The sequence below is a fragment of the Rufibacter sp. JT20002 genome (genome assembly GCF_056491185.1).
The window spans coordinates 1-57,671 of the sequence record NZ_JBSZJY010000004.1 but is presented as its reverse complement, the minus strand read 5'-3'; the positions used below and the strand labels follow the sequence as shown (position 1 = coordinate 57,671).

The following is a 57,671-nucleotide window of genomic DNA, read 5'->3' as shown; positions in this document are numbered from 1 at the left end:
GCCCGTCCGGAAGTCGCTCCTACGTGTACATTTTCTCCGTGGTGGCGGTGTTCATCCTGCTCATTGCCTGCATTAACTACATGAACCTAGCTACGGCCCGCTCGGCCAAACGCGCCCGGGAAGTTGGCCTACGCAAGGTAGTGGGCGCGCACCGCAGCCAGATCATGGGGCAATTTCTGGGCGAGTCGGTTTTGATTACGCTTTTGGCTTTGATTCTGGCACTGGCCATGGTAGAGCTGTCTCTGCCCCTCTTCAACCAACTCACCGGAAAGGAATTTGCCCTCTCCTCTTTCCTAACCCCCAACTTCACCTTGCTGGTGCTAGTGATTCTGCTTTTTGTGGGAGTAGTGGCCGGCAGCTACCCCGCTTTTTTTCTGTCTGGCTTTAAACCGGTGGAGGTCCTGAAATCTGACAAGAACCCCAAGAGCAGCAATGCCTGGCTTAGGCGTTCTTTGGTAGTGGTGCAGTTCACGATTTCTCTGGTGTTGATCATCGGCACCGCCGTTGTGTATAGCCAGTTACAGTTCCTGAAAAACAAGAACCTGGGGTTCAACAAAGAGCAGGTGGTGGCCATTGATCTGCCCAAGGCAGATTCTACCCTTCTAAGCCGGCTACCCGTGGTGATGCAGGAGTTGAAGCAGCACCCCAGCTTTCTGGAAGTGGCCACCTCTTACAACCTACCGGGCGAAAAGCTGTCAAGGCTGCTACATCTGGTGGAAGAAGAAAACGGGACAGAAAAAGACCAGACCCTGAATGTCATGTTTGTGAGCTACAACTTTATAGAACTCATGGGGATTGACTTATTGGAAGGCCGCACCTTTCAGAAAAGCATTCCCACAGATGTGAAGGGAGCCGTCATGGTGAACGAAGCAGGTGCTAAATGGCTGGGCTGGCAAAACCCGTTGGGCAAACGCGTTCAGGTGATGGACTATGATGCCAAGGTGATTGGGGTAGTTAAAAACTTCAACTACACGTCGTTGCACAACCCCATTGAGCCGCTCATGATTGTGCCGGTGCCGGAGAACGCGGGATATCTTCTGGCCAAAGTGCGCCCTGAGAACTTGGAACAAACCCTGGCCTTTCTGGAGCAAAAGTGGAAAGCCTTTGCCCCCAGGCACCCCATGCATCATTTTTTCCTGGAAGATCACTTTAACAAGCAGTACCAGGCCGAGGAAAAGATGCTGACCATTTTTGGGTACTTCGCGGCGCTCACTATTCTCATTGCCTGCTTGGGTTTGTTTGGCCTAGCCTCGTTCACCGCTGAGCAACGCACCAAAGAAATCGGGATCAGGAAGGTGCTGGGTTCTACGGTGGTGGAGATTGTGCTGCTGCTGTCCAAAGACTTTGCCTTGCTAGTATTGCTGGCCATTCTCATTGCCTCGCCGGTGGCGTGGTACGGCATGAAAAATTGGCTCCAGGATTTTGCCTACCAGGTGAATTTAAGCCCTTGGCTGTTCCTGTTGGCAGGCTTCGCGTCTTTAGCCATTGCCGTAGTCACTGTCAGCCTTCAAGCAGCCAAAGCGGCTTTACTGGACCCGGTAAAATCACTGCGCAGCGAATAGTCCGTTTCAAACCTCCTTTTACAAATACAGCCCTGAAACATCCGCTGCACGGCAGGATGGCTTTTTTAAATCTGCAACCATACACATACACCAGATAAAATAACTCAAACAAAGCGGCACACTCCTGCGTAATTTACACCATTAATTCATTTTTATTGAAAATTTTAATTGCTTTATCAAATATTCTTACAATATTTGATAATCATCATCCATTTAAATTCAAGTATTGTGTGTGGAATTGTTTGTGCTTTCGATTTAAAAGAGTCATCTGAGGCGTTACGTCCTCAATTATTGGAAATGGCGAAATGCATCCGGCACCGTGGTCCGGATTGGAGTGGGGTATTCAGCAATGAGAAAGCCATTTTAGCGCATGAGCGCCTGGCGATTGTAGACCCAACCTCGGGCAAGCAGCCTTTGTTTAGCGAAGACGGCCAGTTGGTGCTAGCTGCCAACGGCGAGATTTACAACCACTTAGAACTGCGTAATCAGCTTACCATTGACTATAATTTCCAGACCAAATCTGACTGCGAGGTCATTTTGGCCCTTTATAAAGAAAAAGGCACCAAATTCCTAGACGACCTGAACGGCATCTTCGGGTTTGCGATCTATGACGTAGAGAACGACGCGTATTTGATTGCCCGCGACCACATGGGTATTATTCCGCTGTACATTGGCTGGGACCAGAACGGCACCTTCTACGTGGCCTCTGAGTTGAAAGCCTTGGAAGGCAAGTGCTCTAAAATACAGCTTTTCCCGCCGGGACATTACCTCTCCAGCCAAGAAGACGGTTTCCAGAAATGGTATGACCGTGATTGGATGGAATACAAAAGCGTAGCCGAAAACCAGACCAGCATCCAGGAACTGAGAGAAGCCCTGGAAGCCGCAGTGCACCGCCAACTCATGAGCGATGTGCCTTACGGCGTGTTGCTTTCCGGCGGATTGGACTCTTCCATCACCTCGGCGGTAGCTAAGAAATACGCCGAGAGACGCATTGAAACCAATGACAAGGAAGCTGCCTGGTGGCCACAACTGCACTCCTTTGCCATCGGGTTGGAAGGCTCCCCAGATCTGGCTGCCGCCCAGAAAGTAGCCGACCACTTGGGCACAGTGCACCACGAAATCAAATTCACCATTCAGGAAGGCATAGACGCCATCAAAGACGTGATTTATCACTTGGAAACATATGACGTGACCACCGTGCGCGCCTCTACGCCTATGTATTTGATGGCTCGGGCTATCAAGTCCATGGGTATTAAGATGGTGCTTTCCGGCGAGGGTGCGGATGAAATCTTCGGCGGGTACCTGTACTTCCACAAAGCGCCTAACGCCAAAGAGTTTCATGAGGAAAACGTGCGCAAACTAGACAAGCTGCATATGTACGACTGTCTGCGCGCAAACAAATCATTGGCGGCCTGGGGCATTGAAGGACGCGTGCCGTTCCTGGACAAGGAGTTCATGGATGTGGCCATGCGCATCAACCCGCAGGACAAGATGATCAACGGTGAGCGCATGGAAAAATGGGTGCTGCGCAAGGCCTTTGAAGATTACCTGCCGGCGAGCGTGGCCTGGCGTCAGAAAGAGCAGTTTTCAGACGGCGTAGGTTACAACTGGATTGACACCTTGAAGGAAATGGTAGCCAAGAAAGTGAGCGACGAGCTACTAGCCAACGCCAGCGAGTACTTTCCTATTCAGCCACCGTCCAGCAAAGAGGAGTTCTATTATCGCTCCATCTTCGCAAAGCACTTCCCGAGTGACGCGGCGGCGCTGTCGGTACCATCGGTTCCTTCCGTGGCCTGTAGTTCACCGGTGGCGTTGGCTTGGGATGAGTCTTTCCGCAACCTGAACGATCCATCGGGCAGAGCGGTGGCTAATGTGCACGCCGATGCTTATCAAAAAGAGGAAAAGGCAGAGGTAGCGTTATAGCCCTCATCTAAAGTAAATAAAAGGGAACCCCCAAGTGCTTGAGTGCACTTGGGGGTTCCCTTTTGTACACCACCTGTTTTTGTAAGTTTTTCCTTGAAACCCCGACTAAACAGTAAGAGGAAACAAGCTGTTTTCAGGAAGCGAACGCAGGAATATTCAAGCGAAAGCACCTAAACCCGATAACTTTCGTTTTCTTAGCAATTTCAGTTATTAAAGATACATATGTTCAAAAAATCACTGGCGGCCCTGGCGTTTGCCGCCCTCCTGCACTCCCCTTTGCTGGCGCAAAATAACGCCACCCCCACCTACCGTTTCTCCGTGGACCTGGCCCAAGTGAAAGACGATAAATTGCAGGTAACCCTGATCACCCCTGAATTCAAAGAAGACGAAGTCCTGTACCACATGCCTAAAATGGTGCCGGGCACCTATGCCGTCTATGATTTCGGGAAGTTTGTTTCTGATTTCAATGCGTTTGACAAAAAAGGCAAGAAACTGAGCGTGGAACGCCTTGACCAGAACACCTGGAAAATAAAAAAAGCCAAGAAGCTGGCCCGCTTAACCTACCTGGTAGACGATACCTGGGATACGCCCAAGAAAGAGGACATTGTATTTGAGCCCGCCGCTACTGATATCGAAGAAGGCAAGGTGTTCCTGATCAACACGCACGGTTTCTTCGGGTACTTCGCCAATATGACGAAGGCGCCTTACCAGATCACGGTGAACAAACCGCAGGACTTCTACGGTGCCACGCCATTGCGCGCCACCAGCTCTACCCCCACCTCAGATACGTATCTGCTCCAGAACTACAATGACCTGGTAGATGCGCCTATGCTGTACAGCCGCCCAGACACGGCCATGCTGAAAGTTGGCAACGCCGATGTGCTGATTTCTACCTATGCCGCCGGTGGCGGAGCCCGTTCCAAGGACCTGGCCGAGCACATCAAACCCATTCTGGAAGCACAGAGAACGTATTTGGGCGGCACCTTGCCCGTAGACAAATATGCTTTCCTGATCTACATTGACAACAAACCCAACCGCACCGGAGCGTACGGCGCGTTGGAGCACTCGTACTCCTCGGTGTATTACTTCCCGGAAATGCCGCCGGCCATGCTGGCCGAACAGGTACAAAACATCTCGGCCCACGAGTTCTTCCACATCGTGACGCCGCTTAACATCCACTCAGAAGAAATCGGGAACTTTGATTTCAGCAACCCGAAGATGTCGAAGCACCTTTGGATGTACGAAGGAGTGACTGAATACTTCGCGCACCACGTGCAGGTAAACCAAAAGCTAACGGAGCTGCCTGATTTCCTGTCGGAGATGCGGAACAAGATCATTGCCTCGCAGCAGGAATACAATGATGCCCTGGCCTTCACCGAACTCAGCTTAGGCGCGCTGGACAAGCATGAGAAAGAATACGGCAACGTGTACCAGAAAGGGGCTCTTATTGGCATGGCGTTGGACATCAAGCTACGCGAGCTTTCCGGCGGCAAATACGGCATCCGGAACATGATGAAAGACCTGAGCCAGACCTACGGCAAAGACAAATCTTTCAAAGACGAAGAGTTATTTGACAAGATCACCGCACTCACGTTCCCGGAAGTGCGGGATTTCTTCCGCCGTCACGTAGAGGGCAATGAACCGCTTCCGTATTCTGAAATATTCAGAAAAGTAGGCATCACGTACCAGCCTTCCGGTACCATGAAGCGCATTTCCCTGGGCCGACCAACCATCGGGTATGACCAGGCATCCGGTCACCTCATGGTAGCCAGCATTGAGAACCTGAACGCCTTCGGGAAACAATTAGGGTACCAGGCCGGTGACCAGATCTGGCAAATCAACGGCGAAGACCTGAACCTGCGCAACGCCACAGACCTCATCAACAAGCACGTGATGAACGGCAAGGAAGGCAGTCCGTTGACGGTAACCGTTGGACGGAAAGATGCGAACGGAACGGTAAAACCGGTGGTGCTGAAAGCCAACTTAGTAGCCGCTGAGGAAACTGTTTCTCACCTGCTTACCCCAGACCCCAATGCTACCCCGGCGCAATTAGCCTTGAGACAAGCCTGGTTGTACTCTAACTTGTAAGGATGAACCAACCTGCAATGCCCGTTTTGGAGTTGTTTTAAGAGAAACTTCCTCAAAACGGGCATTACTATGTTTATCTGACTCCTTAAAGAAGAAAGCTTCAGAACTCAAGGCACTTACGTCAAGCAGCTCTGTTGATTTTTATGTAGTATCTTTAAGGAAGCGTAGCCACAAACCTTTGAAAACATATCAGGGGTTTGGGCGTTATGTTTTAAATCTGACCACATTCAGCGTGCATCACCTCTACAGACATATTCCTTTTCAGGGTCCTGAAATCAAACGGTTCCTTTTCCTCTTTTCGCTTCTGCTTTTCCTGCCTTTGTGGTTCATACAGGCGCAGGACCGGGTAACCTTGGGGGGTACCCTTCGGTCGGCTGCTTCCGGTGAAGTCCTGATCGGGGCAACTGTGGCGGTGGCGGGTACTACCAATGGGGTGGAAACCAATACCAATGGAGTGTACACCTTACGGTTGGCTCCCGGCACCTACCAGATTCAGTTCACTTACATTGGGTTTCAGACGGTTACCAGGGAAGTAACCCTGAGCAGAAACACCCGCCTGGACGTAGAACTGCAGGAGAACTCAAACGAACTGGGCGAAGTGGTGGTAGAATCTGAACGCAATACCTTCCAGGAGCGCCTGACCTCACCCCAAATGAGCATGGAAACGCTCTCGTCCCGTGAGGCGAAGCTACTGCCGGCCCTTTTTGGCGAGGTAGACATTATCAAAACCCTGCAGTTGAAACCCGGTATCCAGAGCGGCGGCGAGGGTAGCAGCGGGTTGTTTGTGCGAGGCGGTAGCAATGACCAGAACCTGGTGCTGCTGGATGATGCCCTGGTATACAACCCCAGCCACTTGTTTGGCTTTTTCAGTGTGTTCAACCCAGATGCCGTTCGGGGTGTGGAACTGTACAAAGGAGGGTTCCCGGCGCAGTTTGGCGGAAGGCTTTCCAGCGTGCTGGATGTGAAATTGAGGGAAGGTAACCGCAAAGAAAACGACGTTTCCGGAGGGATTGGCCTGATTGCCTCCCGTCTAACTGTGGAAGGCCCAATCCAGAAAGACAAATCCTCTTTCCTGATCTCGGGGCGGCGCACCTACGTGGACGTGTTCACCCGCATGATCAACAAAACCCAGGAAAACGACCCAGACTGGAGCCCCATCCCCGATTATTACTTCTATGATTTCAACGCGAAAGCCAGCTTTGAACTAGGGCCCAACGACCGCCTTTTCATCAGTGGGTACTACGGCCGCGATTTCTTCAAATTCAACGACGAGGATTTCAACTTCAATTTCAATTGGGGCAACCGGGTGGCTTCGGCCAGATGGGTGCACCAGTACTCCCCGCGCTTTTTCGTGAACACCACGTTTTCGGCATCTAATTACGAATACGAGATCAAAAACCAGCTGGACATTTACTCCTTCAGCCTGACCTCCAACATCACCGACCTCACCCTGAAGTCAGACTTTGAGTACATCTCTTCAGAAAAGCACCACCTCCGTTTTGGCGGATCGGTGACGAACCACCGCTTTGTGGTAGGCCGCCTGGAGGCGAACAGCCAGGACGGATCAGTGAACGTGGGGGCCGGCAACCTGTACCGAGGGCAGGAATACGGAATTTACGCCTCTGACGACTGGACCTTTAGCCCGACGTTTACGGTTAGTTACGGACTTCGCCTATCGGGTTTCCTGAACAACGGCAAGAACTTTTTGGGCCTGGAACCTAGGGCGGCAGCCAGCTATCGCTTCTCGGAGACGCTCACCTTAAAGGCCAACTACACCCGCATGTTCCAGTACGTGCACCTGATCTCCAACTCGGGTGCCTCCCTCCCCACCGACATCTGGTATCCGTCAACCCCAGGGGTGCGTCCTCAGCGCTCTGACCAGTACACCATTGGCTTGACTAAACTGCACAAAGGCAAATACCTGTTCAGCACTGAGGCTTATTACAAGAAAATGGCTCGGCAGCTGGACCTGCGCGACGGCGCGGAGATCTTCGCGAACACCGAGCTGGAGCAGGAGTTTGTCTTTGGTACCGGCGAAAGCTACGGCCAGGAGTTCTACGTGGAGAAAAAAGAAGGCAAGACCACCGGCTGGATTGGCTACACCCTATCCTGGACTAACCGTACCTTCCCTGATATCAACAACGGCAAGACCTTTCCTACCCGCTTTGACCGTCGTCATGATCTGTCAATAGTGGGCATTCAGGAGGTGAGCAAACGTATCAGTGCCACGGCCACGTTTGTGTACGGCACCGGTAATGCCTACTCTTTACCGGTACAACGGTTTATTTTCCAGGATGTGCCCGGCGAAGACTATACCGTGATCCCGGTGTACCCAGAGCGCAACTCGTTTAGGTTAGCGGCCTACCATCGCTTGGACTTGGGATTGGTCTACAAACTACGCCCTAAACGCGGCTCCTCAGATCTCACCTTCAGTGTGTACAACGCCTACAACCGGCGCAACCCGTACTTTGTCTATTTTGAAACCATTAAAGACGAAGAGAATAATCAAATCACAGGCTTTGTCGCCAAACAGGTCTCTCTGTTCCCAGTTATTCCTTCGGTCACCTATAACTTTAAATTCTAATGGGTACTCCCGCTTTCATACGATCTGTTTTGTTCCTGTGCCTACTGGCAGGCCTAGTGACCTCTTGTGACATGGAGCAGGAAATTGAGGTAAAATTACCAGATATTCCGCCCCAAATGGTCGTGGAGTGCTACCTGGAGGATGGGCAACCCATGCGCCTGGCTTTGTCAGAATCATCCAGCTATTTTGCCGGTCCTGAAGCGCTTTTGGTGGAAGGCGCTACCGTCACCATCACCAAGAACAACGGGGAGCCCATAGTCCTGAAAGACACTCTCATTGTGGATGAGGCTATGGAAAAAGTGTACACGCACTTCAACCCTACCCTAGTTACCAGTGTGCCCGGCGATGTCTTCAACTTAGTGGTTACTGACCCTAAGGGACGCAGGGTGACCGGCACTACCACCGTTCTGGCGAGCGTTCCTATTGACAGTGCCGGCTACAAATTCAACAGCAAACCCGAGGAAAGCCAGGAAGCCTACCTAATGGTGCGCTGGCAAGACGATGCCGCCATAAAGAACTTTTACCGGCTTCTGGCTCATAAGAAAGATAGTGTAGGCACTGGTCTGGACAGCCAGTTAGATGCCGAGGTCAATGACCGTTTGCGCAACGGCGAGAAGATCACCTACACCACCACTTACCGCTTTGACCGCGGCGATACTCTTACCCTTAAGCTATTCCACTTAGATGAAACGTACTACAATTTTGTAAGCAGCGTGGAAGATGCCCGAAGGGCTAACGGAAACCCATTTGCCCAGCCGGTGAGTATCAAATCTACCGTGGCCGGTGGCTTTGGCGTATTCACCCATTTGAATTACCAAACCAAGGAACTGATCATCAAGTAAAGGCGATTTGGCTGCAAAGGGTAGGCATAACTTTAAAGGTGTTTTGAAGAAATCAGCCCTAAATCAGGAATCTTAGAAACAGATCTAATTTGGTATAAAAGAGAAGCGGCTCTGGAATGTATCCAGAGCCGCTTCTCTTTTAATCTAGGTTATAATGAAGCCTTACACCTCTGCTTAATCCTGGCGTTTGATCAACTCTTTGATAAGCAAAGTCATGTTGGGTTCGGCTTTGGCAGCGGCTTCCAAAATATCCTGGAGTACTACCTTCTTGATTTTACCAGGCACGCAGAGGTCTGTGATCACGGACACGGCAAACACCGGCATGCCCATGTGTACGGCGGCAATGACCTCGGGTACGGTGCTCATGCCCACGGCATCGGCGCCTACGGTTCTGATGTAGTGGTATTCGGCTTTGGTTTCCAGCATGGGGCCCGGCACACTCGCATACACCCCGGTACGCACGTTCAGGTTATGAGTCTTTGAAATCTCCAGGGCCTGTTGCACCATGTGTTCACTGTAGGGCTCGCTCATGTCTGGGAAGCGCGGCCCCAACTCGTCCATGTTTTCCCCGATAAGCGGATTAGTAGGCAAAAGGCTGATATGGTCGGTAATCACCATCAGGTCTGAGGTGTTGAACTCGGGATCAAGCCCCCCGGCGGCATTACTGACAAACAGTTTCTTTACGCCGAGCAACTTCATCACCCTGATAGGGAACACCACCTGCTCCATGCTGTACCCCTCGTAGTAATGGAACCGACCTTGCATCACCATTACGTTTCGGCCACCTAATTCCCCAAAGATCAGTTTACCAGAGTGGCTCTCTACCGTTGAAACAGGAAAATGCGGAATGTCGGAATAGTCCAGGCTGAAGGCAATCTGAATGTCTTGCACCAGAGCACCTAATCCGGTACCCAATACAATCCCGAAATCAGGCTGGAATTGATTTGTCTTCTGACGAATAAAGTGGGAGGCTTCTTGCAGGGTTGTGATCATAGTTCTTTAAGTAAATGGTTTAAGGCCTGTTTCAAGCGAAACAGCCCCTAAACGGGTTCATGTAGGGAGCGGCAAGGTCGTAAAAAATCGCTAAAACAGATCGCCAAAACAGCCTCAAAAACAAAAAAGGCTGCCCTGAGGCAGCCTTTTAGGAGGAGCAGTAGTTTCCTTCTGCTTAGTTTATGTCTATCTCGTAGGGCAGACGGGCCTGGATGCCCTGCATCTGCATCACACGTTTGTACTGCTGGTAGTAAGGCAGCATATCGCCCAGTTCTTTTTGCAGGGAGTAGGTTCTCATCTGAGATTCGGTGTCAGACATGAGGTTGTCCATGAAGGATTTCTGGGCCGGCAAAGAACGCAACCTGTAATCGCCTTCCTTCAGTTTGGCTTTCTTGGCGGCAATAGCCACGGCTTGCTCCAAGCCACCCAGCACATCTACCAGACCGCGTTGCTTGGCTTCAATGCCAGACCATACCCGGCCGGAGGCTACTTTCCGGAGATCGGCTACCGGCATGTTCCGTGATTTAGCAGCTTTGGTGGTGAAGTCGTCGTAGATACGCTCCACCTCACGCTGAATGTGCATTTTCTCGTACGGCGTCATGGCTCTGGTCACCGAAGGCACGTCAGAGAACTTACCGGTTTTCACGCGATCGGTGGTAATGCCAAGTTTGTTTTTCAGGAAGTTCTCTGAGTTGACCATCATGCCAAACACGCCAATGCTACCCGTGATGGTGGTAGGGTGCGCCACAATGGTATCGCAGGCCATGGCAATGTAATACCCACCCGAGGCCGCCACATCAGACATGGAGGCAATAATAGGCTTCACTTTCTTGGTGAGCATCACCTCGCGCCAGATCACATCTGAAGCCAGTGAGCTTCCGCCCGGCGAGTTGATACGCAATACCACGGCTTTCACATTTTTGTCCAACCGCGCCTTGCGGATGGCTTCAGACATGCCTTGTCCGCCAATGGTTTCGTCATCGCCTTTGCCGCCCACAATATCGCCGGAGGCGTAGATCACGGCAATTTTGTTTGACGAGGAACCCGACTTCTTCTCGGGGTCAGCTACCTTTTTGTAGGTTCCAAGGTTCACCAGTTTCAACTCTTTGTCTTTCTTGGTGCCGGTTTTGCTTTTCATGAAGTCGGTGGCCTCATCATAGTACCCCAGGTGCGTCACTAAACCCAGGCGGTAGGCATCTTGAGCGTTGTGCACCAGCATGGAGTCTGACACGTTCTTAAGGTAGGCAAAGTCTTTTTTGCGGGCCACAGCAATGTTCCGCAGCATGAAATCATTCAAAGAGTTCAGGAAAGAAGCGGTCTGCTCACGGCTAGGCTCGCTCATCTTGTCCAGAATGAACGGCTCCACAGCGCTCTTGTACTCCCCTACTTTGAAGATGTACGGCTGCAGGTCCAGTTTCTCTAGGGTGCCCTTGAAGAACATCACCTCTGAACTTAACCCGTTCAACTCCATGGTACCTTGCGGGTTCAGGTAAAATCTATCTGCTACTGAGGCCAGGTAATAGGCTTTCTCGGTGGAGAACTCGCTATAGGCTACCACAAACTTCTTCGATTTCTTGAAGTCCAGAAGCGAATTACGGATCTCTTCTACCGAGGCCATGCCGGCCTGCAGCAGATCCAGGTTCAGGAAAATGCCTTTGATGTTGTTATCGGTTTTGGCCTTCTTAATGGAAGCTTTGATTTCGTCCAGGCCAATTCCCTCCTGCCCAAACACTTCCTCCAAACCTAGCTCAGCGAAAGGACTACGAGGTGCCCTCTCCACAACGGGCTGGCCTAACTTGAGCTCCAGCACAGATCCTTCGGCAATGCTTACTTCGTCACCAGATGATGCCGCGGCCGCAATGCCCAGCAGGATGAGGAAGCTCACTACCATGAATAAAAGTAAGCCAACAAACGTGGCCAGTACAAACTTGAGAAATTGTCGCATAAATAAGTAAACCTCTAAGACAGCCACAGGCAAGCGCCTATGATGTTGCTACATTTGTCGTAAAATAGGCAGAAAACTTACAAGATCAGCACCTTTTATCGTCATTTAGGCACCTTTTGCGCCGGGCCTGACAGGAAACGCCAACATGTTAGATAAAGCAGAAGCCTAATGCCTTTACAGCCAGTTGGTTTCTAAACGGACCTATATCCCTTTCAGTAGAAGGAGGCGTGTAAAAAGTGGCTTGGGTTAAAACTTAGGGAAAGTCTTCCTCCATAAACAGTAGTTCTACCCATGATCAGTACTGTCTCTTTGTAAACCCCAAGGTATTCTTTGGGGGTACCTTTTACCCGTTTTACGCGTAAGTTTAGCTAAAACCTACATCTGCCGTATATTTGGATTACATGACTAGATGGATAGTTCTTGCATTCCTCCTGTTGGGGTCCTTTGCGGGGCAGGCGCAGTACAAGCGAAACCTTAACTTCAAGTACTTTGGCATTACCCTGCACCCTAAAGGGGATGACAACGCCGAGCTGATGCCCCTGAACCCCGACGGAAAAGGGTACCTGGTGTTTAACATTGGGGCCAGTGTTGCCTATGAGCAATACTTTGTGCAAGACAAATTCTCGGTGAAAGCCATCCAAGCCTTCTACGCCGATTGTGCCATGCGTTTTGCCGGTTTCACCCACCTGGGGGTGAGAGCAGTGGTTTTTCAGGTTGGCCGGCACTCTTTAAATGGAGGCATCGGCCCCACGCTGGTGTACCGCCGCAATTGGTCTGAGTTGGAGGGCTACAACGTGTCTACTTCTTTTTTCGGGGGTGACCCCGATGATAAATGGCAGTACAAAATGGTTTGGTACGCCGGCGAGTTTGAATACAACTACCGCATCTCAGACCGGGCCGATTTCTCCACTTCTTTTGTACCCGGCTACCCCGATATCATGAGCCTTTCTTTTGGCATCAGGTATTGGCTAAAGGAAAAAGAAAAAGAATAATCTGGCCTTAGGCGTTTCAGACCTGTTTTCATAAAATCCTGTTTTAAACCGTTACAACTGTGCCTGCAGCAGTAAGTATTCGGTAAAAAAAGGAACACCCCTCCTGCTACAGAAGAGGTGTTCCTAAACCAACACATCAACAATCAAAAAACAACGAGAAAACAAATCTATTGCGTAGCCTGGCTTGGCGCCTAAGCGTTAACGGCAATTCTGTTGGCCCACTTCATCCGGTTGGCGTAGCGGTTCAGGGCATCGTCCAGGGCCGGTAGTATCTGGCCGCGTTCACTGCTTAAAGCACTGTACCTTGGCCGTGGAGCCTGTTGGCCTTGCAATTCATTGGCAGAGAACCCCTGGATTAACCCGGGGTCCAGACCGGCAATCTCGGCGGCTTTGCGGGCCAGGTCTGCCCAGGACAACTCGCCTTCATTGGTGAGGTGCCAGATGCCTGCTTCTTCGTCTACCAACAAGTCAAGACAGGCATTTACCAGATCGGGCACGTAGGTAGGCGAGATAATGATGTCTTCCGGGGCGAGGAACGTATTTCCTTTGGCCAGTTGGTTGATCATGAGAGTCAGAAAATTGGATTCATCCCAAGGCCCGAAAAACGAACTGGTGCGCACGATTAACGCTTCGGGGTTCATATCCAAGACGTATTTCTCGGCTTGCGCTTTGCTTTTGCCATACACGTTCAAGGGGTTCATGGCATCGCTCTCTACGTATGGTTGTTGCTTTAAGCCGTCAAACACCAGATCGGACGAGAAGGTCAGGTACTGGATTTCACGTTTCTGGCACGTAGCAGCCAGCAGCATGGCGCCGTGCGAGTTCACCAGATGACAGGCTTCGGCGTCTTCTTCGGCTTCATCAATTTTCACGTACCCGGCCGCGTTAATCACCGCCCAAGGGTTGTAGTAGTTCATGGCCCGCTCAATGGAAAACGGATCAGCGATGTTCAGTTGCTTGCGACCCACCAACCGGTACGGAATGTGGCGGTCTTCGCAGAGGCGGGCAAAGGCGCTGCCCAGCGTACCGGTGGCACCCGTGATGAGGATGGGCCGGGTGGTGTCTTCCAAGTGGCGCACCTCTTTTTCCGTGAGGCCATCACCGTCCGGAATGGTTTCGGTTTCATAGATGGGGTTCCAGTTGTTGCGCCACACTGACTTAGTGCCCCGACCAAAACGGTTTTCTTCGCGGTTGAGGAACAACTCGGCGTGTTTCGCTTCTTCCGTGAAGGGGTAGAAATAACGGTCCGGTCGTTGCCACCAGCCGGGCAGATGGAACAAGGGGTGCTCGTAGTCTTCTCCTTTGGCCAGTTTGGTCAACATTTTGGCCAGGGCGGTAGGTCTTGGAACTGGTCCGCGTACGTCAAACACACCGGGTTCATAGAAGCCATCGGCGCGGGTCACCAGGTTCACCCAGTCAAAGGTGCCCAGCAAAGACCAGGCGGCCACGCCCACCACGTTTACGCCGTCTTTTTTCAAATTGGTGCAGGAATCCCAGACGTGCTTAAACCACTGCACCTGCTCCTCGCGGGCGCCGCAGATGTGCACTTCGGTCACTGAGATGGGCAAGCCGTAACGTTCCCAAGCTTCGCGCAGTAAGACCTTGTGGCCCGAATAGAACCCGGCCGGATCTTCAGTCTTCACCCGCAAAGCTTCTACATCGGCGTATTCATGGATACCGTTTCCGCCGTGCGTCCACTCCGGGAAACCAGCCAGGTTCTCATCTAAGTACCGTTCGCTGGTAGGATAATGGTTGATACCGATGATATCTGGCGGGCACGGGTTGTCTCTGAACCACTGCAGGTCTTCCTCTGGAATGCCGTTGTTCACGAAGTACTGCCACATGGAGTGCTCTTGGGTAAGGGTACCGGTAAGTAGGTCCAGGCTGGTCCAGCGACGGTCATTGTCTAGTTTGGCCTGGTAGGCCAGCAGCGGGGTGCTGTAGGTTTTGCCCAAGTCCTCGGTTTGCACCAGCTTGGCGTTGGGGTTTACTTCCCTGATGGCGCGCATGGCCAGCACCGTGGCTTTGCATTGGTGCAGCAAGGTTAACCCGAAGGTCTTGCCGTCTCTGCCGTGCGGGTACCAGTGGCCGTACAGTCCGCTGAAGCGGGCCGTGGTGAGCGGTTCATTCACGGGGGTGAAGTACTCCACCCATGGGTAGCGTTCTGCCACAGCGCGGGCGTATTCGGCTACTCCCTCGGGGAAGGACGGATCTGCCAGGTTGGTGTGAATGGGGCCACTGCCGTGGTGCACAAGTCCAAGAATAGGCGTAATGTTATGTTCCTGCAGCAACTGCATGCGGCGGTCGCCCCAGGTCCAGTCAGCGGTGGCGGGTCCGTTAGGGGCGGTTAATTCCCACAGCAGCGGATAGCGCATCTTTTTCACCCCGATGGAGCCAAACAAAGCAATGTCTTCTTCGCGCAAGGCATGGCCGTTCAATTGCATCTGGTCCAGGTATTCATCTCCTACCCGGTTTACGGTACACTCTAAACCAGCCCAAACTTCTGGGAAACAAGGGTTCAGATTTTCGCTTTTCTCCATTAGTATTAACTTTTGAACCAGAGCAAAGCAATGCCTTATCTATCATGCAATTAGACACATTCATGATAGCAAAACAGGTAATCTAATCTTAAGTAGAGTACTAAAGATTAAGTGCCAATGCTCAAAAAGCTCAGTGATGTTTAAGAAAACTGTTCTGGTAATTGTTATAAATAATTTACCAGTTTTGGAAAAATACGCGAGCCTGAAAGGGAGAGTTGAAGAACAGGTGAAATATAGGGGTATGCACTTAAAAAACCGTATTTACTGCAAATTAGCTTCGTAATTACGCTATATACAAGGTGTTTTTCGCCTGGTCTCGGATAAACATCTTAAAAACCAACTGCTTAGCAGCAGAAACAACCTATTGAAATAGTTAAAAATAGAAAGCTTTATAAATAAGCTATAATAGCTTTCACTGTAGGCATTTAACTGAAACTAGAGGATAATTGCAGAATGTTTTTTAGTGTCTCTGCTGTGTACATTTGAAGCAATTGGAATGGTTAATAACAGGTAAAATCCCTGATAAAGAGGTAAATCTTCTAGATGCTTTTAGAACTATTAGCTAATGCATGAAAACTGGGTTTAAGCAGTCAACCTCGAAATAGTATTAGCCAACAACGAGGCGAGTCAGGCTTTAAGCTTACTTTTCAGAAAGTACCTTGAAAGCAGGAATCAGGATTTTGGAAGGGAGATGTAGAAGGTGGTGCCTTTGCCTTCTGAGCTCTCAAATGAGATTTGTCCTCGGTGCCATTCTACAATGGTTTTGATAATGGACATGCCCAGCCCTACAGAAGGCTCCCCTTTAAGGCCCGGACGGCGGGCGTTGGTAAACTCCTCAAACAGATTGGCGTGGTACTGCTCGGGAATTCCCACTCCGGAATCAGCTACTGTTACCGAAATATGGTCTTCTTTCTCCTCCAAGCCAACGGTAATCCGCCCCCCGTCTGGCGTGAACTTGATAGCGTTGGAGATAAGATTATTGATGGCTTGCATAAATTTATTGTCATCTACCTGGGCGTAGATTTCGTCTTGGGCAGGTATAAATTCAAACTGCACAGGCAACACTTTTCCTTCAACTCGCTGGTACTCCACCAACGTTTCCCTGAACTTCTCTACCAGGTTCACCCGCCGGGTGATGACCTCTGTATTGGTTGATTCCAGAAACTCCTTTTTGATAAACTCCTGAATCAGGCGGGTGCCGTTCTGACTGCTCTTGTCAATCAGATGAATGATCTCCAAGGCTTCTTCATCTACTTTATCTCCCAATTGCTCTATCAGTATTTCAGAAAGGCTATGAATCATGCCCATGGGCCCGGCCAGGTCATGGGAAAGAATGTTAAGGACGGAGTTCTTCTTATTAGAATACTTCTTGAGGTAGTCGTTGTACTGGCGTTGGATAGAGGTATCTTCTGCGTGCCCAATAATGAGGCGCTCACCGGTGCTTTGCTCCAGTACGGTAGGCCGAAGGCATACCCACTGCTCTTCCTGCCCTGTTAATTGAATGCGGAACTCAATTTCGGGGCAAATGCCTGGATCGCGGGCTTCGGTTAGCTTTTCCAGGACGTGCTTTTGGTCATCTGAGTGCACCTGCTGCAAAAGAGCAGTAATGTCTGACTGGCCTTCTTGTAATTTGAATATATCTCTGAAGGTGGGGCTTAGGTATACGAAATGGTTGGAGCCAGTGTCATAGGCAAACAAACTCAATCCGGTTTGCTCTAGCAATGCTTTGCAAAATTCGTGGGAGTTAATCATAACAACGTTATTGAAACGCTGTTATCCTAAATGGCCGTCTCGATTACTTAAAGATACAATAAAAGAGCAGCAATAGTTTGATAGCCGGCATTTATTATAAAAATCCTGCTGTTTCTACTGATACACAAAGGCACTCAAACCTTTGATTCTTCTTTTAGTAAAAGAATTAATACTGTGTTTTTACTTGTGTATAAAACCTATGGCCCCTATCTATTCCGCAGACAGCATTAACTCCTTTTTTGTAAACCAGATAAAGAACTATGCCATCTTCGCCACCGATACCAACGGGATTATCACGACCTGGAACAAGGGTGCGGAGCGCCTGAAAGGCTACACCGAAGAAGAGATAGTAGGCCAGTTTTACGGAATTCTGCACCCAGATGAGTATCAGCAGGCCGGTTACCCAGAAAAAGAATTGCGCAAGGCCCTGGAAAACGGCTCCTTTGAAAACGAAGACTGGCGCAAAAAGAAGGATGGGTCCCTATTCTGGGCCTCCGTCACCCTTACGCCTATTTATGATGAAGCCGGCCAGCACATTGGTTTTACCAAAATCACGGGAGACCTTACCAAACAGAAAGAACTGCAAGACAAACTAGCCGGGCGGCAGCAAGATGCCCTGGAGCGAAAAAACAATGAACTCCAGAGAACGAACAATGACCTGGACAACTTCATCTACACGGCCTCGCATGACCTAAAGTCCCCTATCACCAACATAGAGGCGTTGGCGCAGTATCTGGAAGAAAAGCTACAGGAGTCAAACTCCCTCACTGAAGAAACGCAGGAGATCCTGGATAGGATTGTAGAATCTATCCATCGGTTTAAGCAAACCATTGAAGACCTGTCAGAGATCAGCAAACTCCAGAAAACCTCGGCCGAGGAGGAAATAGACGGCGTGGTCACTAACATCAAAGAGGTGTATGAAGACATCATGGCAGACCTGGAGTACCCCTCCAAACAGAAAACCTGCTTTATCCATACCGATTTTGAGGTGTCGCAACTCAACTTCTCCAAGAAGAACTTCAGAAGCATCTTGTATAACCTCCTGAGCAACGCCATTAAATATCAGGCCCCAAACCGGGATTGTATCATCCGGGTAACTACCCGTTTAGAAGAACCTTATGTGGTATTACGGGTAAAAGATAATGGCTTGGGGATAAACGCCAAACAACAGGAGCAGTTGTACGGCATGTTCCGGCGCTTTCATGACCACGTAGAGGGCACTGGCATTGGCCTTTTCATGGTGAAACGAATAGTAGACAATGCAGACGGCAAGATTGAGGTAGAAAGCAAAGAAGGGGAAGGCACCGAGTTCAAGGTGTACCTTCAGGCAGCCATGTAGTTTCTCCTATTTAACAGATTCACTTTATTCAATACCCAACAGCAATGCAGGTGCAGCACGCAACAGACGCAAACCCAGAAAATGGACAGAAGGTACCTTCTGTGATGATAGTAGACGATGATGAAAACTGGATTTTCGTGACAAAACTTCTCCTGAAAAGAATGGGAATAGTAAACGGCATTCTTACCGCCAAAAACGGGCTGGAGGCCATTACTAAGCTTCGGGAATCAAGTGCCACCGGAGATAATAAAGTACCGGACCTGATCTTGCTGGACATCCGCATGCCCGTGATGGATGGCTTTGAGTTTCTGGAAAAGGCCACCAAAACAGATCCAATTGACCTGAGCCAGACCAAGGTGTATATCTGCAGCAGTTCCCTTAGTTCAAGAGACAAGGAGAGAGCCACCCTTTACCCCATTGCTGGTTTCCTTACCAAACCCCTTACCAAAGAGGTCTTACAAGAGATTCTGGGCTAAGCCCAAAAATCAGCGTTTTGAACTTGCGGCATCGTTGCTATTGAATTGTTCGTACCCTTCTTCTGGAAAGAGTAGGCGCTTAACCGCTTCATTCTCCCAGAAGAATAGGAAAGCAAACTAAATAGCTCGTCATTACTGCAGTATATGCCCCACCAAGATTCAAATCCCCAGCAAGAAAACGCAATAGACTTTAAGGCGACTTTTGAGGCTCTTCCGGGTAGCTTCCTGGTGGCACAACCTAATCCTCCCCATTTCACCATTCTGGAGGTGAGTGATGAATTTCTCCAAACCGCGGGCAAAGAAAGACACCAAGTAGTAGGCAGAAGCATTTTTGAGGCATTTCCTGAAAACCCCCAGGCTGAGACCGCCAAAGGACCTTTGGCGCTGAAAGAATCCCTCCACAAAGCCCTTTCCTTAAAGAAGCCAGACTATATGCCCATTGTACGCTATGACCTACCCCTCATAGACGGCCAATTTGAAGAGCGGTACTGGTCTGCCTGCAACAAGCCGGTTCTAAACAAAGAAGGAGAAGTACGTTACCTGATTCACTCCACCTCTGACGTCACCGAACAGGTCCTTACCAGTCATAAAATAGCGGAAAGTGAATCAAGGTTCCGGCACATGGTAGAACAGGCCCCGGTGGCCTTTACGTTAACCCGGGGCTCAGATGTGATCATTGAAAGTATCAATGCCCCCATGTTGCTTCTTATGGGCAAAGAGAAAACAGGAGAGGTGCTTGGCAAGAAAATGATAGAAGTCTTGCCCGAGGTGGAAGACCAACCTATTTTAGCCATTGCTAAACGCGTGGTTGAGACTGGTGAATCTTTCAAAGGCAATGAAGTGCCAATCAATCTCCTGGATGGGGGTAAACTGAACAAGCATTACATAAATGTCTCTTACACTCCCCTCATTGAAGGCGGGAAAGTAACCGGGGTAATCCATGTGGCGCAGGACGTAACGGAGCAGGTATTGGCCCGCCAGAAAGTAGAAGCCAGCCAGGAGGAGTTAAGGCGGTTCAAGTTCATCGTAGACCAGGCCCAGGATTCTTTTGCGTTGATGCGCGAAGACGGCTCATTTGCCTACCTGAACAAAAAAGCACTGGAAACCTGGGGCTACTCAGAAGAAGAAGTTCTCGGCTTACGGGTGGCAGAGGTAGAACCTATGTACCAGGAGGAAACGTTCAAGCAGCTTTTTGCCAAAGCACAGCAAGAAACCATTCCGCAGTTTGAAACCCTGCACAAAAGAAAAGATGGCCACATTTTTCCGGTAGAGACAAGGGTAGTGGGTTTACTGCTGAACGATGAACCCCATCTGTTGGCCATCACCAGAGACATCACGGCCCGCAAAGAAATGGAAGCGGCGGTAAAGGAAAGCGAAGAACGGTTCCGGATTATGGCAGACGCCGCCCCCAACATGGTGTGGGCCATTAGTCCAGAGGCCGAACTCACGTATGTTAATACCTACTACCTTTCTTTCTTAGGTATTGGCTATGAGACCGCTCTCCGGGACAACTGGATTCCCTACGTGCACCCAGATGACGTAGACCTGGCCATCCAAAACTTGGGTGGGGCTATCCAGAACCAAGGCATTTTCACCATAGAACACCGCATGCGGCGGCATGACGGCGTGTACCGGTGGCTGCTTTCGCAGGGTGCGCCCAGTTATCTGCCTAATGGTGACCTATACAGCTACATTGGCTCTTCCATTGACATCACTGACCTGAAACAGGCCGAAGAAGCCCTGGCCCAGAAGAATGCCCAGCTGGTCAGGACCAACACCGACCTGGATAACTTTGTTTATACCGCTTCGCATGACCTGCGTTCCCCCATCACCACCATTGAAGCCCTGATAGGCTTCCTGAAAGAAGAACTAACGGAGACTGATTGCTTTGATGCCGACACAGAAGACATTTTGAACCGGATCATCACCTCGGTGAGCCGCCTGCAACGCACCATCCAGGACCTCACCAACATCAGCAAACTACAGAACACCAATCCAGAGAACCTGCTGGAAGAATCCATAGAAGTGCAGGAAGTGTACGAAGACATCAAGGCAGACCTGGTTTCTTCGTATCACATCCAGACGTGCCACATCCACACTGATTTTGAGGTGCCGCAGCTCCGATTTTCTAAAAAGTACTTTAGAAGTATCTTGTACAACCTGCTCAGCAATGCTCTTAAATATCAGTCCCCGAACCGGGAATGCAGCATCCAGATCCAGACGAGGTTAGAAGATCAGCATGTTGTTCTACGAGTGAAAGACAACGGCCTGGGCTTGAGCACGGACCAGCAGGACCAGTTGTTCACTATGTTCCGGCGTTTCCATGACCACGTAGAGGGCACCGGCGTAGGGCTGTTCATGGTGAAACGAATAGTTGAAAACAATAATGGCAGGATTGAGGTTGATAGCAAAGAAGGACAAGGCACCGAGTTCAGGGTGTACCTGCAGGTGGCTGACTAAAAACCTGTTAACTTTGTTGAACAAGTAGTCTATCATTATCCCCTAAAAGATGGAGGAACAGAAAGCACCGGACGCAACCCCGGAAAAATTACAACAAATTGAAAGCGTCATGGTGGTGGATGACGACGACAACTGGATCTTTATCTCCAAGATAAACCTGAAGAAAGCCGGCATAGGAAAAGAGATCATCACCGCCCGCAACGGCCGCGAAGCCATAGACAAACTAGAGGAACTCGCTGCCAGCGGCGAGAAGAAGCTACCCGCCTTGATCTTTGTGGACATTAGAATGCCTGTGATGAACGGTTTTGAGTTTCTGGAGCAAATTACCCAAGAAAACAAAATTGATTTGGGCCAAAGCAAGGTGTACATGTGCAGCAGCTCGCTTAACCCCGCCGACAAAGAGCGGTCAGCCCAGTATCCTATAGCGGGTTTCCTGACAAAACCGGTCACCAAAGAAGTTCTACTCAATCTTTTGGCTTAGTTTTTCAGAAACAGCTCTAAAACAAAAGCGGGCAATCCTTAGGGTTTCCCGCTTCTGTTTTAAAAGGGATTGCCCCTACTAATATCTATACCACTCACCCCACTGGTTGCGCAGGTTTTTGCGCATCTCGTTCTCGCGGGCGTTGTTGCCGGGGTTGAAGAAAATGGTGCCTTTGAGTTCATCCGGCAGGAAATCTTGCGGCACAAAGTTGCCTTCGTAATCGTGGGCGTACTTGTATTCGTTTCCGTAGCCAATTTCCTTCATAAGCTTGGTAGGCGCATTGCGCAGATGCAAGGGCACCGGCGGACTTCCCTGCTCCCGCACCATGGCCCGGGCGCTTCTGATGGCCTTGTACGCCGCATTGCTCTTGGGCGAGGTAGCCAGGTAAATGGCGCACTGCGACAGGATAATGTCACACTCGGGGTACCCGATCACGTTCACCGCCTGGAAACACTCGTTGGCCATGATCATAGCCGTAGGGTTGGCGTTGCCTATGTCCTCCGAGGCCATGATCAACATCCGTCTCGCGATAAACTTGGGGTCCTCACCCCCTTCAATCATGCGCGCGAGCCAGTAAATGGTGGCATTGGGATCTGAACCGCGCATGGATTTGATAAACGCCGAGATGATGTCATAGTGCGCCTCACCGCCTTTGTCATACAAGGCCAGGTTCTGCTGGGCAATCTGCTTCACCATGTCATTGGTGATGACAAGTTTTTCCTGCACCCCACTGCCGTCAATCACAATCTCCAGCAGGTTGAGCAACTTGCGGGCATCGCCGCCCGAAATGGTGAGCAGCGCCTCGTATTCCTGCACCTCAATGTTTTGCTTCTTCAGAATCTCGTCCTCGGTCAAGGCTTTCTGCACCAGCTCCACCAGCTCCTCTTTCTCTAGTGATTTCAGAATGTACACCTGGCACCGGGAAAGCAAGGCGGGAATTACCTCAAACGAAGGGTTCTCGGTGGTAGCGCCAATCAAGGTTACGGTTCCTTTTTCCACCGCCCCCAACAGGGCATCTTGCTGTGATTTGTTAAACCGGTGAATCTCGTCAATGAACAAGACCGTGCCTTGCCGTTTGCGCGCTTGGTCAATCACATCTCTTATGTCTTTCACCCCGGCATTGATGGCGCTCATGGCCACAAACGGCACTTTTAGTTGCCCGGCAATGATCCCGGCCAAGGTAGTTTTGCCCACGCCCGGCGGTCCCCAGAAAATCATGGACGGCACCATGCCCGCCTCTATATACCGCCGCAGCACGCCCTTAGGGCCTACTAAGTGTTTTTGACCGGCGTACTGATCCAGGTTGTGCGGGCGCATGCGCTCCGGCAAGGGGGCTTTGGTAGTTTGGAACATGGGAAGCAGATTTCAGGTACTAACGTCTCGTGGGTTCACTCGCATCGCGAAACAAAAGGCAATTTACTTTCTTTCCGGCACTGTTTCCCGGCCCATTTTGAGAAATCAGCCTAAAAGCAGTTTGCCCGGTGGTAACCTGCCGGATAGCGGGGCATTGCCCAGCCAGGTTCGTAAGTCCGTCCAAGACAGATACGCGGAACCACCTGCTGTTGGCTTCGTATCCCTGAAAGGCATACGCTCTGCCCCTAATTCTTTAAAACATGAATACAACTGTCGCCGGACGCACCCTCCTGAAAGCCGTGGCCGCCTTTACCACAGTAGGTGGTTTCCTGATGGACTGGAACAAAACCCACCTCTTCAACGACAATTGGACGCCGCACGCCAAGTTCCATGATGCCATGACCATTCTCACCGGAACCTTGTTAGGATCCAGCAGTCTGTACCTGCTCCAGAAAAATGACGGTGACCAAAACATGAATCTGAAAGCCGGCGCCCTCCTACCTGCCATCTTCTACCTTGCCCAGGCGGGTAGCTTCATTTTTCCAGGGGCAAGAGGCATGGACGCCGAGTTCCCTGAGAAAATCCCCTCCGTAGGAAGACTCCGCCTCAACGAAGGTCCGTTTTCCCTGGTGATGCTGGCTGCTTTGGGTGCAGGGTATCTGTTGGCGAAACAGAAATCAGAATAGCTGTTTTTGGCTTGATTTTGAGAATCCTGCCCGAAAGCAGAATGGCTCTGGGACTTTAAAACATATTGCAGAGGTGATGTAGGGGCAATCCCTTGTGGTTGCCCTTGTAGGTATCAACCATTCTTTATCTGATCGTCCCCCTTTGAAGGGGGTTGGGGGATGACAAAGCCGTACCAATCAAACAAACAGCACTTGCTTCAAGGTAAACAGGTTTAACTTAAATTAAAAAGGGCAACCACAAGGGATTCCCCTACAAAATCTTTGAACGTGATGATCTGCACGAGCAATCATCCCCCTCCCCCCTTCAAAGGGGGACGACCAGATATCTTAACTAATTAGTGAGATTCTTACCCCAAAGTTGAAGGACACACAAAAGCTGTTCTAGGAACATCCGTTTCAGCAATGGCTTTGAAGCCGCCCGCCACGTCTACCAGGTTGTTGAAGCCACGGGCTTTCAAGATAGACGCCGCCACCATAGACCGGTAACCACCCGCGCAGTGCACGTACACCGACTCTTCTTTCGGGATTTCTGCCAGGTAATCATTGAGGGAGCTTAGCGGCATGCTCAAGGCACCTTCCACGTGTTCTGCGCTAAACTCACTAGGCTTCCGCACGTCTATCACCACAGGATTTCCGGTCTTCAAACGTTGGGCAAATTCCTGGGCCGAGATAGACGCCAGCGTTTCTGTTTCTTTACCAGCTGTAACCCAGCTAGCGATACCACCCTGTAAAAAGCCAAGGGTTTGGTCATAACCTACGCGGGCTAAACGTGTCACTACTTCTTCCTCGCGGCCGGCATCTGCCACGAACACAATAGGCTGCTGGATATCTGGGATAAGTTCTCCTACCCATGGAGCAAAGCTGCCGTCCAGCCCAATGTTGATGGAATTGGGGATATGACCCCGCGCGAAATCAGCGGCTTTACGGGTATCCAGCACCAAAGCGCCAGTCTCGTTGACCACAGCTTCAAACGCTTCGGGTGAAAGGGCCTGCAAGCCTTGCGTAAGCACGTTTTCAATGTTGGCGTAACCTTGTTTGTTTAGCTGGACGTTCAACGGGAAATAGCTCGGCGGCGGAAGCAATCCATCGGTTACTTCTTTCACGAACTCCTCTTTGGTCATATCAGCCCGCAGGGCGTAGTTGGTTTTTTTCTGGTTGCCCAAGGTGTCAAACGTTTCCTTGCTCATGTTCTTGCCGCAGGCACTGCCTGCTCCATGAGCGGGGTACACCAGCACATCATCGGCTAGAGGCATAATCTTGGTGCGGAGCGAATCATATAAGATGCCGGCCAGCTCCTCCTGCGTCAGGTCAGATTTGGCGGCCAAATCAGGCCGGCCTACATCACCAATGAACAAAGTATCACCGGTGAAAATGGCGTAGTCTTTACCTGATTCATCTTTCAAGAGGTAAGTGACAGATTCCAGCGTGTGTCCGGGCGTGTGCAGTACTTGAATGGTTATCTCACCCACGGTGAGTACTTCCCCATCCTGGGCCAGGTACGCTTCAAAGGAAGGCTGGGCCGCCGCTCCGTACACAATCTGGGCACCGGCGGCTTTAGCCAAATCCACGTGCCCTGACACGAAATCAGCGTGAAAGTGGGTTTCCAGCACGTACTTGATGGTGGCCTGGTCCTTCTCAGCTTTTTGCAGGTAAGGCTTAATCTCGCGCAACGGGTCAATGATTACCGCCTCACCTTTGCTTTCAATGTAATAAGCGCCCTGGGCCAGACAGCCGGTATATATCTGTTCTACTTTCATGTTCTTTCCCTTTCCGGAATACTAAGATTCAACTTACTATAAAAAACTGCCTGGCGCTGATGGTCATATGGCTATGTTACGCCAGAATTTCTTTTATAAAAATAAAAATGCCCATCAAGAGCACAAACCACCCGAAGCCTTTCTTCAGGGCTTTGCTATCTATTTGGTGGGCAAAAGCGCTTCCTATGTATATGCCCACCACTGATAATCCAGTAAACATTAGCAGGAACCCCCAGTTAAAGGTATAATGAACCAAGTCGCTCAGGAAACCTACCATGGAGTTGGCGGCAATCAGCACCAAAGACGTTCCCACTGCCACTTTCATATCCAGACGCACCAATAAAACCAAAGCTGGAATAATCAGGAAGCCGCCCCCGGCCCCTACCAACCCTGAAATCAACCCCACCAGCCCGGCCTGGATCACCACCTGTCCATAACGAACACCTTCACGGCACTGGTCGTTTTCTTCCGCTGATTCTTTGCTCTTGATCATCCCCAAAGAGGCGATCACCATCAGCAACGCAAACAGCACCATCACCAGGATCTCCTTTGTCACCATGAGCCCTCCTACCCTGAACAACTGGTGAGGCAGAGCAGGCATCAGGTATAAGCGAGTCAGGTAAATAGCCAGAAGAGACGGCACCCCAAAAGTCACCAGCGTCTTGCCGTGCACCAGGCCTTTCCGGAAAAAGCGGTAACCTCCAATGGAGCTGGTGGCGCCTACCACAAACAGGGAGTAGGACGTAGCCAGTACCGGGTTCAGGCCGATGAGATACACCAGAATAGGCATGGTTATGATAGAGCCGCCGCTGCCGGTCAGGCCCAAGGTGCCGCCAATCAATAATGCCGCCAAGTACCCTAGTATCTCCATGCTTCTTTTTGGTGCGAAAAAGGTAGGAGAAACGTTGACCTGTGACAGCTACAAAAGCAGGCCAGGTAGTTTAGGGGCGTTTTGCAGGAAAAGGGCTCAAAAGGGAACAAGGAAATGGCGGCGTAGGCAGGTATCAATTTTCAAGAACTAAATAATCTATTTATTTTCGGTCCTCACTTTTGAAACCGTCTATGCTCCTGCACTTGCTTCTGCCGTTTCTGCTTTTCTTTTCCACCTTGTTTGGGTCTCCCGCTCCGGCACTCACCGGCCAGGAGGTTCTGAAAAAGATGCATGACCGGTACGCCGGCAAGTTTAACCCTTATTTCACGTTTGACCAAACCGCGGTCAGTTACAAAACCCCTACCGACTCCTCTTCCCTGGTGTGGCATGAAGCTATTGCCTTCCCCGGCAAACTGGTCATTAAGTTTGGTGAGTTTGAATTAGGGAACGGCGCCCTATTCTCTCAAGATAGCCAGTATGTGTTCAAAGACAATGCCCTGCAAAACCGGATGCGCCGGGTGCACGAGGTGTTGGTGCTGGGGTTTGATGTCTACCACCAGCCGGTGGAGCGTTCGATTGGCCAGATGCAGGAAGCTGGTTTTGATTTGTCCAAAGTCTTTGCCACCACATGGCAAGGCAAAAAAGTGTATGTGGTAGGTGCTACTTCCCTGAATGAGAACGTCAGCCATTTTATTATTGACCAGGAGAAACTCTGGGTTTTGAGAACGGTTAGGCAAACCGGCGACCGCCAGAATGCCGTGGACCTGAAAGGCTACAAAAATGTAAAAGGCAATTGGATTGCCACCGATCTCACATTTTATCTGAACGGCACCAAGACCCTGCATGAGGTGTACTACAACATGCGTTTCCCTAAAACCTTGCCTTCTGAGCTATTTACCGTGGCGGGTTTCAAAGCTGCCCGTTGGTAAGTCTTTTCAAGCCCTTTTTTTAAAACAGAGCCCTAACAAACCCTTTCTTACACCTCCTGAATCCAGATCCATGGCCACCTCAAAATTGACTCCAGAACAGAACGAGCAGAAGATTGAAAGCTATTTCCAGAATGCTCCCGCCTTTGCACAGCCCATCTGCGAGAAGATAAGAAACGCCATCGCCGCCGCAGACCCAGAGCTGAAAGCCACCTGGAAGTGGAGTGTGCCCGTGTACGAGAAAGCCGGTCCGGGTCTGGTATGCGGCCTGGGGGTGTTCAAGCAGCACGTAAGCTTGTCGTTTTTTCAAGGGGCGTTAGTGCCAGATCCGCACGGGGTGTTTACCAGCAGCCAGGATGCCAAAGGAATGCGCAGCATCAAGTATACCGAAGCCGCCCAGGTAAACGAAGAAGTATTGGTGGAGTACCTGCGAGCGGCCACGCAATTAAAATCAGGTGCCGCCGCCAAGTCAACCGAGCGCAGTGTGATTGTGATTCCGGAGGACCTGAAACAAGCCCTAACCCAGGCCCAACAACTGGAAAAATTTGAGCAGATGGCCTACACGCACCGCAAAGAGTATGTGCGCTGGGTTACCGAAGCCAAACGTACCGAAACCCGTGATTCCCGTATCCTGAAAACGGTGGAGCGCATCACCGAAGGCAAGAAGTTCAGCTGATTCCCTTCATCGCATCCTCTATTTCGCGAAGGAACTCCCGGTGATCGCCCAGGTGGTAAATATCCGTTTCCACTTCCTCAGTGGGGGCGTACAGGGTTCTTCCGAATTTCATATCCAAATACTTGGCAGTCAGTTTAAAGGGCACCTCAAAGCCATCGGGGAGTTCTGAGTCGGCACCCACGGCTACCAGAAAGACGATTTTGCCTTTGAGACGGCGGCCTAGCGGTTTTTGCACCGTTACCAGATCGGTGAGGCGGTCAAAGAACGTTTTCAGCAATCCGCTCATGGCGTACCAATAGACTGGCGTAGCGAAAACCACTACCTGGTGGCGCATAATGTGGTCTATCACCTTCAGGAACTCATCTTCCTCGGAGTAGTCATTTTCATACCGATAAGGCCCTATCTTGAAGTCCAGAAGGTCCAGCATCTGGTGCGGCGTTTCCTGGAAAACCTTTTGAAGAAACAGCCTGGTGTCGCTTTCTTTCCGGGCACTGGCCAACAAGATCAAGGGGCTGGTTTCGGTCATAGCGGTTCTACTCTACCACGTGCGCCACAAACTGAGACAGGTTGGTGATAATCCCTTTTTCGCGCCTGAACCCAATAGCACAACCTTCGCCGGCCCAGAAAACGCCTGCCTGGTACCGATAGCCCTGGGTATCCTGCGGCAACTCGGCCCACGCCTGGTACACGCGAGGCTGGTCTCCGTACTCGCCCGAGGTGGAAGAAACATCTATATTTTCCAGCACCTGGATGTTCTGGCCTTCCCTGCCAAAGATGGGTTTTTCCACCGCTTTCCCGGAAAACGGCTGAAACTCTGTTCTCAGTAACAGCGGGTGGTAAGGGAATTGCTGCCAAAGCCAGGCCAACATGCCTTTGCTCTGGAAAATAAGCGAATACGCCGGATTGGCGATGATGACACTGCGGGAGTACTGCAGATCAATCAAATCAGTACACAGTTCAGGTTCCAGTTGGGCAAACAGTTCCCAGGGCACCAGTTTGAAAAGGAACGGGAACCTGCGCCACTGCTCGGCGCCAATCTGCGCCCATATTCCCCGCTCCGCCCCCAGCGTAGACAGTTCCATTTCTTCTACCGGGCAGATGTGGGTATCAAAACCAGCCTCATGGGCGGCTTGCGCCAAAACCTCACAGTTAGTATAATCTTCTTTGCTGCCCCCCAGGTACACGAGCAGCAGCGCCGGCTCTAACTCGGGGTTCAGGCCCTGCCAGGTCTTGAACTGATCTACCAGCGCCTCATACAACCCGTTCGCCTGCTGGCTCTCGTTTTTACCGGCGGCGGCCAGCCCGGCCCATTGCACCACGGCCGTCTCGGGGATAGCGGTGGCGGTATCAGCGTTGAATTCTAGCAACTTCACGCCCTCTGGGGTTTGGGCAAAATCAAAGCGGCCGTAGATGTGCCAATGACGTTCATCGTTCCAGGAGTGGCGAACGGCGCGCCAAATCCGCTCTGGTATCCCTAGTTTGCGCAGGAAATCATCCGGCAACTCCTCCGGCACGGCTTCCACCATCATCTGGTACAGCGAAGAGGCAGCCTCTATCAGGTCATCGGCGGCGGGTTGGCTTAAAACTACTGCTTCGCCAGACAGATACGTTTGGCATTCTTCCTCTACTACCCACTCCCATCCCATTTGGTGTACCATTTTGGTGACATCGCCGTGGTGCGGCATTAATTTGACAGGAAGCGCTGTATCTGGCATAGCTTTGCAACGGTTTAGAAAAGAATAAAAGATAATTGGAAACCCTCCCGCGCTTTAGGCCCTATTTAGGAGAAAGAGCCTTAAAGCGAAGGGTAATTGTAAAGTAACTGGCAAGAACCTCAGGTTAGTTTAACTTCCGAACCCTGATCTGCCCATTCCGCCTGATCTGGTGCCAAACGTACCGGAACGGCTATTGGTAGGACGCGAGGAACGGATATTTCCGGAAGAAGAAGGACGACTGTACGCGCCTGTGGTCCCCCGAAAGGCCTGGGCTCCCCGGCTGCGCTCCACGGCGGTTTGCTGACGCCAAGATTCTGTCCGCTGCAAGGTGCTGGGATTTGCGTAGTACGCCCGGTTAGGCGTCATCATGCGGCCGGCCATGTACCCGATGCCGCTCCACATGAGCACGTTCATCAGCCCGAATCCGGAGCCGTTCTGAGGATAAGCCTGGGAGTACTGCTGCATCTGGCGTTCCAGCTCAAGGCCTTGCAGGGTATCTACCTTACCATCGTTATGTTTTAAAATTGCCATGACTTGCCCAGCGCCAGCCGGACGTTCATCGGTGATCCGCCAGTTATCAGGGCTGATCTCAGTCATTTCGGTAATAACGCCTTGGCTGTACTGTGGCGCACTCTCGCCGGCGTTCCACTCGGTGGAGGTTTCATTCTGGGCAGAGCGATTATCGGAGCAGGAAGATAATCCAAGGCAAGCAGCGGCGCTCACCAACAGCACGTTGCGCGAGAAATCACCAATCTGGAAGTAACGCTTTTTCATATAAGGGGATACACAGCCGTTTTTGGCGTGTTTCTATCTAAGTAAACGGAAAATATGATAATAAAGGTATGCCCAAAACGCGCATAAGCAACTACTCCCACAGCGGATAATGCTCTAAGTGCACCTTCTGCTGGAAAAACAGCTGGGTAGAGGCTTCAAACGAAACGGTGTAATCAGACACATAGAAGTGTGCCTCGCCGGGCAGCTTCTCTGAGGCGATGCCTGCTTGCGTCAGCACCCGGCCTACGTGTTGCGCCACCAGTTCTGAAGCGTCCAGCACCCCTACCCTGCCACCGTAAAAAGCCGTGATCTGCTCTTTGATGAGCGGGTAATGGGTGCAGCCTAAGATCAAGGCCTCAATGCCGTCCAGCGCCGGATCTGACAGGTAGGTCTGGATGACGCTTTCTGAGATGGTGTTGTTGAAGAAACCTTCCTCAATCATGGGAGCCAGCAAAGGCGTTGCCAGCGACTTCAGCCGCACCCCGGCGTTTAGGTCATCTATCTTCTTTTTGTAGACATTGGAGTGCACTGTTTGTTTGGTGCCAATCAAGCCCACGGTTCTTTGAGCAAATCTTTCGCCCACATACTGCACCACAGGGTCAATCACATTCAGAACATGGGCCTTGCTGCCTACATATTCGCGCACCAACTCGTACGCCGCCGCAGACGCTGAATTGCACGCAATCAAAATTATTTTACAATTCTGCTTAATCAACAGATCGCATATTTTCACTGAATAGGCCTGTATGGCAACGGTAGATTTGTCGCCGTAAGGCAGATGGGCGGTGTCTCCAAAATAGACCAGTTGCTCTTCCGGCAAATGCGCTTTAATGGCCTTAGCTACGGTTAAACCACCAATTCCGCTATCAAACACGCCTATGGGGCGCTCCCAATTTTCAGCTATTTTCATTCTTTAAAAACCAAAGGCAGTTAGTATAAACCACATCATCCGTAATTATACCTATACCTTAATAATACAAATTAAAAATGCACTTTTCCGCAACATTCAAAAAATAACGGGCGTAAAAGACCATACAAGTTGAAACTAAAAAAGGAGGAATAAAAATGAAAGTAATGTCAACCCGTGCCCACGGGATTATGGATTATCTAGTGGGTGTACTATTAATTGCAGCTCCATTTATCCTTGGTTTTGACCGTGGTGGAGCAGAGACTTGGGTACCTGTGATTGTGGGTGCCGTGATTATTTTACAAAACCTGATGACCAACTGGGAAGTAGGGGTTTTCAGAGCCATGTCTGCTAACATGCACTTGAACATGGATTACCTGATTGGTATTTTCCTGGCCGCCTCTCCCTGGATCTTCAATTTCGATGAGTATGTATACCTGCCGCATTTGATTGTAGGTATTGTGATTTTGTTGCAAGCCATGATGACCCGTGTAGTACCTGCCCACGGAGCAGTTACTAACACCAGAATGCACCACGGACACACCCATTAAGGGTTTTTGATTGATTGAGTTAAAGACAAAGCATAGAAGGCCGGGTTTCCCGGCCTTTTTTGTTTCTTCTCTTTTTACAGGAACCGTCTCTGGCATACCCCTTTCCGTTTGCGTACCTTTGCGCCATGAATTACCTTTCAGCAGACTCTATCTCAAAAAGCTACGGCGACCGCTGGCTTTTTCAGAACCTTATATTTGGCATTAACCGCGGCCAACGCATTGCGCTCATCGGCGCCAATGGCGCCGGTAAAACAACCCTTCTTCAAATCTTAGCCGGCACTATTCCGCCAGACAGCGGCACCGTAAGCGTGCGCAAAGGCATCAGAGTGGGCTATCTGTGGCAACAGCCTGAATTCCCGGAGGGCGCCACCGTGCAGGAAGCCATTTTCTCGGGCCAGACCGAAGTACTGGATGCCATCAGAGACTACGAAGCCTGCATTGAAGACCCCAACACCTCAGATGCTCGCATGCAGAAAGTGATGGAGCGCATGGAAACGCTTCACGCCTGGGAGTACGAAGTGCGTACCAAACAGATCTTAGGCAAACTAGGCATCCAAAACCTGGATGTGCAGGTAGAACACCTTTCGGGCGGACAAAAGAAACGCGTGGCTATGGCCCGGGTACTGATTGAGGAACCAGACTTGCTTATCCTGGATGAGCCTACTAACCACCTGGACCTGGAAACCATTGAGTGGTTCGAGAACCTGTTAACCACCGAGCAAACCACCCTGCTCATGGTTACCCACGACCGTTACTTCCTGGACCAGGTAGCCAACGAGATCGCGGAACTGGACCGTGGACAGGTATACACCTACAAAGGCAATTACAGCTACTACGTAGAAAAGAAAGCCGAGCAGGAAGAAGCCAATGCCGCCGAGATTGGCAAAGCCCGCCAATTGATGAAAAAAGAACTGGAATGGATGCGCCGCCAGCCCAAGGCCCGGGGAACCAAGTCCAAGTCCCGCATTGACGCTTTTTACGACATTAAGGACAAAGCCACCCAAAAAGACACCCGCACCCAACTAGAGCTGTCCGTGAAAAGCACCCGGCAGGGAAACCAGATTTTGGAAATTGACCACCTGAGCAAACGGTTTGGCGACAAAGTAGTCCTGAACGATTTCAGCTATATCTTTCGGAAGAAAGATCGCGTGGGCGTTGTGGGCCCGAACGGCGCCGGCAAAACCACCTTTTTGAACATGCTTACCGGCCGCCTGGCCCCAGACAGCGGTGAGATCATCGCCGGCCAGACCACCGTTTTCGGGTACTACACCCAAACGGAGTTAACATTTAACGAAAACCAGCGGGTAATTGACGTGGTGAAAGAAGTGGCTGAAGTGGTGGAAACGGGCAATGGTGAGGTCATTACGGCCAGCCAGTTCCTGCAGCACTTTCAGTTTCCGCCTGCCCAGCAATACACCTTTGTTAGCAAGCTAAGCGGAGGCGAGAAACGGAGACTACAACTGCTGCGCGTCTTGATCAAGAACCCCAACTTCCTGATCCTGGATGAGCCTACCAATGACCTGGACATCCAGACGCTGAACATCCTGGAAGACTTCCTGCTGCAGTTTGGAGGCTCCCTGCTTATTGTTTCCCACGACCGCTACTTCATGGACCGCCTGGTGGAGCATTTGTTTGTGTTTGAGGAAAACGGCCAGCTCCGCGACTTCCCCGGCAACTACACCGATTACCGTGAGTGGGCCAAAGAACGGGAGAACATGAAACTGGATGAGGTGAAGCCCATTGTCAAGCCAGCCCCGATAGCCTCTGCTCCTGCCCCGGTTGCCGCTCCTGTTGACACCACACCTAAAAGAAAGGCTTCTTTCAAGGAGAAACAAGAATACGACCAGTTGGAGAAAGAAATAGAACAACTGGAAGCCGAGAAAGAAACCTTAGCTGAAGAGATGAACTCCGGAGCGGCAAACCATGTACGCTTAGCCGAGTTGGCCCAACGCATTAAGGACATCAACGCTGCCGTGGAAACCAAAACTGAGCGTTGGCTGGAACTGGCGGATATTGTGTAGCGCTAGTCAGCAGAAAGCAATTTTGTTAAGGATTCGTTTTGGGTTCGTTTCTCTGGAAACAAGTTCAAAACGAACCCTTAAATTTTCCAGAGACTTTACGCTTCTAAACTGAATTAACCAATTTGGCCCTAAAGGAGACACAAGTCCAAACATAGGCCAACAAAGAAAGATATCCTGCAGTACACTACCATAATAGCAGTTCGGCCCGGAAGGACTAAAACCCCACCGGGCCGAACCGCTTTTTTTTGAATATGCTATTTGACAATAAAGACTAATACACGTTGGGCTTTCGCTGGTAACTGAAGGAGAAACCTACTTTCTGTGGTGTGCTTACCTGTTGCTCTTCCAGTTTCTGCTTCACGGTGATTTTTCTGATCTCTTCCACATCAGGGGCAATCAAGTCATTGTTCACCGAGGCTACCATGGCGCTTTCAATGAAAAGTTTCAAGGTTTCTTCATTGATCTCGTTTTTGGCCATGTCATTGTACGTCAGGTCCAGCTGCTTTACCCCTTCCAGGTAGAAGTGGTTTTCTATGTTGATGAGCACCCGGCCCAATAAGTAACCCGGGTCATTGAGGCGGTTGTATTTGATAGAGTCTGCCATGAAGTTGTAGGCCATGATGTGCCCAAAAAACCTCCGCCGGAAATCCTCATCCACATAGCGGCTTTTCATCAGTTCATGGTCTTCGGGCAGGGTGATTACGTTGGAGTGCATGACAAACATGAGAAGATCGCCCGAGAACTTGATATGGAACTCAAAGTCATTCACGCTGCGGTATTCCACCAGCACGTTAGAATCTACCTCAGTGATTCGTTTTCTAAGACTGTCCACCAACTCTATGGAGCAACTCCTTAGGCGCTCAAAAACTTCTCGGGTATTTCTAAAGATTGCTTGTTTTGTGGTAGACTTCTGCCGTAACCCTTCAAAGATCGTCTCAATTCTATCTTCCATATTGTACTATTTCGTAAGACATGTTCCGGTGCCAACGGGGCAAAGTATCTTCTATAGTACTTCCCGCAACGTCTTTTAGTTTTTAAATTCTAAGGTTTGGGGCCAAATCACGCCGTCCTTTGCCAGTTGCTGCAATTCTGCGGGGGCAAGGCCAACCTTCTCCTGCAACACCTGCCAGGTATGCTCTCCTAAGCCCGGCGGAAAACAAAGCGACAAAGGTACGTAATCTGCAGATGTAAAAGCTACTTGCCTCACTCCCATTGGCTTTTTCTGCCCATTTTCCAGCAACTGGGGCTGAACCAAAGGCTGCGCCAGTGCCTCGGGAATGGAATGCACCGCTCCTGCGGGCACATGGTTTTCCATCAGCGCCTGCAACAAATCCTGCTGCGGTTGCCTGGCAATGGCCTCTCCCAGAAGTTGGTTTAGCGAATTCCGGTTTACAACCCGTTGCCGATTGGTTTTGTACTCTTCCCTTTCCGCTAACTCAGGGGTTCCTAAAACAGCACAAAGCGATTTAAACTGCCGGTCATCTCCCACAGCCAGTACCACCTCTTTGCCGTCAGAGGTTTTGAAGATGGTTCCGTAGGGCACGATGTTGGGGTGTTCAGACCCCATCCGCTGAGGAGAATTTCCGGCTACTAGGTAGTTGGTGGCCTGGTTTGCCAAAGAAGCAATGGCTGCCTTCAACAAAGAAACTTCCACATACCGGCCTTGACCGGTTTTCTCACGAAGGTACAAACCGGCAAGCAGCGCCTCCTTTAATTGGTGAGCCGCCAACAGGTCAATCAGAGCCACTGGCATTTTTACCGGAGGTCCGTCTTTCTCACCGTTTAAATACATAAAACCAGCCTCTGCCTGCAACACCGCATCATACCCTGCCCGCGGCACGTCACTGCCATAGCCGGTAATGTGCCCGTACAGCATCCTTGGGTTGATCTTGGCGAGGGTGGCGTAATCCATCTCTAGCTTTTCGGCATCACCGGGTTTGAAGCTTGCCAGCACGATATCGGCTTTCTTTACCAATTGGTAAGCTACTTCTCTCCCTTTTTCCGTGGATACATCAAGGCAGACTGATTTCTTTCCCCAATTAGCCGAGGCAAAGTACGCAGACACCGTGGTGGTGGCACTTTCTGAGGGAAGTTTCCACCGACGGGTGACATCCCCTTTGGTTTTAGGGCTTTCTATCTTGAGTACGTCGGCGCCCATTTCTGCGAAGAATTGCCCAACGCTAGGTCCCGCCAGCACACTGGCAAACTCCACCACTACTAAATCATGGAAAACCCCTTTTTCAACTTCCATTTGCTTTATTACTGTTTTTTCAAAAATGGGCAAAAAATGAACAAATGGAAATGACCCTGTACTCATTACCCCAGAAACAAAAAAAGCAGGCAGCGACCAGAAGTCGCTGCCTGCTTAGCATCCTATCAATCCAATTCTATTTTATCTTACCACAATTCGCTGGGTGGTGCTGCGTCCGTTGGCAGTCACCGACAGCATGTAGATACCAGCTCTCAGATTCAAGCCTGTCAGGTTCAGATCCACATCTGAGGTGACACTGCTCACTTCCTGGGTGTGCAGCACTCGGCCACTCACATCTGCCAGGCGGATGGTTGCCGCCCCTTCTACCTGACTCTGGAAGCGAATGCCCACTCTTCCGTTTGTTACCGGGTTAGGGTACACACTGATGGCTGCTTCGTTGACTGCCCCAGCGGCATGGCTCACCGCGATCACTTTAGAGTATTCAAAGGCGTTGTCAAAGTCAACTTGTTTCAAGCGGTAGTACACCGTTCCAGAAGCAGCACCGCGATCGGTGAAGGTGTAGTCTACAAGAGCGGTAGAGTTACCTGATCCTTTTACTTCGCCTACTTTCTTGAACTCTTTGCCATTGGCACTGCGCTCAATTTCAAACCGGTCGTTGTTAATCTCGGCAGCAGTACTCCAGGCGAGTTCAACGGCTCCGTTGCGTGACACGGCGGCAAATCTGGTGAGCGTTACCGGCAGCGGATTACCATCGCCGCAGTCTGCTGCTACCACATCGGCCTGGGCCTGAACGCTTCCGCAATCATTTGTGGCGATCACCCCGAAGGTAAACTCTTGCCCAAGTTCTGACTCATCAAGCACGGCCACTACGGTCACATATCCAGGACCTTCTTCCAGCACCAGGAATCCTTCTGGCACATTAAAGGTGTAGGTTACGCCATTCTGCATTTGCGCCACTCTGATGGTAGTAGGCTCATCGGCTAGGTTACAGATCGTGTCTGGCGCTGCCAAAGCCACTTTAGGCAAGGTACAAGGTCCGGTTGGGCAGTCTTCCACTTGCACTGGCAGGCAAACCGCCTCGGCACCACAGTTGTTTCCATTAACAGCTACCACGGTCACATACAGGGTAGAGTCTGGTTTGGCATTGTTCACTTTGATGTTCACGTAGCCATAGCCCTGTGATACTACCTGGAACTCTTCTGGCATGAAGAACTGGTACTTCACTTTTCCAGCCGGATCTCTGTTTTCTACCGCGAAGGTGTAGATCTTGTCACCTGAGGCGCAAACCACTCCTGGGGCATCAACCTGCAAGGCTGGTTTAGAGCAAGGGCTGCAGTTTGGCTTTTGGGTTACGGCTACTACTGCTTCACCTGAGGCGCAAATTGCTTTGTTCTTTTTGGCGTTGCTAGCCACCATCACCGATACGTTACCGGCATTAGCCCCTGCTTTCACGATAAGCGTGTTAGTACCCTGACCAGAAACGATGGTCCAGCCTGTTGGCACACCCCAAACAAAGTCCAGGGATTTGTTTTGGCCATTTCCGTTGCCGTTTGCATTTCCATTACCGTTTATCTTACCGGTTTTGGCTTTGAAAACCAGCACATCGCCAGAGCAGAACTTGTTATCTCCTTCTATTGAGACCGTAACGGCATTACCAGGTTTCACAGGCAAGGTGGCTACTTTGGTACCGCATTCTGAGTGGTTCACGGTTACTTTCATGGTACCGTTTTTCATACCCACTTTCACTCTTACTTTGTTTGTACCCTGGCCGCTTACAATCTCCCAGCCCACTGGCGGGTTGCCGTCCTGCGCTCTTGGCACATCCCATACATAAGAGGTATATTCGTTTTTGATGGAGTACTCTACAATTTCGCCTGGGCATGGATTGGCAGGACCTTCAATTGGTCTTGGCTGAGACTCGCTGCAGTTATTACCGCCGTTTCCGCCTCCACCATTGCCGCCACCGTTATTACCACCACCATTGTTGCCGCCTCCGTTTCCGTTACCACCGCCGTTATTGCCACCGTTTCCGTTTCCGCCGCCATTTCCGTTATCTCCTCCGGTGTTGCCGCCGCCATCATTTCCGCCGCTAGTCGTACAGTTTTTCACATCGAAGGAAACGATCCCAACGGTGGTAGATGCTTTCGCCTCAGCTCTGAGGGTGGTCATCCGGCCAAAATCTGCCGCTGAGATAGTGTAAGAAAATTCAGCTGTTCTGCCGTTTTTGTATCCTGAGCCGGTATTGAACTTGACAGAGTAGAAAGGATTGTTCGTTCCGTTCTCGTATCCGTTGGAAGGCCCAGTGGCAGAGATAGCCTTGGCACCACTTGGCAACTCAAAAGAGGCATGGCTAAGGTCTTTGTTGCAGTTCACCCTCACACCGAAGGAGAGTGTAACCGTGCCATTGGTGTTTTTGGTAACACCTCTGAAGTTAAAATCGAAGCATTCATCGGATTTGGTTCCGGAGCATTGGGCCTGGGCCTGAGAGATCAAACCAAAAAGTATGAACAACAGGGTGCCAGCCCATGAAAGTATAGGTCTTTTCATGATAGGAAAAAATGGATCGTAAAAGAGGATTTTGTTAAGACACAGTGAATCTATAACCCTGGAGAACAGGGAGGAAGGGTAAAAGGGAAGCCGTTACGGCTTCAAAGCTGATTAGAGCACCAAGCTTTATGCAGACTTGTTAAGAGGGGAAAGTATAGTTATTGCCATAATTCGTACAGTTGGATAAGTTAACCCTTAATTATTTTCTATTTCTTCTATATATACTCTTTAACGAGAGCAAAATTAAGCGGTTGCACTAAAATTGTACTTTCAGGTAATATCACAAAAAGAAACTTATCAAAATCCAATGCTATTTTGTAAAATACTGCCTAAAATGGCACATTTGCTATATTCTTTAATTATAAGCCTATTCAAATATATAAAGCATCTAATAAACGATACGCGCTTGTTTCTTAATCTTAACCATCCCCCACATCGGCCAGGATACAATTATCGCATACTTTCCATCAGAACAACAAATTCAGAGAGGAGAGTTGGCGCTATCAGGCATCCCTAGAAAGTTAAGGCAAGCCTCCTGCCCCCCTCCTGAAAGAGTTTCTCGTCCTTACCACCTTCAACTCCTGGGCAGCTCCCATGCACTTTAGTTTAGGGGCATTTTCCTGAAACTGTATAAAAAAAGGAAGCAGACAGCGACCAATGGTCACTGCCTGCTTACATCCTATCAATTTACTTTACTATCTAACCATTACTCGTTGAGTAGAGCTTTGTCCGTTTGCCGTTACTGAGATCAGGTAGACTCCTGCTTTCAGGTTCAAGCCAGTCAGATTTAGGGCAACCTCTGAGGCTACGTTGCTTACTTCCTGGGTGTGCAGGACTCTTCCGCTCATGTCTACCAAGCGGATGGTAGCGGCGCCTTTCACTTGCTCCTGGAAGCGTACGTTTACTTGTCTGTCAGTTACCGGGTTAGGGTACACACTTATAGAGGCTGAGTTGTTGGCTGACCCAACGTGGCTTACAGCAATTACTTTGGAGTACTCAAAAGCATTGTCATAATCTACTTGTCTCAGACGGTAGTACACGGTACCAGAAGTTGCAGCGCGGTCTGTGTAAGTGTAGTCAACCAAAGCTGATGAGTTTCCTGATCCTTTTACTTCGCCAACTTTCACAAAGTCCTTGCCGTTGGTGCTACGCTCCACTTCAAAGCGGTCGTTGTTCATTTCAGAAGCAGTTGACCAGGCTAAGTTGATGGCTCCGTTACGGGATACTCCTTCAAATCTGGTAAGAGTCACTGGAAGTGGGTTACCATTTCCGCAATCTGCCACGATTACTGTTTCTTGGGCAGTGGCAGTACCGCAGTCGTTTGTAGCTGTTACTCTGATGGTTTGTGGCTGACCTAATTGCTCTTCTTCAAAAACCGCTACAACTGTTACGTATCCAGGACCTTCTTCCAATACTAGGAAGCCTTCAGGAACCTCAAATGTGTACGTCACGCCTTCCTGCATTTGCCCTACTCTAAAGGTGGTAGGTGCATCAGCTAAGTTACAGATGGTGTCTGGAGCGGCTAAGGTCACTGTTGGCACTTGGCATACACCACCACCGCAGTTTTCATTTGTTTCTACAAACAACCCGTCAGAAGCGGCACCGCAATATCCTTTTTTGTATCCGCCTACTCCGTTTCCGTTATTTCCGTTTCCGCTTACTTCGGTATTATCAGTTACATACAAGTTCACTTCGCCGTCGGTGGCACCTGGAATAACTACTACTTTGTCAGTTCCTTGTCCGCTTTTGATGGTCCAGTCAGCCGGAACAGTCCAAGTATAGATGAACTCTCCTTTTGCATTCGCCTTGCCATTCGCTTTCTTCACAGAGGCAGAGTAGGTTTGTGGCTCTTTCACGCAGATAGAATCTGGGCCGGAGATGATCACTTCAAAGTTTTTACCGGGCTTTACAGGCAAGGTCGCTACCTTGGTGCCGCAAACCGGATCATTCACTTTCACTTTCATGGTTCCGCTTTTCTGACCTACTCTCACGGTCACACAGTTGGTACCTTGTCCGGAAATGATTTCCCAGCCAACTGGCGGCTCACCGGCTTGTGCTCTAGGCACATCCCATTCAAACGAAGTGTAATTACGATCATTTTCAATGCAATAGGTGGTGATTTCGCCTGGGCAAGGGTGCTGGTCACCGGTGATTGGTCTTGGTTGAGAGGTATTGCATTGGGCTTGCGCCTGGCTGATCAAACCGAAAAGTATAAGCATAAGGGTGCTGGCCCATGAAAGTACAGTTCTTTTCATGATAGGAGAATTAAAGTAAAGTTGGATTCTGATTAGACGTAGCTATCCCGTGAACCTTAAAACCATTAAGGAGGGATATTAATTTTTTAAGCGAGGTTTGTAATTATAGTATTTACGACAACTGCTTAGTCAGTTTTAAAGGGAAGGGTAAGTATAGTTGGACTCATAGTTTCTTGTTAGTTTAACAACTTAGTTATTTTCAATTTCTTTCTATACACGCTTTAACGGAGGGTCATACTTGCGGTTTCACGCAATTGTATTTTAGAAAAATGTTACAAAAAGGTTCTTTATAAAATCATATAAAAACCTAAAATCAAGGCTAAAAACTAACAAAACGTTTATTTTAGGGCCAATTACTTACTTCTACCTATTGCATTCTTACAACAACTATCTTTTCAAAGTTTTATTTAAAAATTATATATAGTGCAATTTGTATACAACCAAATAGATATATAGAAACACCCAAAAACCGTGGGTTAGCCTCTTAGTTTGTAAACAATCCGACACCTATTGGCAGAAAAGGTTATCTTTACAGTACATTATATCACTGCCAGTGTAATTCTCTAGCTGGCTTACAAGAAGATACAGAACAATGAGTGTTACATTTGATGATTTCGCCCTACAGCCCGATTTACTGGAAGGTATTCGGTCTATGGGGTACAAACAGGCAACCCCCATCCAGGCCCAGGCTATCCCGCATATTCTAGAATCAAAAGATTTGATTGCCTGCGCCCAGACCGGCACCGGTAAAACAGCGGCTTTTCTGGTACCTACCCTAAGCAAGATCACCGAAGCCCGGTATGATTTCACCAGCACGTTGGTGTTGGTGCCTACCCGCGAGTTGGCTAAGCAGATAGATGACCAGGTAGAAGGCCTTAGCTACTTCACGGGCGCCACCTCTATTGCCATTTACGGCGGTAATAATGCCCAGAACTGGGACCAACAGAAAAAGGCCCTTACCAGCGGAGCAGACATTATCATTGCTACCCCAGGACGATTAATCGCCCACATGCAAATGGGCTACGTGAAACTGGACCAACTGAAATACCTCATCCTGGACGAGGCCGACAAAATGCTGGACATGGGCTTTATGGACGATTTGATGAAGATCATCTCCCAACTGCCCAAAGAGCGTCAGACGCTTCTTTTCTCGGCCACTATGCCTCCCAAGATCAGGACCTTTGCCAAGCAGATTTTGCAGGAGCCAGAAGAAATAAGCCTTTCTATTTCAAAGCCGGCCGCCAACATTGACCAGCGCATTTACCTGGTGTATGACAACCAGAAACTGAAGGTTCTGCAGCATATCTTAAAAGATGCTCAGGTCCAAACCATGATTCTGTTCACCTCGCGCAAAAACGCCGTGAATGAGATTGTACGGTCTTTGCAGAAAATGGGCTTTGAGGCAGAAGGCATCAGTTCTGACCGCACCCAGGATGAGCGCGAGGCTACCCTGCAACGCTTCCGGAACAAGCAATTACAAGTGTTGGTGGCGACCGATGTCATGTCTAGAGGGATTGACGTGGAAGGCATCAGCCACGTGGTCAACTTTGACGTTCCCCAAGATGCCGAGGACTACGTGCACCGGATCGGACGGACGGCCCGTGCCGAGACTTCTGGTACAGCCATCACCTTCGTGAACGAGCAAGACCAGGAGCGTCTGGTGAAGATCGAAAAACTGATTGAACGCGAGCTTCCTAAGTTACCGTTACCCGAAGGTGTGGGAGAAGGCCCGGCGTATGACCCAGTAGGCAACAGCAAGCGTAACAACCGGGGCCGAGGAGGCGCACCTGCTGGCAGAGGCGGCAGACCAGATAGAACCCGTTCAGAAGGTCGCCGCAAAGAAGGCGGGGGAACCAGAGACAACAGCCGGAGAAGAGAAGGCCAGCCCCGCAGAGAAAAGCCAACCGGAGTAACTGCGGAAGGCGCTACTCCCCGCCCGCCCAGAACCGAAGGGCAGCCTCAGGCACCCAGAGCCGAAGGAGAAGAAATAAAACGGAAAAAGAAACGTCGGAAAAAACCTGCCACTCCTAGAACCACGGAAGGCGGACCAACTCCACAGGCGGCTTCCACTTCTTCCGCAGAATAACAAAGCAAAAAAAGGAACTCCCCGGTTTTAGGGCTCTTTTCCAAGAGTTGCCTTTAAACCGGGGAGTTCCTTTTTATATACAGTCTTCTTTATCTGTCTAGCAGAAGGCCAATGCCCAGCAACACCACAAAGCACAGCGTGGAGAGAGCCATCTGTTTAAGAAGAGGGTCTAACTGCGCCGGGGTTTGGCGGCGTTTCACCTCGCGCCCATTGTACAGGAGCATGGGCAGAGATCCCAGGAATAACCAGGGCCAAAGCGTGGCATTCTCCCGCACCCACACAAAAATGATGGTACAGCCAATGCCCGCCAACAACAGTACCCAATGGTATTTACGAGCCCTTAAAGCCCCTAACCGCACCGGCACCGACCTTTTACCCGCCAGCTCATCAGATTTGATGTCCCGTATGTTGTTCACATTCAAAACGGCCGCGGAAAAGAACCCTAAACTGGAGGCGGGCAAGAGCAATTCAGAGAATAGCCGTTCCGTCTGCAGAAAGTAAGTCCCCAGCACCCCTACCCAGCCAAAGAAGAAGAACACGGAGATATCGCCTAAACCGGCGTAACCGTAGGGTTTGCCTCCGTTGGTGTAGCCAATCGCCGCCCAAATGGCGCCAAGGCCGAGTAGCAGGAAAAACAAAAACAAATACAAGCCCTCGGTACCCAGGGCCACCCACAACAGGCTAATACCCGAGATAAGCGAAAGTAGGCTGAAAACGATTATCGCCGTCCGCATTTGGGTTGGCGAGATCTGCCCGGCTTGCACCGCCCGTTGCGGGCCCTCCCGGTGCTGGCTGTCAGCACCGTGCTTGGTATCGCCGTAATCGTTGGCCAAGTTGGAGAGAATCTGCAGGAACAGGGTGGTCAGGACGCATAACAGCAGTACCGGCCATCGGGAGAGATGGTCGGCGGCCGCCAGAAAACCGCCCATGCCTATACAGGACAATGCCAAGGGCAAAGTCCGCAACCTGAAAGCAGATACCCACGTGCCCGCCGAAGGCCGTTTAGGACCCGTTTTAACCAAATCCACTTAAAAACGCTTAGCTGTTGATGTCACGCAGCAACTCCTCGCTTAAAGGAGAAACTTTAGAGGGGTAGAATTTAAGGATTTTTCCGTCTTCGCTGATCAGGTACTTGCAGAAGTTCCAGCTTGGGGCGCTGGAGTTGCTCCCGTTGGTTTCTTTGCTGGTGAGCCATTTGTAAAGCGGCTGCTGTTCTGCCCCAATCACAGAAGCTTTCTGGAACATAGGGAACGTTACCCCAAAGTTCTTCTGGCAGAACTGCGCAATCTCTTCGTTGCTGCCCTTTTCCTGGCCACCAAAGTCATTGGCCGGGAAACCCAGCACCACCACTTTGTCGCCGTGCAGTTTGTGCAGTTTCTCCAGATCAGCATACTGCGGGGTGTAGCCACACTCAGAGGCCACGTTCACAATCAGCACTTTTTTGCCTTTGTATTTCTGCAGGTTGGTGTCTTTCCCGTCAATGGTTTTCAACGGAATGTCATAGATAGACGAAGCGGTAGCTGTATTCATAGTGGTAGAGGTTGAGGTCTCTTTGGTGGCAGTGGTGGTGGCCGGTGATGAGCAGGCGACCAACAGGGTAAGCGAGAATAGTGATACGAGCTGTAGCATAGGGCAATGGGTTTTGTTTCCTTAACCGCTTTTATTTAAATATGTTCTGTTTCTTGTCTGGATTACTGGAAGAACCTGGCTCTTATTTTAACGCTTATATTCAAAAAGAAGCCTTAAATAAGAGCCAGATTTTCGTTTTGGTTTGGTCTACATTCTTTCCGGCACGGAGATCCCCAGTAAGCCCATAATGAGCTTCAGGGTTTTGGCTACCTGGGCAGACAAGGCAATCCGGAAACTTAGCCTGCGGGCATCGGCCTCCTGGAAAATAGGCACCTCGGTGTAGAAACGATTGTATGCCTTGGCCACATCAAACGCATACTGCGCAATGATGGATGGGGCATAGTTTCGGGCCGCTTCATCAATGATGGAATCGGCGTAATTTAACAGCACCAGCACCTCGCGCTCAGTTTCATGGATTGTCTCCACGCCAGCGAAAGAATCAGCCGTTGAGGCAATGCCAAGTTCCTTCGCTTTGCGTTGGATGGCGGCAATACGCGCGTGGGTGTATTGGATAAATGGCCCTGTGTTGCCCTTGAAGTCGATGGACTCTTCTGGGTTGAACAGCATGCGCTTCTTAGGGTCTACCTTCAGGAGGAAGTATTTAAGCGCGCCCATGGCCAGGGTGTGGTAGAGTTTCTGCGCCTCCTCTTGGGTGAAGCCTTCAATTTTACCTAGTTCATCGGTTTTCTGACGAGCGGTGTCAATCATCTCCTCCACCAGTTCATCCGCGTCTACCACGGTACCCTCGCGCGACTTCATCTTTCCGCTAGGCAGGTCCACCATGCCGTAGGAAAGATGGTAGATGCCATCGGCGTACGGTTTGCCTAGCCTTTTCAGAATCGCCTTCAATACCTGGAAGTGGTAATTCTGCTCGTCGGCCACCACGTACACTGACTGGTCATAATGGAAGTCCTGGTATTTCAGTTCGGCGGTTCCCAGGTCCTGGGTGATGTATACCGAAGTCCCATCGGCGCGAAGCACTAACTTCTCGTCCAGACCTTCTTCGGTGAGGTCAATCCAAACGGAGCCATCGGGTTTCTTGAAGAACACGCCTTTTTCCAGGCCTTCCTCTACCCGGTCCTTCCCTAATAGATAGGTACCCGACTCATAGTAGAACTTGTCGAAATCAACCCCAATGTTCTGGTAGGTGGCATGAAAACCTTCGTACACCCAACCGTTCATTTTCTCCCACAACGCAATGGTTTCGGGGTCTTGCTGTTCCCACTTCTGGAGCATCTCCTGGGTTTCCAGCATGAGCGGGGCTTGTTTCTTGGCCTGCTCCTTGTCTACTCCTTGGGCTACCAGTTGGTCTATCTCTTGCTTGTAGGCTTTGTCAAACTCCACGTAGTACTTGCCTACCAGGTGATCGCCTTTGATGCCTGAGCTTTGCGGCGTCTCACCTTGCCCGAACTTTTCATAGGCAATCATGGACTTACAGATATGAATGCCGCGGTCATTCACCAGGTTGGCTTTGATCACGTCATACCCGGCAGCTTTCAGAATCTCGGCCACAGAGTACCCCAGAAAGTTGTTTCTCAGGTGCCCCAAATGCAGCGGCTTGTTGGTGTTAGGCGATGAGTATTCTACCACCACTTTCCGTTTAGGGCCTGTTTTTGACAACCCAGCCTCTACACCGGCCACCTGCTCAGCGAACTGCTGGAGCCACACGCTGTCTTTGATTTCAATGTTCAGGAAGCCTTTCACCACGTTGTAGCCGGCCACTTGCGGTGCCTGCTGGGTCAAGGCCTCTCCTAGCGCCTGGCCAATCTGCTCCGGTCCTTTCCCTAGCGCTTTGGTCAAGGGGAACGTCACGAAAGTAAAAGTACCGGCAAACTCTTTACGGGTGGGTTGCAGGTTAATTTGCTCTGCCGGAAGCGAATGTTGAAAAGTATCTTGTAAAGCTTGGCTTAGCGCCTGGGCAATCTGGGTCTCAAGTTGTTTCATCTGTGATTAAGCAATAGGCACCGTCTGGGCTTCTTTGGCCAACCGGTTCTGGATAGCTTCAGTAGTATATTCTAGAATTTCGAAGGCGTTTTGCGCCATGGTATTTTCCGCGTCTAAGGTGGGATTGATTTCCACCATTTCAAAGCAGATGACTTTTGGGTGGCTCACCAGCTGGTGGCACAGTTCTTTGGCCTGCGCTACGTTCAAACCTACTTCTACCGGAGTCCCGGTTCCTTTGGAGAACTTAGAGTCCAGGCTGTCCACGTCAAAAGAGACGTAGATAATGTCACACTCCCTTAGGCGGTACAGGGCTTCTTCGGCCACTTGCTCAATGCCCTTGGCGGTCACTTCTGGGTAGGTGAAGTTTTTGATGTTGTGCTTGTCAAACAAATACACCTCGGGCTTCTCGTAGCTGCGGGTCACGATGTAGACAATATGCTCGTGCTTGATCTTAGGCTGGTCGGTGCCCACCTTTTTAAGAGCTTCCCAGAAGAAGATAGTCTCGGGGTCTGGGTCGTTCACCTTGCACTCTAGGTTGTCCTCGGCCAAGGAGGCGGCTAACGGCATGCCGTGCATGTTGCCGGAGGGTGTGGTGTACGGCGAATGGATATCGGCGTGGGCATCTACCCAAATAACGCCCAATGTTTTATTAGGATACGCTGCTTTTATCCCGGCAATGGTACCGCCCGCATTAGAATGGTCACCCGCCAGCAATAACGGGAACATTCCTAGCTCAATTGTTTGTTCAACAGTGTTACTAATACGTTTGTAGGTCTGCAGCACACTGTCAATGTATTTGGCGTGCGGGAACAGGTTCTTTTCAAACAGCACATCGTTGAGATTGGGCACCTCTACGGTAGTGAATCTTTTGAAATAATCTGACTGCTTGTTCAGGCACGCGATCTTAAGGGCGTCTACGCCCAAACTAGCTCCGCGTGTTCCCGCTCCTAGCTCAGATTTCACTTCTATTAGTCTGATTTTTTTCATGCAAAACGGAAACTAGTTTTTGCAAAGATGGTAAAATACAAGCAATTTCGCACGCTATCCGCATTGGATACCGCTTTACATTATAATGGATAAATACACAGACCTAATACACCAAACCTTTGATTTTCCTACCGAGGAATTCACTGTTCACAATAACGAACTCTTTTTCAACGGCATTCCTATGATGGAATTAGTGAAGCAATACGGCACCCCGTTGCGCCTCACTTACCTGCCAAAAATCTCCTCCCAGATTCAGAAGGCCAAAATCCTTTTCAAAGAGTCTATGGAGAAGTTGAATTACCAGGGTACCTACACGTATTGCTACTGCACCAAATCTTCGCACTTCTCTTTTGTATTGGAAGAGGCGTTGAAGAATGACATCCATATTGAAACCTCGTCTTCTTTTGACATGCCTATTATAAGGGCGTTATATGAAAAAGGCAAGGTAAACAAAGACGTGTTTGTGGTGTGCAACGGGTTCAAGCGCGAGCTCTACCGTGACCATATCACCTCCATGATCAACGACGGCTTTAAAAACGTCACCCCTGTTCTGGACCACCTAGGTGAGATTGACCATTACGAGGAGTTTGTGAGTGGTCCTTGCCAGATAGGTATCCGGCTTGCGTCTGATGAGGAGCCTAAGTTCCAGTTCTACACCTCTCGTTTAGGTATCAACTACAACGATGTGGTAGACCTGTATAAAAACAAGATAGCGGACAATCCTAAGTTCAAACTTAAGATGCTCCACTACTTTATCAATACCGGTATCAAAGACACCTCTTACTACTGGTCTGAGCTTAGCCGCTTCGTGCACAAATACTGTGAGATGAAGAAGCTCTGCCCAGATTTAGATACCATTGATATTGGAGGCGGTTTCCCAATCAAAACCTCTATCCAGTTCGATTACAATTACCGGTATATGATTGAGGAGATCTTGCGCACCATCCAACGGATCTGTAAGGAGGAAGGGGTGCCAGAACCGAACATCTTCACCGAGTTTGGTATCTACACCGTGGGTGAGAGTGGCGCGCACGTGTACTCAATCCTGGACACCAAGCTGCAGAACGATAAAGAGTTGTGGTACATGATTGACGGATCGTTTATCACCAATTTGCCAGACACCTGGGCCTTGAACCAGCGGTACATCCTGTTCGCACTCAACAACTGGGACAAAGACTACCAGCGGTTGAACATTGGGGGGCTTACCTGTGACAGCCAGGATTACTATAACTCTGAGATGCACTCTTTCCAGGTGTTCTTGCCTAAGATCCAGAAAGACCAGCCAGAGCCGCAGTATATCGGTTTCTTCCACACGGGAGCTTATCAGGAAAGTCTTAGCGGGTACGGTGGTATCAAGCATTGTCTTATCCCTTCTCCCAAGCACGTGATCATTGACAGAGAGGCAGATGGCACCTTGAAGTCATGGGTATTTGCCGAGGAGCAGAATGTGGATTCTATGCTGCAAATACTAGGATATAAGGATTAAGAAATATTTCTCTAAAACTATAATAATCCTAAACAAAAACTGTAGTTTTGGAGTAGAATACCTTATATGTTGTACAATAATTAATATGAAGAACCTTTTCGTACTCGCTTCAATCTGTCTGCTGGGCTTTGCATCATGCAAATCATCAACATGCCCTGCTTATTCGCAAAAATCTGATCGCTCGGTCGAGCAGAAAGTAATGGTGAAAGCTGTTGCTAAAGCTCCGGTAAACAACAAAGTGAACGGATAACGTTCTTCTGATTTTTATAGATTCCATTGGAGCCCCGGAAGAAAACTTCCGGGGCTTTCCTTTAATTATGCTACTCTAAAAACCAGATTTGTATACTGGAGGTTTAGACTTAGTTTTTGGAAAATAAGCCCAAAGCAGGGATCTCGCTCAGGTGCTAATAAGTAAGCTTATAAGCGGTAGAGTAGCTTAACCTTGCAAAAGATCTTTCTTGATTACTCAGCAGATTCTATCTTTTTTGCCCCTATCCTTTCGTCTCCAGGGAAATAATCCATTGAGCGGCCTCCCACAGATCAGACTTCTGTTGCACGTGCGTTCCTAGAGGATGTGGGCCCACCAATACGGCAGGAATGTTACATTTGCTGGCTGCCTGTATATCGCGGGGCTGGTCCCCAACGAACCAACAGGTCTCCGGAGAAAGGTTGTATTTGGCCATGGCACGCTCCAACATCAGGCTGTTAGGTTTTCTTGAAAGGGATTCTGAGTGGGACGGGTGGCCAGGTGCCATATATATATCATCGATCAGATGTCCGGTAGCCTCTTGTAGCTTCCTATGGCACGCTATTACATCTGCCTTTGAGTAGAGCCCTTTGGTGATACCTGCCTGGTTAGTGATCACTATTAATAAGTAGTGGTGCTGCTTTAAGAGGGTTAACGCTTCGGGCACTCCCTGGCAAACTTCAAAGTCTTCCGTACGCCAAGTGTAGTCTCCCCTCTCCACGTTCAAGACGCCATCACGGTCCAGGAAAACAGCTTTTCTTTTGGGGGTTTGATTCATCATATCCATCCGCCCAAAAATAGGAAGAACCAAGGAGGCTTTCAGCAGCAAAAATCGTTTTTACCCCATTTTGTATAATATGATTATAAAACGTGTTGGGCTCTCTTGCGTACCTTATTGACAACCCACAAGGTCCCCCATGCGAGTAGCAATCATAGGAGCAGGTATTTCAGGATTGGCATTGGCTTACTATTTACAGAAGCTAGGGGTACGCTATGACCTTTTTGAAAGCGAGCCAGAAGTGGGCGGCGTAATGAAAAGTACGCAACACGGGGCTTACCAATTAGAACTGGGTCCGCATTCGCTGCAGATGAACGATGAACTGCAGGAATTGCTGCAGGAATTGAAATTGGAGGATGAGGTGATCAGGCCCGCCACTAAAACCCAGGACCGCTACATCAGGAAAGATGGGGAGTACCATTGTATCCCGGCCTCTCCCCGGCGGCTGCTTTTAGACTCTTTTTTCCATTGGCGCACCAAATTAAAGATTACGCAGGAATATAAGCTGCCGCCCCAGGAAGTACCAGAGGAAACGGTTAGCCATTTCTTTAAACGGCGCTTTGGCCAGGATGTGGTAGACTACCTTGTACAACCCGTGGTGGCGGGCATCTACGGTGGTGATCCCGATAAATTATTGCTGGAGAAAACCTTTCCTGTTCTGAAAGAGATGGAAAGAACCCATGGATCTGTCCTGAAAGGTCTGGACCTGCAACTGGATCTTCCCAGAAAACCGGTTATCTCTCTTCTCAATGGGTTACAGTCCCTGCCTAAGGCCATTGCCTCTAAGCTGGTTTCACTGCACGTAGATCATAAAGTAGAGATGGTGCACAAGGCCAAAGGAAAATACCTACTAAGCATACGCCATGATGTAGAAGGCCTCGCCGATGAGGAGTTTGACGCCGTGGTAATTGCGCTGCCTGCCCACGCCGCGGCGGAGTTGCTGGATTTCACCACACCTGGTTTAGCGGCCGCCCTCCATAACGTCACCTATACGTCCATCACGGTGGTACACACAGCCTACCGGAAGCACTCTATCGGGTTTCCTTTAGACGGGCTTGGAGCCATGCATCCTCGCAAAGAACAGCCTTTCAGCTCTGGCACCGTTTGGAGCAGCTCCCTTTTTCCGCGCATCTGCCCTGATGATGAGGTCATGTTTACTTCTTTTGTGGGGGGTAGCCAGGCCTCTGAATATTCGAACCTCCCTGAGCCTGAGATTCTGGTAAGGGTACACGAGGAGCTCACCAAAAACTATAACATCTCGGCTAAGTTGCCTGTGTTTCAGCACTGCTACCGGTGGCCGTTCGCTCTTCCTCAGGCAGATATATTCATTACAGACGTGCATCAGATGTTAGAATTGATGGAAGAGGACCATCTGTATGCCTGCACCAACTGGATTGCCGGGCCTACTATTCCCAACTGTATCAGCTATGCCAAACAGCTGGCCCAGAAAATATTTTCGCAGCGCCCTTCCCTCCCATAAAGCCTTATAGATTATATTTGGGGGATGAAAGAGTCCATGGTGGTCATCCCGACCTACAATGAAATAGAAAACATTGAAGCTATTATTCGTAAGGTTCTTTCACTTCCCCACCCATTTCACCTCCTGATTGTAGACGATAACTCCCCTGACGGAACGGCAGAAGCCGTAATGCATCTGCAAACGGAATTTCCAGACCGCCTGTTTCTGGAGCAACGGAAAGGCAAACTTGGCTTAGGTACTGCGTACATCCACGGCTTTAAATACGCCTTGCAGGCAGGCTACAAGTTCATCTTTGAAATGGATGCCGATTTCTCCCACAACCCCAATGACCTGATGAGCCTATATAACGCTTGTGCTGTGGAAGGCTACGACCTAGCGATAGGCAGCCGGTACAGCAGCGGGGTAAATGTGGTGAATTGGCCCATGAGCCGGGTACTACTCTCCTACTTCGCCAGCCGCTATGTTCGGCTCATCACCGGGATGCCCATCCATGACGCTACCGCCGGGTTCAAATGCTATCATCGCTCGGTGCTGGAAACCATCAACCTGGACAGGATCCGGTTCATTGGCTACGCCTTTCAGATTGAGATGAAGTTCCTGACGTTTAAATTCGGCTTTAAGATAAAGGAAGTACCTATCATCTTCACCGATCGGACCAAGGGCCAATCCAAGATGAGCAAAGGAATTATCAAAGAGGCTTTTTTGGGTGTGATTCAAATGAAACTGGGCAGTTACTTCCGGCGCTTTAGCCGTCAAGTTTAGCCTCTTATTTAAAGGGCCTTTTCCTAAAAACATCTTGAAAACAGAAACTGCCTAAACCCTGTTTCATGGTTTTGCGGTTGTTTCAGTGTATCTTTCATTTTCTATTTTAGACCAGTATCCTCTTACCGCAGTTAATCTGCTGCATTTCAGAAGGTACCGGCTGCACCATAAATCTACCTATCAAAGTGGAAACAGATATCTTATTTTGGGTGGGATTCAACGCCTTTGTCTTGGTCCTGCTGGCATTAGACCTTTTCGTGTTTCACCGAAATACGCACGTAGTAAAAATTAAAGAGGCACTCCTATGGAGCGCGTTCTGGATTATACTCTCTTTAGCCTTCAATGTGCTCATTTATTATTGGCGAGGGAGCGGTCCTGCCCTGGAGTTCCTGACAGCTTACCTGATTGAGAAATCCTTGAGCGTTGACAACCTCTTTGTATTCATCCTGATCTTCAATTTCTTTCAGGTTCCGCAGAAATACCAACACAAGATTTTGTTTTGGGGCGTATTAGGCGCATTATTTTTCCGGGCGGTTTTTATCCTGGTGGGGGTTGCCTTACTAGCCAAGTTCCATTTCATTGTCTATATTTTGGGTGCCTTCCTGGTATTTACAGGTATTAAGATGGCCACCTCCTCCGGAGACGAAGACATTGACCCCGAGGCAAACCCAGTAGTGAAATTTGTGAGCCGGTACATGCCAGTGACAAAGCGCCATTATGAGGGAAACTTCTTTGTAAAGCTTGACAAGACGCTTTTTGCCACGCCTCTTTTCTTAGTGCTTATCATGGTGGAAACTACTGACATAGTTTTCGCGGCTGACTCTATCCCTGCCATTTTAGCTATTTCAAAAGACCCGTTCATTGTCTATACCTCAAACGTATTCGCTTTGCTAGGATTACGGGCTTTGTACTTTGCTTTGGCCGGGATCATGCAGCTTTTTCATTATCTGCACTATGGTCTATCCCTGATTTTGGTGTTCATTGGTCTGAAGCTTATTTTATCTGACGTTTATCACGTGAACATGTTAGTGGCGTTGGGCGTGGTAGCCTTTATCCTAACTACTTCTGTTATCCTTTCCTTGGTGTTCCCTAAGAAGGAAAAACCCATTGTTCCTTTCCAAGAGCAGGAAGAAGAGCCCCAAGCCTAATAATACCAGGATACCAAAGAAGGTGCATTTAAGTGTTTCCTTTAGCAAAACACCTAATAAGCAACCTCTCTCGCTAATTAACCCTTAGGCATACCTCATAAAAAAAAGCAACGTTACTGAACGTTGCCTTTTTTTATGAGTGGTTCTTAATCTTAGAAATCAAGCAAATCAATAGGTGCCAACTGCAAAGTATCCATCATTTGGACGTGCGTGGTATCTGGCTTAGGAATGATAAAACTTCCGGCTCTGCCACTTAGATTCACGTAGGTTGATACATTCGCGTGTTGAGACGGAGAAATCAGTCCGCGTTTCAGCATATTCCCACTTATAAGTTTAAAGAAGTAACGTGGATATGCCCTTAATCCACCATACGCGTCGAAATAGGTTCTGTATTGCTTAGGTTTAGGCACAATGCTGGCCAGGAACAGGCTTTCTTCCAAGGTAAGCTGACTTGGTTCTTTTGAGAAATAAAATCTGGCCGCTTCTTTGACGCCATACACATTTGGTCCCCACTCAATAATGTTCAGGTACACCTCAAACATCCTTTCTTTGGAAGTGAGCCGGAGGTTCTCCATGATCCAGACAATAAGGGCTTCCTCAACTTTCCTGGTAATGGTTTTCTTTCTAGTTAAGAAGGCGTTTTTCACTAACTGCATTGAAACCGTGCTACCACCCCGTACAAACGAGTTTTCTTTAATGTTAGTGATGAGTGAATGCCGGAAGGCACCTTCATGAAACCCTTTATGCGTCAGGAAGCGCGGGTCTTCTGCGGTTAAGATGGCATACTTTAAATGGTTGGGTATCTCGTTGTAAGGCGTGAAATTAGGATTAGACGGCCCCACCTGAAACGTTCTTACCACTCTACCCTTCTCGTAGACCGTATGCGTAAATTCCTGGTTTAGTTTACGCAAGTCATTTTGACCAAAATCAGTGATCTGGAAATTATGGGCATCTAAGTCTGAGTCAAACTTAAGGCTGTCTACCTGGGCCATATCCACGTAGAAGTTCATCCGATACTTGAAAGTACCTGTGGCCTTGATCCCTTGGAAAGTATCAAACAACCCGGGAGGCAAGGAGCCAAACAGGTCATTCGCCGGAATATCCGGAGAATCGATCTTGATCCCTATCTTCCGCTTCGGAACAGTCTCATACGTTACCTGCGGATAGAAGACAGCCTTGTTAATGCGAACCTCAGATTCTGGCTCTAAAGCGTAGTAATGGTCCCCAAGCGTCAGAACGTACTTCATGGCACCATTCTGTACCGTCACGTTCTCATCCGCTATCTTAGGGTGATTCAGTACCAAACCAAATGCACTAGACTCTCCCCTAATGGTCAGTTGATTATTCTTGAAGGTTTTGTCTGTGATGCTCAGGCTTAAGGTATCAAAACGCATGGTAGCCCCAAACTTTTGCTCAATGTAAGGCACCTCTATACTCCCAGACTGATTATCACCGTAGAACTTAGCAGCAAGCAAGTATTTGGCTGGGTCTATCACCCCATTCACATACATAGTGTTGGTGACAGATTCTGTGGTGATGATCATCCTAGCGTCGATTTCCCCATCTTCCACCAAAAGGGTAGGAAGTCTCATGCTGATGGAGCGTCCATCGTTTTTGAAAAGAACTCCAAGGTTTCTGAAGTTAACGCCATCAGGCACATTCTCAAAAGCTGTCTCAATTAGCCCATTGAGTAGTGTACCGTAGTTAGACCTTTTAGCGGTAGAATCTGTTGCTTCTCCAGCAGCCTTCTTTTTATATAAAAATGAGAAATTGTCTACGGAATCTTGTTTAACAGCTGTGATATCTCCGTTAGCTACATCAAACTGTTTAAACACCATTCTTCCCAAGAAAAGGGACCGGAAACTAACGGTAGCCTCCACTGTATCAATCTGAAGGAGCTTAGGTCTGTCTAGAGGCAATAAGGCAATATCAGTCACAAGAACTGTATTCAGGTCTAAGAACCTGGCATTCCCAATCTGAAGTTTAGCTGGATACTTGTTCTCTACTTTCTGGATGACCTTTGCAACTGCATACTGCAGAATCCTTTCCCGGTTGATAAGGAAAGCAACAAAGCCAATTATAAGTAGAGAGGCAAACACCCCTAATCCGATCAAGAACTTCTTTTTATTCCTTACAAAAAAATCAGTGAATTTTGACAAGGTGTTTTATAATTAGTTAAAACCTGAAGCTTCCTTTTATTGCTCCAACTTACAAAAGTAACGTAATACCCGATACCCTGAAATTTTAAGAAAAACAACTGGATAAATACGCTGCGAAAAGCACAAGGTTTACGAAAAGAAACGCTGAAAACCACTGTTTAAGTTCATGTAGGTAGAGGTTCAGATCTTCCTTTATATCTTTGGATAAAATCTGTACTTATGAATTTAAACGCACTTACTGCTATCTCTCCAATAGATGGTCGTTACCGCGGACAAGTAGACCAACTTGCCCAATACTTTTCCGAATTTGCTCTAATACGATATCGTTTACTGGTGGAGGTAGAATACTTTATCGCCCTATGTGAACTTCCTCTTCCGCAGCTGAAAGATGTAGATGTTAGCCTTTTTGCAGATATGCGGAAAATTTATGAGGACTTTACCTTAGAAGATGCTCAATCTATCAAAGACACTGAGAAGGTTACTAATCATGATGTGAAGGCGGTTGAATACTTCTTGAAAGAGAAGTTGGAGAAGCTAGGTATTGGAGACACAAAAGAGTTTGTTCATTTTGGATTAACCTCTCAGGATATCAACAACACAGCTATACCGTTGTCCTTGTTAAAAGCAATACAGCAGGGATACCTTCCATTATTGAACCAGACAAAAGAGTCCTTAGCCGCTCTAGCTTCCGATTGGAAAGGAATTCCCATGTTAGCGCATACCCATGGCCAGCCTGCCTCCCCTACGAAACTGGGCAAAGAGATACAGGTCTTTGTAGAACGCCTGGAGCAGCAACTTCTTTTATTAGCTCAGATTCCTTTTGCAGGTAAATTTGGAGGAGCCACCGGGAATTTCAACGCACACTTCGTAGCGTACCCATCCATTGACTGGGTTAGTTTTGGAAACAAATTTCTGCAGGAGAAGCTTCAGCTACAAAGAAGTCAGGTAACTACTCAAATTGAACACTATGATCACTTAGCCGCTCTATTTGATAGCATAAGAAGGATCAACACCATTCTGATTGATTTCTCCAGGGACATTTGGCAGTACATCTCCATGGGTTACTTTAAACAGAAAATCAAAGAGGGTGAAATTGGGTCATCCGCCATGCCACACAAGGTGAACCCGATTGATTTTGAAAATGCGGAAGGTAATTTAGGAATGGCTAATGCTATCTTCTCGTATTTAGCAGAAAAGCTTCCTGTATCAAGGCTCCAAAGAGATTTAACCGATTCAACGGTTCTAAGAAATATAGGGATTCCAATATCCCATTCTCTTCTTGCTCTTAACTCGTTACAAAAGGGAATAGGGAAACTTCAGCTTAACCAAGAAGCTTTAAACAAAGATCTTGAAGAAAACTGGGCTGTAGTAGCTGAAGCAATTCAAACGGTATTAAGAAGAGAAGGCTACCCTGCTCCTTATGAAGCTTTGAAGAGTTTAACCAGAACCAATGAAAAGATTACAGAATCTTCTATCAAGGGCTTCATTGATGGCTTAGAGGTAAGCACCGAGGTAAAAGAAGAACTTAGAAAAATCTCTCCTTTTAACTACACAGGAGTTCCTTTGTATTAAAGATCTCCTTACCCAAACCTTACTGATAACAGGAAAAGCCCGGGCTCTTAGACGAGCCCGGGCTTTTCCTGTTATCACCGATACAGAGTTTACCTCCTCCTCTCCCTGCTATACAAGCAAGAACGCCCCCCCGTCAATTCTGCGGGTGGGGCGTTCCTTTGTGAT

Annotated in this window: 42 protein-coding genes (1 of these 42 running past the window's edge); 21 read left to right on the top strand and 21 right to left on the bottom strand. The window is 49.4% G+C overall.

Features of this window, described 5'->3' with window-relative positions:
• The 5 genes from ACW9SV_RS17150 to ACW9SV_RS17130 form a co-directional block, all read left to right on the top strand.
• Positions 1-1,562, top strand: partial view of an ABC transporter permease gene (locus ACW9SV_RS17150; protein ID WP_479557991.1) — the 3' portion only. It extends 859 nt beyond the left edge of the window; the window shows 1,562 of its 2,421 coding nt (coding positions 860-2,421); its start codon lies beyond the left edge, outside the window; its stop codon occupies positions 1,560-1,562.
• Between the two features lie 228 nt (positions 1,563-1,790).
• On the top strand, positions 1,791-3,485 hold the full coding sequence (gene asnB / locus ACW9SV_RS17145) for an asparagine synthase B (RefSeq protein ID WP_479557990.1): 1,695 nt from the start codon (positions 1,791-1,793) through the stop codon (positions 3,483-3,485).
• Positions 3,486-3,707: 222 nt separating this feature from the next.
• The gene (locus ACW9SV_RS17140; RefSeq protein ID WP_479557989.1) at positions 3,708-5,573 is read left to right on the top strand and encodes a M61 family metallopeptidase; all 1,866 of its coding nucleotides are present in this window, start codon (positions 3,708-3,710) and stop codon (positions 5,571-5,573) included.
• Between the two features lie 178 nt (positions 5,574-5,751).
• The gene (locus ACW9SV_RS17135) at positions 5,752-8,157 is read left to right on the top strand and encodes a TonB-dependent receptor (RefSeq protein WP_479557988.1); all 2,406 of its coding nucleotides are present in this window, start codon (positions 5,752-5,754) and stop codon (positions 8,155-8,157) included.
• Between the two features lie 71 nt (positions 8,158-8,228).
• Positions 8,229-8,999, top strand: coding sequence for a DUF4249 domain-containing protein (locus ACW9SV_RS17130; RefSeq protein ID WP_479557987.1), 771 nt, complete (start codon positions 8,229-8,231; stop codon positions 8,997-8,999).
• A 174-nt stretch (positions 9,000-9,173) separates the two neighbouring features.
• On the opposite strand, the gene ACW9SV_RS17125 is transcribed toward ACW9SV_RS17130, so the two are convergent.
• The gene (locus ACW9SV_RS17125; protein WP_479557986.1) at positions 9,174-9,992 is read right to left on the bottom strand and encodes a purine-nucleoside phosphorylase; all 819 of its coding nucleotides are present in this window, start codon (positions 9,990-9,992) and stop codon (positions 9,174-9,176) included.
• 175 nt (positions 9,993-10,167) lie between these two features.
• On the bottom strand, positions 10,168-11,937 hold the full coding sequence (sppA, locus tag ACW9SV_RS17120; protein ID WP_479557985.1) for a signal peptide peptidase SppA: 1,770 nt from the start codon (positions 11,935-11,937) through the stop codon (positions 10,168-10,170).
• 401 nt (positions 11,938-12,338) lie between these two features.
• On the opposite strand from sppA, the gene ACW9SV_RS17115 reads away from it, so the two are divergent.
• Positions 12,339-12,929 (top strand): hypothetical protein, encoded by a 591-nt coding sequence (locus ACW9SV_RS17115; RefSeq protein ID WP_479557984.1) that lies wholly within the window; start codon positions 12,339-12,341, stop codon positions 12,927-12,929.
• A gap of 191 nt (positions 12,930-13,120) precedes the next feature.
• Here ACW9SV_RS17115 and ACW9SV_RS17110 read toward each other — a convergent pair whose 3' ends face one another.
• Positions 13,121-15,469, bottom strand: coding sequence for a family 1 glycosylhydrolase (locus tag ACW9SV_RS17110; RefSeq protein WP_479557983.1), 2,349 nt, complete (start codon positions 15,467-15,469; stop codon positions 13,121-13,123).
• Positions 15,470-16,141: 672 nt separating this feature from the next.
• Positions 16,142-17,221 carry a PAS domain-containing sensor histidine kinase gene (locus ACW9SV_RS17105; RefSeq protein ID WP_479557982.1) on the bottom strand — a complete coding sequence of 360 codons (1,080 nt, stop codon included), beginning with the start codon at positions 17,219-17,221 and terminating at the stop codon, positions 16,142-16,144.
• Between the two features lie 199 nt (positions 17,222-17,420).
• Here ACW9SV_RS17105 and ACW9SV_RS17100 point away from each other — a divergent pair, with 199 nt between their 5' ends.
• The 4 genes from ACW9SV_RS17100 to ACW9SV_RS17085 all read left to right on the top strand — a co-directional run bounded on the left by ACW9SV_RS17100 (position 17,421) and on the right by ACW9SV_RS17085 (position 21,977).
• Entirely contained in the window at positions 17,421-18,560 is a 1,140-nt protein-coding gene (locus tag ACW9SV_RS17100; protein WP_479557981.1) for a sensor histidine kinase, read from the top strand.
• 44 nt (positions 18,561-18,604) lie between these two features.
• Positions 18,605-19,036 (top strand): response regulator, encoded by a 432-nt coding sequence (locus ACW9SV_RS17095; RefSeq protein ID WP_479557980.1) that lies wholly within the window; start codon positions 18,605-18,607, stop codon positions 19,034-19,036.
• A gap of 144 nt (positions 19,037-19,180) precedes the next feature.
• On the top strand, positions 19,181-21,496 hold the full coding sequence (locus ACW9SV_RS17090) for a PAS domain-containing sensor histidine kinase (RefSeq protein ID WP_479557979.1): 2,316 nt from the start codon (positions 19,181-19,183) through the stop codon (positions 21,494-21,496).
• Between the two features lie 49 nt (positions 21,497-21,545).
• On the top strand, positions 21,546-21,977 hold the full coding sequence (locus ACW9SV_RS17085; RefSeq protein ID WP_479557978.1) for a response regulator: 432 nt from the start codon (positions 21,546-21,548) through the stop codon (positions 21,975-21,977).
• Positions 21,978-22,055: 78 nt separating this feature from the next.
• Here ACW9SV_RS17085 and ACW9SV_RS17080 read toward each other — a convergent pair whose 3' ends face one another.
• The gene (locus tag ACW9SV_RS17080) at positions 22,056-23,330 is read right to left on the bottom strand and encodes a replication-associated recombination protein A (RefSeq protein ID WP_479557977.1); all 1,275 of its coding nucleotides are present in this window, start codon (positions 23,328-23,330) and stop codon (positions 22,056-22,058) included.
• Between the two features lie 260 nt (positions 23,331-23,590).
• Here ACW9SV_RS17080 and ACW9SV_RS17075 point away from each other — a divergent pair, with 260 nt between their 5' ends.
• On the top strand, positions 23,591-24,016 hold the full coding sequence (locus ACW9SV_RS17075) for a DUF6640 family protein (protein ID WP_479557976.1): 426 nt from the start codon (positions 23,591-23,593) through the stop codon (positions 24,014-24,016).
• Positions 24,017-24,363: 347 nt separating this feature from the next.
• Here the strand turns inward: ACW9SV_RS17075 and ACW9SV_RS17070 are convergent, their stop codons facing one another.
• On the bottom strand, positions 24,364-25,773 hold the full coding sequence (locus ACW9SV_RS17070; protein ID WP_479557975.1) for an MBL fold metallo-hydrolase: 1,410 nt from the start codon (positions 25,771-25,773) through the stop codon (positions 24,364-24,366).
• Between the two features lie 76 nt (positions 25,774-25,849).
• Positions 25,850-26,644 (bottom strand): sulfite exporter TauE/SafE family protein, encoded by a 795-nt coding sequence (locus tag ACW9SV_RS17065; protein ID WP_479557974.1) that lies wholly within the window; start codon positions 26,642-26,644, stop codon positions 25,850-25,852.
• A gap of 191 nt (positions 26,645-26,835) precedes the next feature.
• Between ACW9SV_RS17065 and ACW9SV_RS17060 the strand changes: the two genes are divergently transcribed.
• Entirely contained in the window at positions 26,836-27,573 is a 738-nt protein-coding gene (locus ACW9SV_RS17060) for a hypothetical protein (RefSeq protein ID WP_479557973.1), read from the top strand.
• Positions 27,574-27,643: 70 nt separating this feature from the next.
• On the top strand, positions 27,644-28,246 hold the full coding sequence (locus tag ACW9SV_RS17055) for a DUF1801 domain-containing protein (RefSeq protein ID WP_479557972.1): 603 nt from the start codon (positions 27,644-27,646) through the stop codon (positions 28,244-28,246).
• Here the strand turns inward: ACW9SV_RS17055 and ACW9SV_RS17050 are convergent.
• The 4 genes from ACW9SV_RS17050 to murI all read right to left on the bottom strand — a co-directional run bounded on the left by ACW9SV_RS17050 (position 28,239) and on the right by murI (position 31,645).
• Entirely contained in the window at positions 28,239-28,772 is a 534-nt protein-coding gene (locus ACW9SV_RS17050; RefSeq protein ID WP_479557971.1) for a flavodoxin family protein, read from the bottom strand. The genes ACW9SV_RS17055 and ACW9SV_RS17050 overlap by 8 nt on opposite strands.
• Before the next feature lie 7 nt (positions 28,773-28,779).
• The gene (locus tag ACW9SV_RS17045) at positions 28,780-29,961 is read right to left on the bottom strand and encodes a glutathionylspermidine synthase family protein (protein ID WP_479557970.1); all 1,182 of its coding nucleotides are present in this window, start codon (positions 29,959-29,961) and stop codon (positions 28,780-28,782) included.
• A gap of 129 nt (positions 29,962-30,090) precedes the next feature.
• Positions 30,091-30,735, bottom strand: coding sequence for a Cj0371 family chemotaxis-regulating polar lipoprotein (locus ACW9SV_RS17040; protein WP_479557969.1), 645 nt, complete (start codon positions 30,733-30,735; stop codon positions 30,091-30,093).
• A gap of 91 nt (positions 30,736-30,826) precedes the next feature.
• Positions 30,827-31,645 carry a glutamate racemase gene (gene murI / locus ACW9SV_RS17035; protein WP_479557968.1) on the bottom strand — a complete coding sequence of 273 codons (819 nt, stop codon included), beginning with the start codon at positions 31,643-31,645 and terminating at the stop codon, positions 30,827-30,829.
• A 155-nt stretch (positions 31,646-31,800) separates the two neighbouring features.
• Between murI and ACW9SV_RS17030 the strand changes: the two genes are divergently transcribed.
• Both ACW9SV_RS17030 and ACW9SV_RS17025 read left to right on the top strand, forming a co-directional pair.
• Complete coding sequence (locus ACW9SV_RS17030; RefSeq protein WP_479557967.1) at positions 31,801-32,193, top strand: SPW repeat domain-containing protein; 393 nt, start codon at positions 31,801-31,803, stop codon at positions 32,191-32,193.
• A gap of 125 nt (positions 32,194-32,318) precedes the next feature.
• Positions 32,319-34,214 carry an ABC-F family ATP-binding cassette domain-containing protein gene (locus tag ACW9SV_RS17025; protein WP_479557966.1) on the top strand — a complete coding sequence of 632 codons (1,896 nt, stop codon included), beginning with the start codon at positions 32,319-32,321 and terminating at the stop codon, positions 34,212-34,214.
• Positions 34,215-34,485: 271 nt separating this feature from the next.
• Here ACW9SV_RS17025 and ACW9SV_RS17020 read toward each other — a convergent pair whose 3' ends face one another.
• From ACW9SV_RS17020 to ACW9SV_RS17005, 4 genes are all read right to left on the bottom strand, one after another.
• A complete protein-coding gene (locus ACW9SV_RS17020; RefSeq protein ID WP_479557965.1) occupies positions 34,486-35,166 on the bottom strand; it encodes a hypothetical protein in 681 nt (226 codons plus the stop codon).
• Positions 35,167-35,241: 75 nt separating this feature from the next.
• The gene (locus tag ACW9SV_RS17015; protein ID WP_479557964.1) at positions 35,242-36,465 is read right to left on the bottom strand and encodes a CaiB/BaiF CoA transferase family protein; all 1,224 of its coding nucleotides are present in this window, start codon (positions 36,463-36,465) and stop codon (positions 35,242-35,244) included.
• A gap of 141 nt (positions 36,466-36,606) precedes the next feature.
• The gene (locus ACW9SV_RS17010) at positions 36,607-38,973 is read right to left on the bottom strand and encodes a T9SS type A sorting domain-containing protein (RefSeq protein WP_479557963.1); all 2,367 of its coding nucleotides are present in this window, start codon (positions 38,971-38,973) and stop codon (positions 36,607-36,609) included.
• 695 nt (positions 38,974-39,668) lie between these two features.
• A complete protein-coding gene (locus tag ACW9SV_RS17005) occupies positions 39,669-41,228 on the bottom strand; it encodes a T9SS type A sorting domain-containing protein (RefSeq protein WP_479557962.1) in 1,560 nt (519 codons plus the stop codon).
• 592 nt (positions 41,229-41,820) lie between these two features.
• Between ACW9SV_RS17005 and ACW9SV_RS17000 the strand changes: the two genes are divergently transcribed.
• On the top strand, positions 41,821-43,314 hold the full coding sequence (locus ACW9SV_RS17000; RefSeq protein WP_479557961.1) for a DEAD/DEAH box helicase: 1,494 nt from the start codon (positions 41,821-41,823) through the stop codon (positions 43,312-43,314).
• Between the two features lie 89 nt (positions 43,315-43,403).
• Here ACW9SV_RS17000 and menA read toward each other — a convergent pair whose 3' ends face one another.
• The 4 genes from menA to ACW9SV_RS16980 form a co-directional block, all read right to left on the bottom strand.
• Positions 43,404-44,243, bottom strand: coding sequence for a 1,4-dihydroxy-2-naphthoate octaprenyltransferase (gene menA, locus ACW9SV_RS16995; RefSeq protein ID WP_479557960.1), 840 nt, complete (start codon positions 44,241-44,243; stop codon positions 43,404-43,406).
• 109 nt (positions 44,244-44,352) lie between these two features.
• Complete coding sequence (locus ACW9SV_RS16990) at positions 44,353-44,943, bottom strand: glutathione peroxidase (protein WP_479557959.1); 591 nt, start codon at positions 44,941-44,943, stop codon at positions 44,353-44,355.
• Positions 44,944-45,090: 147 nt separating this feature from the next.
• The gene (argS, locus tag ACW9SV_RS16985) at positions 45,091-46,887 is read right to left on the bottom strand and encodes an arginine--tRNA ligase (protein WP_479557958.1); all 1,797 of its coding nucleotides are present in this window, start codon (positions 46,885-46,887) and stop codon (positions 45,091-45,093) included.
• 6 nt (positions 46,888-46,893) lie between these two features.
• Positions 46,894-47,874: an arginase gene (locus ACW9SV_RS16980; protein WP_479557957.1), complete on the bottom strand. Its 981-nt coding sequence runs from the start codon at positions 47,872-47,874 to the stop codon at positions 46,894-46,896.
• 85 nt (positions 47,875-47,959) lie between these two features.
• On the opposite strand from ACW9SV_RS16980, the gene ACW9SV_RS16975 reads away from it, so the two are divergent.
• A complete protein-coding gene (locus tag ACW9SV_RS16975) occupies positions 47,960-49,360 on the top strand; it encodes a type III PLP-dependent enzyme domain-containing protein (RefSeq protein ID WP_479557956.1) in 1,401 nt (466 codons plus the stop codon).
• A 491-nt stretch (positions 49,361-49,851) separates the two neighbouring features.
• On the opposite strand, the gene ACW9SV_RS16970 is transcribed toward ACW9SV_RS16975, so the two are convergent.
• The gene (locus ACW9SV_RS16970; RefSeq protein ID WP_479557955.1) at positions 49,852-50,388 is read right to left on the bottom strand and encodes a D-glycero-alpha-D-manno-heptose-1,7-bisphosphate 7-phosphatase; all 537 of its coding nucleotides are present in this window, start codon (positions 50,386-50,388) and stop codon (positions 49,852-49,854) included.
• A 136-nt stretch (positions 50,389-50,524) separates the two neighbouring features.
• Between ACW9SV_RS16970 and hemG the strand changes: the two genes are divergently transcribed.
• The 3 genes from hemG to ACW9SV_RS16955 all read left to right on the top strand — a co-directional run bounded on the left by hemG (position 50,525) and on the right by ACW9SV_RS16955 (position 53,775).
• The gene (hemG, locus tag ACW9SV_RS16965) at positions 50,525-51,865 is read left to right on the top strand and encodes a protoporphyrinogen oxidase (protein WP_479557954.1); all 1,341 of its coding nucleotides are present in this window, start codon (positions 50,525-50,527) and stop codon (positions 51,863-51,865) included.
• Between the two features lie 24 nt (positions 51,866-51,889).
• Complete coding sequence (locus ACW9SV_RS16960; RefSeq protein ID WP_479557953.1) at positions 51,890-52,627, top strand: polyprenol monophosphomannose synthase; 738 nt, start codon at positions 51,890-51,892, stop codon at positions 52,625-52,627.
• Between the two features lie 185 nt (positions 52,628-52,812).
• Positions 52,813-53,775, top strand: coding sequence for a TerC family protein (locus ACW9SV_RS16955; RefSeq protein ID WP_479557952.1), 963 nt, complete (start codon positions 52,813-52,815; stop codon positions 53,773-53,775).
• Positions 53,776-53,927: 152 nt separating this feature from the next.
• On the opposite strand, the gene ACW9SV_RS16950 is transcribed toward ACW9SV_RS16955, so the two are convergent.
• Positions 53,928-55,934, bottom strand: coding sequence for a transglycosylase domain-containing protein (locus ACW9SV_RS16950; RefSeq protein ID WP_479557951.1), 2,007 nt, complete (start codon positions 55,932-55,934; stop codon positions 53,928-53,930).
• A gap of 219 nt (positions 55,935-56,153) precedes the next feature.
• Between ACW9SV_RS16950 and purB the strand changes: the two genes are divergently transcribed.
• Positions 56,154-57,506 carry an adenylosuccinate lyase gene (gene purB, locus ACW9SV_RS16945; RefSeq protein WP_479557950.1) on the top strand — a complete coding sequence of 451 codons (1,353 nt, stop codon included), beginning with the start codon at positions 56,154-56,156 and terminating at the stop codon, positions 57,504-57,506.
• Positions 57,507-57,671: the final 165 nt, after the last annotated feature.

Excerpts from the sequence above, each read along its gene's own strand:
- ACW9SV_RS17090 (WP_479557979.1), top strand. The coding sequence starts at position 19,181 with ATGCCCCACCAAGATTCAAATCCCCAGCAAGAAAACGCAATAGACTTT.
- ACW9SV_RS17000 (WP_479557961.1), top strand. The coding sequence starts at position 41,821 with ATGAGTGTTACATTTGATGATTTCGCCCTACAGCCCGATTTACTGGAA.
- ACW9SV_RS17010 (WP_479557963.1), bottom strand. The coding sequence starts at position 38,973 with ATGAAAAGACCTATACTTTCATGGGCTGGCACCCTGTTGTTCATACTT.
- argS (WP_479557958.1), bottom strand. The coding sequence starts at position 46,887 with ATGAAACAACTTGAGACCCAGATTGCCCAGGCGCTAAGCCAAGCTTTA.
- ACW9SV_RS17065 (WP_479557974.1), bottom strand. The coding sequence starts at position 26,644 with ATGGAGATACTAGGGTACTTGGCGGCATTATTGATTGGCGGCACCTTG.
- ACW9SV_RS17110 (WP_479557983.1), bottom strand. The coding sequence starts at position 15,469 with ATGGAGAAAAGCGAAAATCTGAACCCTTGTTTCCCAGAAGTTTGGGCT.
- ACW9SV_RS17055 (WP_479557972.1), top strand. The coding sequence starts at position 27,644 with ATGGCCACCTCAAAATTGACTCCAGAACAGAACGAGCAGAAGATTGAA.
- menA (WP_479557960.1), bottom strand. The coding sequence starts at position 44,243 with ATGGGCGGTTTTCTGGCGGCCGCCGACCATCTCTCCCGATGGCCGGTA.
- ACW9SV_RS17040 (WP_479557969.1), bottom strand. The coding sequence starts at position 30,735 with ATGAAAAAGCGTTACTTCCAGATTGGTGATTTCTCGCGCAACGTGCTG.
- ACW9SV_RS17140 (WP_479557989.1), top strand. The coding sequence starts at position 3,708 with ATGTTCAAAAAATCACTGGCGGCCCTGGCGTTTGCCGCCCTCCTGCAC.
- ACW9SV_RS17100 (WP_479557981.1), top strand. The coding sequence starts at position 17,421 with ATGGCCCCTATCTATTCCGCAGACAGCATTAACTCCTTTTTTGTAAAC.
- murI (WP_479557968.1), bottom strand. The coding sequence starts at position 31,645 with ATGAAAATAGCTGAAAATTGGGAGCGCCCCATAGGCGTGTTTGATAGC.
- purB (WP_479557950.1), top strand. The coding sequence starts at position 56,154 with ATGAATTTAAACGCACTTACTGCTATCTCTCCAATAGATGGTCGTTAC.
- ACW9SV_RS17050 (WP_479557971.1), bottom strand. The coding sequence starts at position 28,772 with ATGACCGAAACCAGCCCCTTGATCTTGTTGGCCAGTGCCCGGAAAGAA.
- ACW9SV_RS17130 (WP_479557987.1), top strand. The coding sequence starts at position 8,229 with ATGGAGCAGGAAATTGAGGTAAAATTACCAGATATTCCGCCCCAAATG.
- ACW9SV_RS16990 (WP_479557959.1), bottom strand. The coding sequence starts at position 44,943 with ATGCTACAGCTCGTATCACTATTCTCGCTTACCCTGTTGGTCGCCTGC.
- sppA (WP_479557985.1), bottom strand. The coding sequence starts at position 11,937 with ATGCGACAATTTCTCAAGTTTGTACTGGCCACGTTTGTTGGCTTACTT.
- ACW9SV_RS17020 (WP_479557965.1), bottom strand. The coding sequence starts at position 35,166 with ATGGAAGATAGAATTGAGACGATCTTTGAAGGGTTACGGCAGAAGTCT.
- ACW9SV_RS17025 (WP_479557966.1), top strand. The coding sequence starts at position 32,319 with ATGAATTACCTTTCAGCAGACTCTATCTCAAAAAGCTACGGCGACCGC.
- hemG (WP_479557954.1), top strand. The coding sequence starts at position 50,525 with ATGCGAGTAGCAATCATAGGAGCAGGTATTTCAGGATTGGCATTGGCT.
- ACW9SV_RS17030 (WP_479557967.1), top strand. The coding sequence starts at position 31,801 with ATGAAAGTAATGTCAACCCGTGCCCACGGGATTATGGATTATCTAGTG.
- ACW9SV_RS17070 (WP_479557975.1), bottom strand. The coding sequence starts at position 25,773 with ATGAAAGTAGAACAGATATATACCGGCTGTCTGGCCCAGGGCGCTTAT.
- ACW9SV_RS17115 (WP_479557984.1), top strand. The coding sequence starts at position 12,339 with ATGACTAGATGGATAGTTCTTGCATTCCTCCTGTTGGGGTCCTTTGCG.
- ACW9SV_RS17085 (WP_479557978.1), top strand. The coding sequence starts at position 21,546 with ATGGAGGAACAGAAAGCACCGGACGCAACCCCGGAAAAATTACAACAA.
- ACW9SV_RS17075 (WP_479557976.1), top strand. The coding sequence starts at position 23,591 with ATGAATACAACTGTCGCCGGACGCACCCTCCTGAAAGCCGTGGCCGCC.
- ACW9SV_RS17105 (WP_479557982.1), bottom strand. The coding sequence starts at position 17,221 with ATGATTAACTCCCACGAATTTTGCAAAGCATTGCTAGAGCAAACCGGA.
- ACW9SV_RS17045 (WP_479557970.1), bottom strand. The coding sequence starts at position 29,961 with ATGCCAGATACAGCGCTTCCTGTCAAATTAATGCCGCACCACGGCGAT.
- ACW9SV_RS17015 (WP_479557964.1), bottom strand. The coding sequence starts at position 36,465 with ATGGAAGTTGAAAAAGGGGTTTTCCATGATTTAGTAGTGGTGGAGTTT.
- ACW9SV_RS16960 (WP_479557953.1), top strand. The coding sequence starts at position 51,890 with ATGAAAGAGTCCATGGTGGTCATCCCGACCTACAATGAAATAGAAAAC.
- ACW9SV_RS17095 (WP_479557980.1), top strand. The coding sequence starts at position 18,605 with ATGCAGGTGCAGCACGCAACAGACGCAAACCCAGAAAATGGACAGAAG.
- ACW9SV_RS17060 (WP_479557973.1), top strand. The coding sequence starts at position 26,836 with ATGCTCCTGCACTTGCTTCTGCCGTTTCTGCTTTTCTTTTCCACCTTG.
- ACW9SV_RS16975 (WP_479557956.1), top strand. The coding sequence starts at position 47,960 with ATGGATAAATACACAGACCTAATACACCAAACCTTTGATTTTCCTACC.
- ACW9SV_RS16970 (WP_479557955.1), bottom strand. The coding sequence starts at position 50,388 with ATGATGAATCAAACCCCCAAAAGAAAAGCTGTTTTCCTGGACCGTGAT.
- ACW9SV_RS17005 (WP_479557962.1), bottom strand. The coding sequence starts at position 41,228 with ATGAAAAGAACTGTACTTTCATGGGCCAGCACCCTTATGCTTATACTT.
- ACW9SV_RS17080 (WP_479557977.1), bottom strand. The coding sequence starts at position 23,330 with ATGTTCCAAACTACCAAAGCCCCCTTGCCGGAGCGCATGCGCCCGCAC.
- ACW9SV_RS17125 (WP_479557986.1), bottom strand. The coding sequence starts at position 9,992 with ATGATCACAACCCTGCAAGAAGCCTCCCACTTTATTCGTCAGAAGACA.
- ACW9SV_RS16980 (WP_479557957.1), bottom strand. The coding sequence starts at position 47,874 with ATGAAAAAAATCAGACTAATAGAAGTGAAATCTGAGCTAGGAGCGGGA.